Here is a 57,671-nt window from a genome sequence, read left to right as displayed (position 1 = left end):
CATCCGGCGGCACATCTCGGCGGTCATGTCGCACATGTCAGCGCACATCCCGCACATCCGCACGCACATCTGCACCATGTCCGCGCTGGCCTTCGCCATGCTCGAACAGCGCATCATCATGTCCGCGCACATTCGGCACATGTCCGCGCAGGAGATCAGCGCCATGCTCATCTGCATGGCCTCCTCGCTGCGCTTCTCCATGCAGTGCGACAGCATCTGCTCGCACATGTCGTGGCACTTGTGGCACATGTCGATGCACTGCTGCATCTCAGTGGTCATCTGCCGTGTCATCAGTGGACCTCCAAACATCGAGAGACCGGCCGCCCGTCGCAGCGCCCGAGGAACTCGGAATACCCCCGACCGGCCTAGATCGCACGACCTCAGCGGTCGTGAGTACCCAGCAGGGCTACGCGCTCACGACCTCAGCGGAGGGCTTCGGCGACTGATTCGGCCGTCTCGACCACCAACGGGCCGATCTCCTCGGGCTCCAGCGGCTGCAGCGACACCAGGCCGACGCTCGCGCGCAGGCCGGGCACTCCGCGCACCGGCGCCGCCACGGCGAACGCTCCCGGCTGCAGATCGCCGCTGCTGGCGAGCCAGCGCGGGCCGCCCGGCGGCAGGTCCACCGCTCGCCCCGCCGCACCGCGCTGCACCGGATAACGACTGCCCACCCGGTAGGACACGTGATAGCTGGTCCACGACGGTTCCACCACGGCCACGGCCTGCGCCTCGCTGCCGTCGGCGACCGTCAGGTGCACCGTCGCCCCGACCCGCTCCGCCAGATCGCGCAGCGCGGGCAGCGACGCCACGCGCAGCTGCGGCAGCACTCGCCCGGCCAGCCACAGCGCGCCGAGCCCCAGCCGCACCTTCGAGCCCTCCCGGCGCACCAGACCGCGACGCTGCAGCGGCCCGAGCAGCCGGTACACGGCCGCGCGGCTGACGCCGATGGTCGCCGCCAGTTCGCTGATCGTCGGCGCTTCGCTCTCCGACTCCGCCACCGCCTGCAGCAGGCTCAGCCCGCGTTCCAGCGTCAGCGAGCTCTCCTTCGTGCTGGGCTGGGAGTCGTGGAGCGCGCGAATCGGCTCCGGGGTGGTTGGTGGAGCCATCGCGTCACCTCCGAGCAGCGGCCAGCACCGTGCCGGTCACCTCACCGAGCCCGACCACCGTTCCCCCCGGTCCCGGCGCACTACCCCGCAGTGTCACCCGGTCTCCGTCCTGGAGGAAGGTGCGCTGCTCGCCGTCCTGCAGGGTGATCGGTTCGGCACCGCCCCAGGTCAGCTCCAGCAGGCAGCCGCACTGGTCGCGATGCGGCCCGGACACGGTGCCCGACGCGAACAGGTCGCCCGGGCGCACCGTCGCCCCGTTCACCGTCAGGTGCGCCAGCTGCTGCGCCGGTGACCAGGTCATGTGCTCGAAGCGCGGCCGGGCCAGCACCGTCTCGTTGCAGCGCACCTCCAGCTGCAGGTCCAGACCCCAGGGCTCGGTTTCCACCAGGTAGGACTGCAGCACGTGATCCGGTCCCGGCAGCGGGATCCGGGCCTCCTCGAGGGCCGCCAACGGGGTGATCCAGCCGGCGACCGAGGTGGCGAAGGACTTGGCCAGGAACGGCCCCAGCGGATCGGACTCCCAGGCCTGGACGTCCCGCGCCGACCAGTCGTTGACCAGCGCGACGCCGAACACGTGCTCCGCGAAGTCCGATGTGGCCACCCGGGTGGCCGGTTCGCCGCCGCAGACGAACCCGACCTCCGCCTCGAAGTCCAGCCGCCGGGTAGGGCCGAACGCGGGGTGCAGGTCACCGGCGGCCTTGCGCTGGGCGCTCGGCCGGTGCACGTCGGTGCCCGAGACGTACACCGTGCCGGAGCGACCGTGGTAGGCGATCGGCAGGTGCGACCAGTTCTCCGGCACCGTCGCGGCGGCGTGGCGGAAGATGCGGCCGACGTTCTCCAGGTGGTGCCGAGAGGCGGAGAAGTCGACGTAGTCGGCGACGGTGAACGGCAGCACCAGGGTGTGCCAGTCGGTGCGCACCAGGTGCGCGCCCGCCGGCGCGCGATCGGCCTCGACGATCTCGACGAGCCGCTCGCGCAGCTCCTGCCAGCGCTCGCGGCCGCCGGCCAGCAGCGGATCGAGGGAATCGCCGGAGACCAGCTCGGCGAGTCGAGGTCCGAGCGCCCCGGAGATGCCGCGCAGCGGCAGCGCGTGCCGGCCGACCCGCACCGCGACGACGGGACCGTTGCCGGTCACCAGCACCCCGTAGGGCAGCGTCTGCGGGCCGAACGGCTGGTCCGGGGCGAACTCGGGATCCTCGATCCAGGTCAAAGCAACCCCAATCCTTCCAGCTCGACGATCGGGTCCTTCAACGATCGTGCGCCGTAGGAGGCGAAAACGTCACGAACCGCGTTGGCCGCGTCGTCGGACAGCGCCTTCGCCTCGGCAGCCAGCGCGGCGCCATCGGTGTTGGCCAGCGCCTCGCGCACGTCCTTGCCGGACAGCGAGCGCGCGGTGGCGACCAGCAGGTTGAGGAAGCCGTGGTTGGTGAATCCGGTTTCCGGGTCGGTGCCGCGCACCGCGTTGTGCAGGCCGGTGGTGGCCTTGAACGGCACGTCGAGGCTGGCCGCGACCGCGAGGAAGTCGTTGACGACGTCGACCGACGGCACCGATTCGGCGGTCGGGCCGCCGCAGCGCAGCTTCGGCCAGCAGCCGTGCTCGGCCACCCGGCGGATGCCGTCCAGCCAGCCGTCACCGCCGCGTCGCGGCTCGACGACCCGGATGATGTCCTCGGGCACGAACTCCGACACCCGCTCCAGCCAGATGTCGTCGACGTCCGACGGCGCGGGCATCTCCACCATCCGCAGCGCCAGCAGCTCCTGCCGGCCCTCGATGATCGACAACGCCTTGGGCACGCCGCCCAGGCCGGTGTCGCACACCAGAGAGAGCGGCACCGGCGCGCTCGGCTTGACCTTCGCCAGCTCGGTGATCAGCTCGGCGAGCCGCGAGGCCTGGCACAGGATCGGCCCCAGCAGTCCGGTGAAGGCACCGCCGCGCGCGTCGAGGTGGTCCGCCACGGCCTGGGGAACGGCCGGTGTTCTCGGTGGGAACAACGCGGCGTCGTCAACCAGACGGGCGAACAAGGGCGGGATGCCGCGCGGACCGGGCGCGCGAAGCTCAACAGCGCTTGACACGGCTGACACGCTAATGCCGTATCGCCCAGTGAACAAAGGTGCCCGATAAACGGACGTTCGGCGGGGTCATGAGCGCCTCCCTCGCCTGGCTCGAACCTCATCATCCACCCGGCACCGACAGCGGCCGTCGACCCCCTGCCACCACTGGTGATGATCGGCCCCCGCGGCAGCGTCCCAGCTGGTAGTAAGAGGACGTCGGCGAAATCGGGTCGAGATCCCCCGACCAGACGACTTCCGCACCCCGCCCAGATAAATTAGGCTTGCCTAAGTTGGAGGTGAGCGGTGAGCGAGACGATGACCCGGAAGCCCGCCACACCCAGCCCGGCGGAACGGGCCAGGAGCATCGCCAAGCGAGGCGGCCGGGCCACGCTCCTGCCGTCCAGCGAGACCTCGGTGCGCGTCGTGCCGCTGCTGCACCACGTGCACTCGGACGGCTCGGCCACCGTGCTGCTGGCCGACGACCACCCGCTGATCTCCGCCGCCTGGCAAGCCCCGCGCAGCGAACTCGCCGCGGTGCTGGAGATCGCCGACCCGACGCCCGTCCGGCTCCGCGAACCGGTGCGCGGTCTGCTGTGGCTGACCGGCTGGGTGAGCCTGCTGGAAGACGCCGACGCCCGCGCTGAAGTCCTCGCGGTCGCCGAGGAGCGCCCGGACCCGCGACTGCTGGACGCCGGGCACGGCGCGACCGTGCTGAAGCTGGAGTCGGCGTCGCTCGTGCTGGCCGATTCCGAGGGCACCAGCTCGGTGGACCTGGCGGACTTCCAGGCTGCCGCACCCGACCCGTTCTGCATGCAGGAGGACTCCTGGCTGCGCCACCTGGAGCTGTCCCACCGGGACGTCGTCGGCCTGCTCGGCCGACACCTGCCGGAGCAGCTCCGCGGCGGCCACATCCGCCCACTCGGCCTGGACAAGTACGGCCTGCGCCTGCGCGTGGAGTCGACCGACGGCGACCACGACGTCCGCCTCGCCTTCTCCCGCCCAGCGACCACGACGGAACACCTCGGAGCCGAACTCCGCCGCCTCGTCGGCTGCCCCTTCCTCGCGCAACAGGGCTCCGCCTGATTCGCGGGGTGTCAGTTCTGCCCCTAAAACTGACACCCACCGACACGGCGTCAGTCGTCCTGGATGGTTTCGGAGCCCAGGGGTTCGAGGCGTTGGATCCGGCCGTTGCGGAACCGCAAGCGCGTCGTGCCCGGACCGACCAGCAGCGCTTCGTCGACGCCGCCGCGGCGGGTGATCATCCACAGGAACGAGCGTGCCACCACCACGGCCCGGCCAGAGCTGGTTCCGTCCACGAACCGCACCTGCAGCCCGCCCGGATCGCTGTGCCGCAGCTCGACCAGGACGCCGTCGCGCACGCCGAACAGGTCGGTCGCGCCCACGGGTCCGTCGAGCACTTCGAACCCGCGCATCGCCTGCAGCACGCGTACCGCACGTTCAGCGTCGGCCGTACCCCACACGAACACGTCCATGCCCACCTCCGCCGGGCCGTCACCGATCCGACGCCACCGCCGCACGGGCCGTTCCGAGGCAGGTTTCCCGGTATTGCCAGACGGTCCCACCGATCCAGGTAGTTTCGTTCGGGTGAGCACCCTGCGCGCCTGGCTGGCCCCCACCCGCCCCGGCGATCCCGCCACGATCACCGATCGCCGGGAGCGCAAGGCGATCATCATCGAGCTGGTCGTGGTGTTCACCGTGACCCTCGGCCTGTCCGGCATGCAGAGCCTGCTGTCCCTGCTGGACGCGCTGCTGCGCCCGGAACCGCTGGCCGACCAGCACGCCGCGATCAACGTCCCGCGCGCCGAGGTCGGGCTGCTCGACATGTTCCAGCAGCTGATGAGCGTGACCCGGCTGATCGCTTGGGGCGCGCTGGGCGCGTTCCTGCTGTGGCGCAGCGGAGTGGCGCTGTGGCGCGTCGGCCTCGACCGCTCCCAACCAGCGCGCGACTTCTTCCGCGGCATGGGCTTGGCCGCGCTGATCGGCATCCCCGGCTTGGGCCTCTACCTGACCGCGCACGCGCTCGGCCTCAGCCTGACCGTCCAGCCGTCCACTTTGGATGACGCGTGGTGGCGCGCCCCGGTCCTGACGCTGGCGGCCTTCGGCAACTCCTTCGCCGAAGAAGTCCTGGTGGTGGCTTACCTGCTGACCCGACTGCGGCAGCTGGGCTGGTCGGAGAACCGCGCGCTGTGGTTCTCGGCGGTGCTGCGCGGCAGCTACCACCTGTACCAGGGCTTCGGCGGATTCGTCGGCAACGTGGCGATGGGCCTGATCTACGGCCGGGTCTGGCAACGCTCCAACCGACTCTGGCCGCTGATCATCGGCCACGCCCTGATCGACGTCGTCGCCTTCGTCGGCTACGCCGCCCTCCGCGATCAAGTCGGCTGGCTCCCGTAAGGAGCCCGCACCGCGCGCGGAAAACTACAGTTTCAATTGAAACTGTAAATCCCACCCACGACGGATCACAGTTTCAATTGAAACTGTGGTCGGTCGCCCGCAGCGCGGACGACTCGTCCGCATCGACGGCCTGACACGGGACGAGGTCCGGACGGAGAGCCCGATTTTGACACCTGGCGCAACAAATCGATGCCTAATCACCGATTTTCGTTAACGTTCGATTGAAATCGTCGCTGATCGCAGATGTTTTGGTTCGTCGCGGTTACGCTGCGAACCGTGACCGAACCACACGTCCAGAGCGAGGTCGGGCCGCTGCACTCGGTGCTGCTGCACCGACCGGGCACGGAGTTGAAGCGACTCACTCCGCGCAACAACGACCAGCTCCTGTTCGACGCGATCCCCTGGGTCGATCGCGCGCAGGAGGAGCACGACGCCTTCGCCGAGGTCCTGCGCAGCCGGGGCGTGGAGGTGCTGCTGCTGCGCAGCCTGCTCACCGACGCCCTGCGGGACTCGCGGGCGCGGGCGGCGGCCGTGCTGACCGGCGTCGACGAGCTCAAGCTGGGCATCGACATCGCCGACACCCTGCGGTCCCACCTGTCCAGCGTGGACGACGCCGCGCTCGCCGAGCTCCTCATCTCGGGCATGACGTTCGAGGAACTGCCCGTGGCCGAGGGGCAGTCGCTGGTCCGCCGCATGCACCACGCGCACGACTTCGCCATCGAACCGCTGCCGAACCTGCTGTTCACGCGCGATTCGTCGGTGTGGGTGGGCGACCGGGTCGCCATCGCCGCCCTCGCGATGCCCGCGCGCCGCCGCGAATCGGCGCTCACCGACCTGATCTACGCCTACCACCCGCGCTTCTCGCACGCCGCCCGCGCGTACGGCGCCCACTCCGCCCCCGTCGAGGGCGGCGACGTGCTGCTGCTCGCACCGGGAGTCGTGGCGATCGGCGTCGGCGAGCGCACCACGCCTGCCGGGGTGGAGTCCTTCGCGCGCTCGGTCTTCGCCGACGACCTGGCGCACACCGTGCTGGCCGTGCCGATCGAGCAGACGCGCGCGTCGATGCACCTGGACACGGTGTGCACGATGGTCGACCGCGACGCGGTGGTGATGTACCCGGCCATCCAGGACTCGCTGGACGCCTACACGCTGCGCCCGGCAGGCGAGGAGCTGAAGGTGTCCGGCCCGACGCCCTTCCTGGAAGCCGCAGCGGAAGCGATGGGCATCGACCACCTGCGCGTGATCGACACCGGACTGGATCCCGTGACGGCGGAGCGCGAGCAGTGGGAGGACGGGAACAACACCCTGGCGCTGGCGCCCGGCGTGGTGGTCGCTTACGAACGGAACGCGGAGACCAACGCGCGCCTGGAAGAAGCGGGCATTGAGGTGTTGCGGATTTCCGGTTCGGAACTCGGTTCCGGACGCGGCGGACCGCGTTGCATGTCCTGCCCGATCACCCGCGCCCCACTCACCTGATCGCGCAGTCGGCGAGGTTGCCATTGTGCAATTCACTCACGCAATGGCGACCTCCGCCGACAAATGATCACTCGAATTGGTGAAACTGCGCCCAACAGTCGTCACGATCACGAACGCAGGCCACCTACCAGCGAAAACAGGGCAGGTTTGGCTTACCTTCAATTTCTTAGGATTGCCTGTGTTAATTGCGCGAACCTTAGCCTTGCCACATTCGACTTAGGGTTCCCTGGAATGAATCTGGATTGATTCCAGGGTATTCTGATGGCATGTCTGTCACCGCGAAGAAGATTCAGCACAAGGAATCGAAGTTCGAACACCTGCTGCAGGAGCAGATCCGTAACGAATTCACCGCCTCGCACCAGTACCTCGCGGTGGCAGTGTGGTTCGACGACAACGACCTGCCGCAGCTGGCCAAGCACTTCTACCGGCAGGCGCTCGAGGAGCGCAACCACGCGATGATGATCGTCCAGTACCTGATGGACAAGGACGTCGCGCCGCACATCCCGGCGATCGAGCAGGTCCGCAACGACTTCACCGAGACCCGCGAACTCGTCGCGCTCGCGCTGGAGCAGGAGCGCGAGGTCACCCGCGAAATCGAGACGCTGGCCAGGACCGCCCGCGAGGGGAACGACTACCTCGGCGAGCAGTTCATGCAGTGGTTCCTCAAGGAGCAGGTCGAAGAGGTCTCCCAGATGACGACGCTGCTCAACGTCGTCGACCGAGCCAAGGGCAACCTCTTCGACGTGGAGGACTTCCTCGCCCGCGAGTCCGTCGGCGACGGAGGAGCCGACGCGACGGCCCCCCACGCCGCCGGCGGCGCCGTCTGAGAACCACCGGCCGGGTTGGGCCACGAGCATGAACGAGGCACGACCTCCAGTCCAGGCGACCAGAAGCTATCCCGAGGCCGAGTACAGGTGATGCCAGGCAGCGTGCGCGTACCTGGCATCACCTCGCGGGGTTTCCGGCAAGGTACCGCTCGTCACAACGGCTGTACGGCGGCGAAGATCCTTCTCGCTACGTCACGCGCGCCGGCGCGGCACTGCTCCGTTTGTGAATCATTGTCCCCAATGCGATGATCATAATACGTGATCATCAAGGCATTCTCATCACGAACTAGAAGTTCGCAGCTGTCGCTAGATCCAGGAGCCGTCCAGCGAGCTTCCGAACCGATTCCCACACTGCTGTCCCACTCTCCCCCTAACGGAACATCTGCACCGGACCCGCTTTTCGCAAGATCAGCACCGGAATAACTCCCGAACTCATCTTGCCTATTTTCCCAGAGCTCAACCCGGAAACCAATAAGCGGGCCGTCGTCCTTGTTTTCCGTGAAGGTGCAGGCCTGCGAGAAACGATATGGATCCGAACCATCACTGCGCTGCGGATCCAACGATGGCGGCAAGCCAGGAATCTCCTGCTGGATCTCCTGACACGTCTTGAAGGAAGCGAAGGCATACTTGACCGGTCCCGGCGGTGGACCGCTCGGCCGAGGCGGGTTGATCGCCGTCGTGCCATCGCTGAATGTGGGCATGGGGTACGGCTCAAGACTGGAACCGCCACAGCCCCCGGTGAACATCATCCCCACAGCCAGCAGACCAGCAATCGAACCCTTCCAGGCAAAGTGAAAATTTCTTCTCATGACCCCTTCACGTTCTCGGCAGGAATTCAGCCCTCAACCGCCTGCGGCCAACTCCCCCGCGGGAGAGCTTGATCAGTCATATAACTCTTGAGATCTCGCACCTTGCTGAGCGTTTCTACAAATCTCTTGGCAATACCCACCAAGTTGTCGAGCGACTTCGTTACAACATCCCCGATAGCGCCTGAAAGATCACTGAGAGCAAACGGAATATCAATTACGGACGCCGTTTCGATCGCGGCAGAGACGAGCGCCCCCGCGAAACCTGTCGCCATCTTCGCCAGCTCGGTTATATAATCTACATTGTACTTGGCGATTTCCATGAGCCACTTACTAACTTGATCCGCCTTAGTCGCAATAGCGCCGATCGCATTGTTTTGCGCAGTAACCTTGTCCTGATATGCACTGCTCGCCTGCCCTTCCCAGTAGTAGGAGAGGTGCCCCTTCGTGTGCACGAGCCCATTAACAGGACCCTGAACTTTCTCCGTCCAACCAAATGACTGAACAATCAGCGACACGACAGGTACGTGGTGTTTCACCGCTGTTTCAGCGAGATTCACCAGCTTGATGAGCTCTCCGCGAATGAAGTCAACCGCCGGCTTGATGGCAAGCATGATCGGGCCGAGCATGAATTCCCATTCACTAATATGTGAAACGGCAGCGTTGAACTTGTCGACACTTTCGCGAACCTTTTCTTCTAGGATATCAAATCCGCGGTCCAGCAGGCTGGTCATTTCGACAGAACCAGACATGTGGGATGTCAACTCCTACGAGTGATAAGCCTTGTCAATGTCAATCTCGTTTATGCCATCGGTTCTCTCGTACTCGTCAGCGATCCCACACAGGGCGCGATCAATCTGGTTGAACTCGCCAATCGCCCCCTTGATCATTTGCTCCATGAACGCCCGGAATTCTTCGTAGTACGTAGCCTCAAGAGCGGCGTTAGCAGCCCCAGGAACGAGAGTCGCCAGATCACCGACGAAGAACGCCGGAGGAGACAGGTACGCTTCCTTCACCGCTTGCAAGATCGGTTCAGCGTCCTCAGCTTTTTCCCGCCATCTCTTGGCTTCGTCTCGCAGCTTTGAGGTGACAACTTTGTAGTCAGTCATTCCAACCATCCGGAATTGTTGAGGTCCGCGAAGTGATCGTCTTCCGCTACGCTGCTCTCAAAGCACTCGTCGACCGCCTCACTGCTCCTGTCGCTTTGCGGCTGAACCTGGCGAAAGCGTTCCCCTTGCCCAACCCCGAGACCCGCCCGGACAAACAACTGCAGGATGTCCTCGGAGAGAACTGTGCCCGACGGATTGTCCAGAGCCTGAGGATTACCGCTGATCGCGATCGGCCCCCCGCCGCGTACTTGCATAGTGAGGTAACCGAGCGGGCTGCGGATCTCGGTGACGTCCGCCAGCAGTGCTTGCTGTCGACGGCGGATCGCGTCGTACTCGTCATCGATGGCGTTGAGTTGAGACCGAGTCCGGTGGACCCACTCCTCAGGCGACAACGACATGGCATCCACATACGTGTCGTCCGTCGCAGGCGCGCTCGGTTGCGGCGCAGGGCGGTTGGAAAATTCCACAGCAAGTGCGCGCTGAATTGCGATCATATATGTGTTGTAGAGCACGTCGGGGAACGCGTCCGGCCGGATGCAGTCAGGCCAGCCGGACCGGATCCAGACGCTTGTCACCATTCGCGACCTGTCCACGGTGATAGCGATGCATCCGCTCTGATCGCGGGCCCCGTAAGTGACTGTTGGCTGCAATTCCACGCCACCTGGACGAGTCAGTTCGGCCATCCGAGCCCGCAGTTGCGGACTGTCCGGAACATCCAGTCGTGCCAACGAAACGTTATCGAGCGACATAACACCTACCCCCCATACTTCTCGGTAGCCCCCTGCGCGGTGACCAGTCCCAGGCGAACTGGAGACGGCGTTCGACGCGGCGCCGTCGATGCTATGCCACGTCGCCAGGCGAGTATGACCGATTAGAGAACGTCAACTGTCGGGTTCGTTCGGGTCCGGCGCTCGGGACGGACGAAACGCTCTGTACCGACGGAACCCGCAAACCGACGCTGGGGAAGGAAAAATCTCACGATCGTTGAACTCCGTCGCCGAACGGCGGCCTGGCAATGGGTGTGGCGGCGATGGGGCGCCGCCTGCACGATCACTTCAGCGTCTCGTCGACCAGCAGAACGGACTAGCCCGACCGCGCCGAGTTACTCGCCCGGCGGTTCGCTGGTCTGGTTCGACGCGGACGTCGGGTTCGGTTCGCTGGTTTGCGTGGGGTTCGACGTCGTAGGGGACGGTTCCGACGTCTTGGTGCTCAGGATCGTCGGGAGTTCCGTTGTCCTCTGCGAGGTTTGGGGCACGTAGCTCGGCAGGACAGGTGGTCGTCCCGGTGGCTCTTGCTGTTGCGGTGGCGGCAGAGGTTGCTCGGTGCTGGTCGGGTCCGGTTCCGAGGTCGTGTGCACCACCGGGGGGACCGCCGGCTGCACCGGCTGCTCGGACTTGTGGTTGGCCAGCACCACACCTCCGCCCGCCAACAGCACTGCCGCGAGGGCACTGCCGGTAGCGGCCAACGCGTTGTTGCGCTGGCGGCGGCGCCGCGCTCCCGCGACCACCGACCACTCCGCCCCGGTGCGCACCGGGATGTCCAGGCGGTCGTCTCGGAGGATCCTGTTCAGCTCGTCCTCCAGGTCCATCACACGTCACCTCCTTCCAGCGACCCGAGTCTCTTGCGCAGCGAGGCCATCGCCTTGCTCGCCTGGCTCTTCACCGTTCCGCAGCTCACGCCGAGGCTCTCGGCGATCTCCAGCTCGGAGAGGCCTTCGTAGTAACGCAGCACGACCACCACGCGTTGCCTCGGCGGCAAAGATCGCAGCGCCTGCCACAGCGGCTCGTTCTCCAACCGGTCCGGCTTGGCCTGCGCCGGGATGTCCGGGAAGTCGGCGAGCAGCGTTTCGCGACGGGTGCGGCGCCAGCGGCTGACGTGCGTGTTCGCCATCGCCCGGCGCACGTAGGCGGTCGGATCGCCGCAGTTGCGGCTGATCTTGGCCCAGCGGGCGCCGACCTTCTCCAGCACCGCCTGCACCAGATCGGCGGCGTCGTGCGGGTTGCCGGTCAGGGCGTGGCCGTAGCGCATCAGTCCGGGCAGTGCCACCCGGACGAACTCCGCGAAGTCGTCTTCCGTCGCCGCCATATCCCCCCGGCGCGCCCGCTGGCAGGCACCGGCCGCCTCAGCGGCGGTCGGCACTGCAGGCAGGTGCGCGGTCACCCGGTCCACCCCCGTCCACGTCGGACATCGCGTGTAGAACACGCCACTACCCGACCGGGGGTTGTCCCATGAATACCGCGATCACCCAATCGGCGTATCGCACGAAGGAACTACCCGCGAAATGCAGCGAGCCGCCGGCGCATCGGATCCCGACGCGCCGACGGCTGCGGCGAACTCACGCGACCTCAATGGAAATCAGACGTCCAATTTCCATTGAAATCGCGGATCAGCGGATGGTGACCTGGCGGCCTCGGAGGCCGTCGCGGGCACGGCGCTCAGCTGCGTCGAGGGGCTGGTCGTCCAGGGAGGCCAGGGCTTCGGAGAGGCGTCGGCCCAGTTCAGCGGCGGGTTCGTCCCACTCGCGGGCGTGCTTCTCGCGGTCCAGGTCCCACACCGGGACCAGGAGGCCGTGGGCGCGGAAGGATCCCGCGTAGCGGCTGTCCTCGCCGAGCGCTAGCTCGCCGCGGGCGGACAGGCGGGCCATGGCGGCGACGAGCTGCTCCTCCGGCTCCGGGCGGACCCAGCGCAGGTGCGCCTTCTCGCCCGCGTCCACCCAGTAGGCCGACTCCACACCTTCGGCGGTCAGCCGGTCAGTGGGCATGATGGCCGCGTTCGCCCGCTCCAGGGACAGCGCCACCTCGCCGGTCGGCTCGACGTCGCCGGGCAGCCACCAGGCGAAGTCCTTGTGCACCTCGACCTCGAGCTTCGCCTCGGGGTCCAGCACGTCCTGCAAGCGGGTCGGCACGGTGCCCGCCTCGGCGGTCTCGGGACCGACGACCGACAGCGATTCACCCAGCTCGGCGCCCTGCACCCACTCGACAGCGCGGGCCAGGTCGCGGCTGATGTCCCCGGAGTGGGTCTGCACCTGGAGGCCGACGAACGACTTGTCGTCGTTGCGGCGCAGCGCCGCGGCGGCCATCGGCAGCACGGTCGCCAGGGTGATCTCGCCGTCGCCGCGCAGCGGCAGCTTCGCCGTCGCGGACGGCACGAACTCGCGCAGCGCGATCAGCTCGCACTCCGCAGCCAGCCCCTCGAAGGGCCGGGTCACGATCACGTCGGCGGCGCCACCGGCAGCACCGTGGCAGGCCTTGTAGCGCTTGCCTGAACCGCACGGGCAGGGCTGGCGCGGCTTGATCCCGGTGTCGGCCTCGGGCTTGGGCGCGGTTCGCTTCGACACTGCAGATCCCCTCGCTCTCGGTTAAGTCGCAGTGACGCTACCGAATCGAGAGAGGTCCGAATCAGCCAGGTGGGAGCGGGTCGACGCGGGCGAGTTGGTGGCCAGGTACCGCACGCCGCTGCGTCGGCAGAGATCGACGTCGGCCGGCTCGTCGACGGTCCAGCAGTAGGTGTCGCGGCCGAGCGCGGCGGCGCGGTCGACGAAGCCGGGATCCTCGCGCAACAACCGGATTCCGGGTCCGGCGATATCGGCCCACGGCGGCAGCACGCCGTTGCGCCACGAGTCGCGGAACCGGTCGAACAGCAGCACCGTCGGCACCTGCGGGGCCGCGGCGCGGAACCGTCGGACGGCGGCCTGGGAGAACGACATCATCACCACCGGCGAGTTCTCCGGGTCGGCCGGCTCGGCCAGGCCGTAGCGCGCGAGCAGCGCGACGAGCTTGTGCTCGACCAGCCCGCCGTAGCGCACCGGGTGCTTGGTCTCGATGAACAGCCGCACCGGTCGCGAGTGGTCGTGGGCGAGGGCGAGGAGTTCGTCCAGGGTCAGCACGCCGCGCTCCGGCACCGGGCGGGTGTGGCGCACCAGTTCGTCGGCGGTGTCCGGGAGTTCGCGGTGCCAGCTGTCGAAGTCCACACCGGACATCCCGGCGAGGGTCAGCTCGCTGACCACGCCGCGGGCGCTGGAGGTCCGGTCGATGCGCCGGTCGTGCACGCACACCAGGTGGCCGTCGCGGCTGACCCGGATGTCGCACTCGAGCGCGTCGGCGCCCTGTTCGAGGGCCAGTTCGTAGGCGCCGCGGGTGTGCTCAGCGCGGTGCGCCGAAGCTCCCCGGTGCGCAACGACGTCGGGAGTCGGCTGCCACACGCACCCGATTATGCGGACCGGGCAGATCCACTTCCGGCATCTGTGACACAACGCGCGCGCCAAGACCCATGAGCACTTTGGGCCGCTATGGCAACCCAAAGCACTCATGGGTCCTGAGCTGCTAAAACAGCGCGTTGTCAGCGCGGAGCTGTGGTGGAGCGCGCGGCGCGCGGAGGTGGCGGGGTCGCGCGGACCGCGCGGACCTGGAGGCGGCGGAGCTCGGTCGGGTCCGGGGCGACCAGCAGGGCCATGACGTACTTGATCAGCCGCGCGGTCAGCACCGCCAGGAGCGTGACCAGCGCGTTGTTCAGGGCGTGCAGGACGACGCCGTCGGCGAGCGCTTGGACGCTGCCGCGGAATCCCCAGAGGATCGTGAACCAACCGACCAGCAGCGTCGCCACCCACGTCGCCCACCAGAACCGGACGCGCAGGGTCGGGAACGGTCGCGCGCCGCGCTCGCGGGCGCCCTCGGCGATCAGCACCGAGTGCTCCAGTTCCGCCACCGCCGAGCCGGGCACGAACAGGTTCAGCCCGGGCACCAGCACGCCGACGACCACCCGCCAGTCGGGACGGGCATTGCGGACTCCGATGCGCTCAGCGGCCGCGGCGCGCGCACCCAGCCCCCACAGCACGACCAGCACTCCGGCCAGCGCGCCCGCCACCCACAGCAGGACCCCGGTGATGCCGACCAGCGCGTCGGAGATCGCCAGCGGAGTGCGCGCCAGCGCTCCGTCCCTGCTCAGCAGCAGCAAGACGTAGCGCCAGGCCTCGGCGAAGGTCCCCAGCCCTGCGACACCAGCAGTGATCCACAGGACCGCCGACGCGGACCTGGCCGAAGCCTCCGCGCGCACCGAGGCGTTGATGTTCTCGCGCGCGGGCAGCGCGAGCGGCCACCGCCACGCCAGCATCGGGAAGCCCCAGCGCGGCACGGCCGGGTAGGACGGCGGGCCGGTGTAGCGGCGCGGAGGCCGTCGCTGCTTCGGGCGGCGCAGACCGCCCGGCGGGGTGGCGACCCACCGCGCCGGGCGCTGCGCAGGTCCTGGGTTCACAGCACGTACGGCTCGCCGTCGTCGGACACCATCGGCCGACCGATGGCCGACCAGCCGTTCATCCCGCGCTCGACGTTGACCGCGTCCCAGCCATTGGCGTTGAGGTACGCGGTGACCTTCGCCGACCGGCCGCCGGAGCGGCAGACCACGTAGACCTGGTCGGCCACCGGGATCTCGTCGAGCCGGTCCACGAGCTCGCTCATCGGGAGGTGCACGGCCTGGGGCGCGTGCCCGGCCTGCCACTCGTTGCTCTCCCGCACGTCCAGCAGAACGCTGCCCTCGGGCAGCTGGGCGGGGAGGTCTTCCGGCTGCACACCGGGCACCTGGTTACCGGGAACTGGCGTAGTCACACCCCGATGCTGCCACGCCGGACGTGGTGCCCGCGTGAGACCCGAGAAGACCGCGTTGACCAGGTCGAACGCGAGTCCTGTTCGGGGTTGTTCACACTTTCGGTCGGTCCTGGCTTCGAAATTGGCGATTCAAGATCATCGCATGCGAAGGTTCGCTTCGATTCAGTCCCGACCGAAAGGAACGCTCGTGACTTGCCGAGCCATCCTCCGCTGGCCCAACGGCAGCGACTGGGGCCATCTGGCCGAAGTTCCGGAAGAAGGCGGACTGCCCCGCTTCACCGGCTTCGTCCGCATGACGGACCCTCGCGTCCAAGCTCTGATCACCAACAACAACCCGCAGCCGGCGGACGACGGCATGTGGGAAGTGCACTTCACCGCGGCAAGACCGAACTCGTCCCTGCCTGAACAGCAAAGCGCCCGCCCGGCACGCGGCCGGACGGGCGCCTTTCAACGAACCGTCAGTGCGAGACCGCCTTCTCCGCGCCCGCACCCGTGAGGGAGCGGACCTCCATCTCGGCGTACTTCTCCTCGTTCGTCTTGTCCTTGCTGACGATCGTGCCGAGGTAGCCGAGCAGGAAGGACAGCGGGATCGACACCAGACCCGGGTTCTTCAGCGGGAACCAGGCGAAGTCCAGCGCCGGGAACATCGCTTCCTTGTTTCCGGAGACCGCCGGGGAGAACACGATCAGCAGGATCGTGATCGCCAGACCGCCGTAGATGCTCCACAACGCGCCGTTGGTGTTGAAGCGCTTCCAGAACAGCGAGTACAGCAGCGTCGGCAGGTTCGCCGAGGCCGCCACCGCGAACGCCAGCGCCACCAGGAACGCCACGTTCTGGCCGTTGGCCGCGATACCGCCGAAGATCGACACGATGCCGATCACCACCGCGGTGATCCGGGCGACCTTGACCTCGCCGTTCTTGTCGTCCACCTGACCCTTCTTGATCACGTTCGCGTAGATGTCGTGCGCGAACGAGGCGGACGCGGTGATCGTCAGCCCCGCGACCACGGCCAGGATGGTCGCGAAGGCGACCGCGGCGATGAAGCCCAGCAGCAGCGGGCCACCGATCTCCAGCGCCAGCAGCGGCGCGGCCGAGTTGACCCCGCCCGGCGCGTCCTTGATCACGTCCGGCCCGACCAGCGCACCCGCGCCGTAGCCCAGGACCAGCGTGAACAGGTAGAACAGGCCGATCAGCCAGATCGCCCAGACCACCGAGCGGCGGGCTTCCTTGGCGGTGGGCACGGTGTAGAAGCGCATCAGCACGTGCGGCAGACCAGCGGTGCCGAGCACCAGCGCGATGCCCAGCGAGATGAAGTCGATCTTGCTGGTACCGGTCTTGCCGTACTGGGCACCCGGGTCGAGCACGGACGGTCCGGCGACATCGGCGGCGTGGCCGAGCAGCCCGGACAGGTTGAAGCCGTACATGCCGAGGACCCAGATGGTCATCACGAACGCGCCCGCGATCAGCAGCGCGGCCTTGATGATCTGCACCCAGGTGGTGCCCTTCATGCCGCCGACCAGCACGTAGACGATCATCAGCGCGCCGACCACGGCGATGACCACGGCCTGACCGGTCTTGCTGGAGATGCCCAGCAGCAGCGCCACCAGACCGCCGGCGCCGGCCATCTGGGCGAGCAGGTAGAAGAACGTCACGGCCATGGTGGACAGCGACGCGGCGGTGCGCACCGGACGTTCCTTCATCCGGAAGCTGAGCACGTCGCCCATCGTGTACTTGCCGGTGTTGCGCAGCAGCTCCGCGACCAGCAGCAGCGCCACCAGCCAGGCCACCAGGAAGCCGATCGAGTACAGGAAGCCGTCGTAGCCGTAGACCGCGATCGCCCCGGCGATGCCGAGGAACGACGCGGCGGACAGGTAGTCACCGGCGATCGCGACGCCGTTCTGCGGGCCGGTGAAAGCGCGACCGCCCGCGTAGTAGTCGGCAGCGGTCTTCGTGTTCCGGCTGGCCCGGAACACGACGACCATCGTGACCAGCACGAACAGCATGAAGATGCCGATGTTGAGCCAGCTGTTCTGCGCGGTCGCCGGGGTGTCAGCCAGCGGGTGGAGTGCGACGTTCACTTCTGCTGGCCTCCTTCGGCCGCAGCCTCTTCCGCCGCGTCCTCGTCATCCTTCTCCGCGTCCTCCGCTGGGGCGTCAGCCTTTTCGACATCCTCCGCTGGAGCGTCAGCCTTCTCGGCATCCTCCGCTGGAGCGTCAGCCTTCTCGGCATCCTCCGCTGGAGCGTCAGCCTTCTCGGCATCCTCCGCCGGAGCGTCAGCCTTCTCAAGCGTCGCCGCGACCGCACCGCTCTCGACGGAGTCTCGGATCTGCTCCGCGACCGGGTCGAGGTTGCGGTTGGCGTAGCGGACGTACCAGGTGGTGATGGCGAAGGTGGACACGAACTGCAACAGACCCAGCACGAGGCCGATGTTGATGTTGCCGACCAGCTTGATGCTCATGAAGCCGTGCGCGTAGTCGGCGAGCAGCACGTAAACCAGGTACCAGGCCAAGAACAGCGCCGAGACCGGGAAGACGAAGTTGCGCAGCCTGCGGCGCAATGCGGTGAATTCGGGGCTGCTTTGCGCAGCGGCCCAGGTTTCGGCGTCGATACCGGACCCGGACCCGACTTGGTCCGTGGTGCTCACGGGGTCCCTCCCAGAAGAAAAAGGCCCCGGCCCGGGACAGCCGGGACGCGAGCCTGAATCGCTTTCAGGGCGGAAACGCTACGTAGTTCACCCACGGCGGGGAAGGCCTGAAGGGAGTACACAAGCTAACGATCGAGTGAAGCCGATGAAGGCCAAGTGCAGTCGGAGTAATTACGACAAATCGACACATTTTCACTCGTTTGGACTATTGAATTCGATTCGACGGAATTTTCTATCACTCAAAGTGATCAAATTTCCATCCGCGATGCGACGAATGGACTAAACAATTCATCTGGAGATCACCCTCAGCGCTGGTGCCGGCCCCCGGCCTCCGCCCGTTCGGAAGCGCCCGCGATCAGCTCGTCGTTCAGGAAACCGAGCCGATCCGGAGCGTGCAGCCGCAGCATCACGCGCCCCACCCCAGCAGGCACTCGAGCCCAGGTCGCCCGGCTGACCAGCACGGTGACCGTGAACGCGATCGGCACCGTGACCAGCGCGGGCTGCCCGATCAACGTCGCCCACCAAGTCTCCCCGCGGCCCACGAAGTACGTCAGCAGCGCCGCGATCAGCACCAGGCTGCCGCCGACCACCATGCCGCTGGCGGCACCGGCCGCGGTGAGCCCGCGCCACCAGATCCCGAGCACCAGCACCGGGCAGAACGTCGAAGCGGCCATCGCGAACGCCAACCCGACGCTGCGCGCGATGTCGGGGGTGTCCGCGAACAGCGCCAACAACGTCGGCACCAGGCAGGCGAGCACGACGAGCAGCCGGAAGTCGAGCGTGCGCCCGCGCAGCACGTCCCGCGAGGACATCACCCCGGCCAGGCTCAGCACCAGCCCCGACGAGGTCGACAGGAACGCGGCGAACGCCCCGGCCGCGGTGATCGACGCGAGCAGCCCGCCCGCCCAGCCGTCCAGCATCTCGCTCGGCAGCAGCAGAACCGCCGCATCCGTCTCGCCGGTGACCAGCAGCTGTGGCGCGTACAGCCGGGACAGCAACCCGAAGATCGTCGGGAACAGGTAGAAGGCGCCGAGCATCGCCACCACGTACAGCGTGGTGCGACGAGCCGCGGTGCCGCTCGGGTTCGTGTAGAAGCGGGCCAGCACGTGCGGCAGACCCATCGTGCCCAGGAACGTCGCGACCAGCACCGAATACGTCTCGAGCAACCCGAGCGCCCCGCCGTGCTGCGGCCGCAGCCAGGTGGCGTTGTCCGGTTCGGCGTCGGCCACCACCGGCACCGCCGCCCCTGCGGGGAACCGGAGTTCGCTGCCCGCGGGCAAATCGTGCTCGCCGGGCTGCAGGTAGATCGAGCCGTCCCGGTCGGCCATCCACACCGGTTCGCGGACGGTCAACCGCGCGTCGGTGTCGAGGCGGACCTGGGTGTCGCGCGGAAACACCGGCGGCACCGGGGATTCCAGCGCCTGCCGCTGCTCACCGCCCAGGAACACGATGAACAGCACGAAGGCCGGCAGCACGATCGCGAACAGCTTCACCCAGTACTGGAACGCCTGCACCAGGGTCGCCGCGCGCAGCACCCCGGTGACCACGGTGACCAGCACGATCGCCGAAACGGCGAAAATCCCCGCCCAGTGCGGAAGACCGATGATCGCTGACAAGGTCATCCCGGCGCCCTGCAGCTGCGGCACCAGGTACAACCAGCCGATCAGCATCACGAGCACCGTGCACAACGAGCGCAGCCGCAGCGAATCCAGCCGTGCCTCGGCGAAATCCGGCAGCGTGTAGGCGCCCGAGCGACGCATCGGCGCGGCGACGAACAGCATCAACGCCAAGTACCCGGCCGCGAAGCCGATCGGATACCAAAGCGCGTCCACGCCGTCCTTGAGCACCAGTCCGGCAACGCCCAGGAACGACGCGGCGGACAGGTATTCGCCGGAGATCGCCGCGGCGTTGTGCTCCTCCCGAACTTCCCGCCGCGCGGTGGAGAAGTCCGAGGTGGTGCGCGCCGAGCGGGAACCCCAGATCCCGATGGCGAAGGTCGCCGCGACGATCAGCACGACACCGAGCAGAGACCAGGAATTCGAGGTCATCGCACCGCGCCGCCTACTCGGGTGTTCTCGTCGTTGCTCATGGGCGTCACTGCTCGACGATGTCGATGAAGTCCCGCTCGTGCTGCTCGGCCCGCCTGGTGCAGAGGTATCCGATCAGCACCAGGAACGGGTAGACCAGCACTCCCAGCAGCAACCACGGCAACCGGACGCCCGCCACCGCGACGTCGCCGATCGCCGGCACCGCCCAGAACAGCGCCGGGAGCCCGAACAGCACGGCCGAGACCACGCCCATCAGCAGCAGGGCGCTGCGCAGCTGCGCTTTCACCAGGCTGGTGACCAGGACTTCGCCGACACTGGTCTGCTCCTCCAGCTCCAGCATGGTGCGGGCGACCTGACGGGTCCGACGGCGGTCGGCGAGCACCACGCGCTTGCGGCGCCGCCGGGGCGCGTCCCCGAGCCGACCTCGAACGTCGAAGCCCTCGGGACTCATCCGGCCGAACCGCGGATCACTGCTGCCCCCAGTTCTGCCGCGGCGCGCGGACCAAGCGGTCCTTGAGCTCGCGGGTGTGCCGACGGCTGACCGGGAGTTCCTTGGGCTGCCCGCCACCGAGCACCACCGAGTACCCGGACGAGGACATCCGCAGCTCGGTGACCAGCGACAACGACACCAGGAAGGATCGGTGGATGCGCAGGAACCCGGCCTCGGCCCAGCGCTCTTCCAGCTGCGCCAAGGGGATTCGCACCAGGTGCGAGCCGTCGGTGGTGTGCAGGCGCGCGTAGTCGCCCTGCGCCTCGACCCAGCGCACGTCCTTGCGCGGGATCATCCGGGTGGTGCCGGCCAGCTCGACCGGGATCACCTCTTCGTCGTCCTGCGTCGCGGCTTCCAGCGCGCGCGACCCCTTCGCCGCCTGCTGCTTGTTCTTCTCGATGGTGCGCAGCGCGCGGTCGATCCGCTCGGCGTTCGCCGGTTTCATGATGTAGTCCAGCGCGCCGACCTCGAACGCCTCGAGCGCGTTCTCCTCGTGCCCGGTGATGAACACCAGCGCCGGGGGGTTTCGGAACGCGGTGAACACCCGCGCCAGCTCCATCCCGCTGAGCCCGGGCATGGAGACGTCCGCGAACACGGCGTCCACAACGGACTCGTCCGCGTCGCGCTGGCCGAACAGGTCGGGGTCGTCACTGCGCAGCAGGCGCAATGCCTCGGCCGCGTCGAACGCCGTCAGCACCCGACCGACCCTCGGGTTGTTGCCGAGCAGGTACTTCATCTCGTCCAGCCCGGCCATCTCGTCGTCAACGGCCAGAACGACGAGCCCCGCTGGGTTCTCTCGTGTACTCACTGCACGCCATATCCTGCCGTCGAATCTCACTCGCCCCGAGTGAGTCCAGTCACGCCTTGCCAACAAAGCTAATTGCTAACGGAACGCACTGGCCTTCAGGGGGCTTACCGCGGAATTCCCCCCTCGGGGCAACGATATTTCGCCCGTTCAGCCCAGCAACTACCGCCGAAAGAGTGACAACCCCAGTGACGTGATCAACAGAGTGCGACCACGACGATCACCGTCTGCACAGTCGAGGCGCCCGTATACACAAAACGACCGCAGTTTCAATTGAAACTGCGGTCGATCACGTTCCGGGATCACAGTTCCAGTTGGAACCGTCGAATTCGTCTCAGAGGCCGTCTTCGATCCTCGGTTTTGATCTTTGATGCGCCGCCAGGCGCATAGCCCACCCTCGGCGCTTGCACCGCCGCGGGTTCTCAGCGTTCGCCTGACGAGGACGGCCCACCCGCCGTGTATTGGCATACATAAGGGTGGGCACCCGCAGTCCAGGCGGGCGCTGAGGTTACCCGCACCGCCACGCAAAACGAGCTCGTCAGACAGGTTCTCAGAGGCCGAATCGGTTCCACATCGCGCGGTGTTCCAGAGCCTCCACAGTGGACAGCATCGCGTCCGCCGGGGATCCGCCGAGGCGGACCGAAGACGACATGCCGAGCCTGGCCAGCAGCGGTTTGCGCGCCTCGACGGTGTGCAGGTGCGCGTCCGGGAACTTCTCCTTCACGATGTCCCGCAACGAACCCACGCCGTCCACCAGGCCTAGCTCCGCCGCCTTCGCCCCGGTCCACACCTCACCGGAGAACAGCTCGTCGTCGGTGCCGTTGAGCTTGCTGCCGCGGCGCTTGCGCACCCAGTCCCGGAACTGCTCGTGCAGCTCGCCCTGCAGACCGCGCAGCCACTGCACGTCCTCTTCCTTCTCCGGGACGAACGGGTCCAGCCGCACCTTGTGCTCGCCCGCGGTGTAGACCCGGCGCTCCACGCCCAGCTTCTCGATCAGCCCGTTGAGCCCGAAGCTCGCGCTGACCACCCCGACGGATCCCACGATCGACGTCTGGTGCGCGTAGATCTCGTCGGCCGCGCAGGCCAGCCAGTACCCGCCGGAAGCCGCGACGTCCTCGCAGTAGGCGATCACCGGCACGTCCTTCTCCGCGGCCAGCTCGCGAATCCGATCCGCCACCAGCGCGGACTGCGTCGGCGCGCCACCCGGCGAGTTCACCGACAGCACCACACCGGTGAGCCGGTCCTGGCCGAAGGCGCGGGTCAGCGCCGACTCCACGGTCTGCGTCGAGATCGTCGGCCGACTCATCGGCGACGGCGTCGACGTGATGACGCCGTGCAGCTTCACCACCGCCACCACCGGCCCGCGCTCCACTCGCTCGGCGAGCTTGCCCGGCAGCTTCGAGGACAACTTGCCGGACAACAGGTCGGTGAACTTCTGCGGCACCTTCTCGGTCATACCTCGACGTTACCGGCTCACCGCGGGGCCAGCTGCCAATCCGACGCCCGTTTCCTCGAACGCCGGCGGCGGCACCGGACGCACGCCCGGCGCGAACTTCGGCACCCGCATGATGACCTTCATGCCCGCGTCCTGTTCGGTCTCCACGACCAGGCCGTAGTCGTTGCCGAAGGTCGCCCGCATCCGGTTGTTGATGTTGCCCAGGCCGACGTGCGCGCCGGTCATGTGCGCGTCGGAGAGCTCGGCGTCGAGCCGCTCCGGGTCCATCCCGATGCCGTCGTCGTCGACGCTGATCAGCGCTTCGGTCCCGTTGTCCTCAGCGGTCACCGACACGGTTCCGCCGCCGGGCTTGTTCGCCAAGCCGTGCCGGACCGCGTTCTCCACCAAGGGCTGCAGCGCCAGGAACGGCACCACGACCGGCAGGACCTCCGGCGCGATCTTGAGCTGCACCCGCAGCCGGTCCGGGCCGAACCGGGCGCTCTCCAGCGTCAGGTAGCGGTCGATGTTGCGGATCTCGTCGGCCAGCGTGGTGTAGAGGCCGCTGGTGCGGAACGAGTAGCGGGTGAAGTCGGCGAACTCCTGCAGCAGATCCCGCGCGTGCTCCGGGTCGGTGCGGATCAGCGAACCGATGGTGTTCAGCGCGTTGTAGATGAAGTGCGGCGAGATCTGCGCCCGCAGCGCGCGAACTTCGGCCTGCGCCAAACGTTCCTTGGACTCCTGCAGCTCGGCGAGCTCCAGCTGGGTCGAGACGTGGTTGGCGACCTCACCGGCCGCGCGGAGCAGGCGCTTGCGGTCGCCACCGGCGATCACCACCAGCGCGCCGCGGGTCTCGTACTCGACCTCCAGCGGCACCACGACGGCGTGCCGCATCGGGCACGGCCGCTGCTCGCAGGTCACGTCACCGTGGTCGAGGAACTCGCGCTTGCCGGTGCGCAGCACCTGCTCGATCTTGCCGCGCAGGTCGGCGTAGTGGTGGTTGGCCTCGCCGTCCCAGCTCAGCAGCGTTCCGTCTGCGTCGACGATTCCCACCGCGACGCAGGCCAGCAATTCCCGCAGGTGCGGTGCCGCCTTGTCCGCCGAAGCCGGCGTCAAACCCGCGCGCAGATGCGGAGCCGCGCTGGTCACGCGGTGCAGCGCCGCCAGCGTGGCATCCTCCACCGAGGTGTTCACCCGACGGGCCCGGCACAGCAGGACGAACATGCCGAGCACGGCGAGCGCCGCGAGCGTGGTCAGCACCGTCCGCTCAGTCAACAACTCCGCCACAACATCAATCTGCCCGACGAGCACACCAGGAATCAAGACAGCTACGCTCAGTGCACGGTTTCCATCGGTAAGCGGTACCTTACTCTTCCGTTCAGCGGTATTGACCGGCTCCACCAGCGGCTATGCGCCTGTGTACAACCGGCGAATTGATCCACAGCCTGTGGACAACTATTTCAGCAACCGGGACAGCCGCCGATCCGCAAGCGGTTTGCCCCCGGTCTGGCAGGTCGGGCAGTACTGCATCGAGCGGTCCGCGAAGGACACCTCCCGGACCAGGTCCCCGCACACCGGGCACGGCAAACCGGTCCGCGCGTGCACCCGCAAGCCCGACCGCTTCTCCGCTTTCAGCCGCGCCGCGTCCTGCTTGAGCGAACGCTGCACCGCGTCCTGAAGGATCTCCTGCATGCTGGCGTGCAGCCGCGCCACGGCATCGGCGTCGAGCTTGCCCGCGGTGGCGAACGGCGAGAGCTTCGCGGCGTGCAGGATCTCGTCGGAGTAGGCGTTGCCGATCCCGGCCAGCGAGGACTGCTCGGTGAGCAGCGTCTTGATCCGCTCGGTGCGCCCGGACAGGATCGTGGTCAGCCCGTCGCCGTCCAGGTCCAGCGCGTCCGGCCCCAGCTTCGCGATCCCCGGCACCTCGCCCGGATCGGCGACCACCCAGACCGCGAGCTTCTTCTGCGTGCCGGCCTCGGTCAGGTCGAACCCGACCCCGCCCAGGTTCACCCGCAGCGCGATCGGCCCCCGCCCGGGCTTCGGCGGCGTCGGCGACAACTTGTCCGACCAGCGCAGCCAACCGGCCCGCGCCAGGTGGCAGACCAGGTGCAACCCGTCGCAGTCCAGGTCCAGGTACTTGCCACGCCGCGAAGCCGCGGTGACGGTGCGACCGTGCAGCTCGGTCCACGGCGGGCTCGCCGTCTTCAGCACGCTCATCGACGCGACGTCGACGCGGGCCACGGCCCGACCCACGGCGTTGTCGCGGAGGTGCTGGGCCAACGCTTCAACTTCAGGAAGTTCCGGCACCACACCAGTGTGCGCGAAAAACCCAACCCGGTCCCGAATTAGAACGGGCTCCCGCAGTCCAGGCGGCGTCTGATGTTCCGCCACCCGAACCAGCCACTGGACCTTCCGAGAACTACTCGACCGGCTGAAGGCTGCCGTTCATGTCGGGTTCGGCGTAGAGCTCGATGTGGCGGGCCACCTCGGAGACCTCCTTGCGGACGTCGTAGAAGCCGCGCACCACGCCCACCCAGGTCTCAGGCGGGTTCTCGTCGTGGTCGCCGGGCGTGGCCGCGGCGATCGTCCACGGCCGGTGCATCACCCAGCGGACCGGGAAGAACAGCACCGCCACGATCAGCAGCAGGATCAGCCACGGCGGCACGTACACCTCGTCGGGCGTCCAGACCGCGAACAGCACGACCAGGAAAAGCAGCACCGCACCCATCACCACGGCGGGCGTGGCGCCGCCGTTGACGTCGTGCTCGAACTCCTCCGCCGCTATTGGATTGGACCACTCCAAGTTCGCCTTGATGGTCCACTCGCGGCCGTCGGAGCCCCGCACCACCCGGTTCATCGTCGCCTCCCCGCCCACCCGGGCTGGTCGCCTCAACAACATCGCTTCGCCACTCGAACCCCGGCGCTAACCGAGCGTGGAGCAACGGTACCGCGCGCGTCATGGGCCCGACGGGTGATAGTCGTACCCGAACGGGCCCATTGTCGATCATGCTGAGCGCTCTGGCCAACCCCTCGGCGGCACGTCAAGCCCGGCGCAGGCACCTCCTCGCCCGCCCCACCGGCAACTCAGAAGCTTGGTGATACGCCTCACGCAGCCCGCGCCGCGCTCGATGCGCCAGCACCGCCGTCGCGTTCGGCGTCAAACCCAATTGCTGCGCGATGCTCGACGGACGATGCCCCTCCACCTCGGTGCGCCACAGCACCTCGCGCCACCGCGCGGGCAACCGCCGGAACGCCCGGGCCAGCAGCTCGCGCTCGGCCTGCGTGACCTGGTGATCGCCCTGCCGCGGCACGTGCTCGCCCAGCTCGTCGGAGTTCATCAACTCGTCCCGCCGCGCGGCCACCCACTCCGCCAGCACCCGCCGAACCACCGTGAACAAGTACGTGCGGATCGTGTCCCGAGGCCCGTGACCAGCCCGAACCGCGCGCAGCACGCGCAAGAAGACCTCGGCCACCACGTCATCGACGTCGATCCCCGGCCGCTGCATGCTCAACGCGAAGCGCCGCACCATCGGCGAGTGACGGCAGTACAACTCCCCGAAAGCGGCGTCGTCGCCCTCCCGCAACCGCCCCAACAGCACTGCGTCGTCCGACGCGACCTGGTTCGCCCCCACAATTCCTCCCCCGACCGAGCCAACCGGTGAACCCCCGAACACCAACCGGAATCGCTACCGTGGACGTCCCGGCACCCGGAGGTCGCGATGGATCTCGACGAAGCCCGCGAAGCGATCGGCCACCAGCACCGCGCTGTGCTCAGCACGCTGCGAGCCGACGGAACCCCCCAGATGACGCCCGTGCTGGCCACCACGGACCGCGCCGGGCACGTCACCGTCAGCACTGTCGCTGGCTCCGCCAAAGTCCGCAACCTGCGCCGCCACCCACACGCGTGGCTCTGCGTCCTCCCGGACGAGTTCTTCGGCCGCTGGATCCAGCTCGACGGCGACGTGGAGATCGTCGAGCTCCCCGACGCCCTCCCCCTGCTCGAGGACTACTACCGGAGCATTTCCGGCGAACACCCCGACTGGCCTGCGTATCGCCAGGCCATGCAGGCCGAGCAGCGCGTGCTGCTCCGCATCACCCCGACCCGCGCGACAGGCGCCCCGAACTGATGAGGACCCCCTGCGAACGGAGCCATGAACCATGGGCTAAAGTAGTCTTCAACAGCCCAGCAGGGCGATGAAAATGCGGATGTAGCGCAGCTGGTAGCGCATCACCTTGCCAAGGTGAGGGTCGCGGGTTCGAGTCCCGTCATCCGCTCGGAGCTGGGAGTCGTGTGCTTGCGGAGAACGCAAGCTGCGGCTCCTTCGCCAATTTTATTGGGGGGTTCGAACCCCCCAAACCCCCCACGGTGCGGGGGTTGCCATTCGCTTGCTCCTCGCCATGGGTGGCGTACCCGGCCTGAGTTGGGGACCAGCCGTTCGATAGGTGCTGAGAGGGCTCCGGCCTTCGGCCGTCGAGTGTGAGCCCCGGGCGACACTGGCACTTGGGGTGCCTTGGTGGGTTTTTGATCTTTCTTTTGGTTCGCTCGAAATTGGGAAATTTTGTTGCGCGGGGCGCGGGGTTTGGTGGGGTGTGATCCTCTCTTAGGTGCCTTGTTCTCGTTATTCGGAGGTTTCTCCATGCGTCGGGTTGTTGTTGGAATGTTGGCCGTTGGTGCTCTCGGGATGTTGGGTAGCGGCATTGCTGGTGCTGTTGGGGATCCTTACTTTCACCCGGGCTCTTCGGAGACTCAGACTTGGCAGACCAGCAGTCACAGGTTCACCTCCACGCCGGGTGGGGGCACCAGCACCACCACCTCCAGCACGACCACTTCGTCGCACATGAGCACCACTAGCAGCACTAGCAGCACTTCTTCGCGCAGTGGGGACAGCGGGCAGGGCGGTCAGGGTGGGTCTGCTCAGGGTGGGTCTTCGTCCAGTTCCGTTCAGGGCAGCGGTTGGGCCGAGAGCCATGCCCAGGGCGAAAGCGTTCAGGGCGAGGACGGTTGATGGACGCGGAGGGCCGCGCTCGGCGGTGGGTGCGGCGCTCCGTTTCACTCTTCAGCATTTTTAAATTGCGCTTCCTGGGCGCATGTGGCTGAAAATCAGTTTCGGGTTCGAGCCGCCTGGGATGCATTTTTGCAATAGGCCGATCTGGGCCAATTCGCTTCGTCTTCGTGGTCGTGAGTGGTGATGGTTGAAAGAGCCGCCATCGCCACTCACGACTGTCTGGGCGCTGCGTGTTGGTGATCTTGGTCGAGGTGTCTTTGGACCGGGTGACTCATCGATAAGCTCCTCCTTCGGAGAGCGTGTCGTCGTCCGGGAGGTGCTGCGTGTCCGCTCGCTCTCGGGTGCGGCGGTTGGTGGGCGTCAGCCTGCCGTTCCTCGTCATCGCCAGCGGGCTCGTCGTGGCGAGTTGGATCCTGCCCTCCTCCAGTGCGGGGCCCAGTTACGCGGGCGTGCCGAACACCTGCGAGTCGGTTTCGGAGCAGGCTCTTCGGAAGGCGTTCGAGCCGCGCGACGCGGAGATCCACGAGGAGCACCACGACGCCGAAGGCCAGCGGCCCAACTCGAAGTGCCAGTGGCGCACCGAAGGACCTGTTCACGGCGAGCCCAAGACTCGCCTGCACGTCGAGATGGCGGTCGAGTTCGACCGCGAAACCCGCCCGGACACGACCTACGTCAACGAGTTCCTCGACTACCTCGAACTGGAACCAGGCGCCATCGAAGCCCCAGGCCTGGACGCTCGAGCGGTCCTCATCCGCTCCCCACGAGACGTCCAACTGGTAGCGGCCCGAGCCAACATGACGGTCGCAGTCCGCTACACCTCCCCCGAACCAGCACCCCACCTAGAAGCAGTAGCCCAAGAGGTGACCAAAGACCTCCTGACCACAGCCGGCCAACCCGAGTGACTCCAGCGATGGATCTCCGATGTTCTCGGGGTCAGTCCTGGGTGGTGACTCCGGTGCCGATCGGGCAGGAGACGCCCGTGCCGGCTAGGCCGCAGTAGCCGTTGGGGTTCTTAGCTTCGCTGAGGTACTGCTGGTGGTAGGTCTCCGCGTAGTAGAAGGCCTTGAGCGGGGCGATTTCCGTGGTGATCTCGCCTCGGTGCGCTTGCGCCAGGGCTTTTTGGAAGGCCTGGCGGCTGGCTTCTGCTTCGGCTCGCTGGGATTCGTCGGTGTAGTAGATCGCCGAGCGGTACTGGGTGCCGATGTCGTTGCCCTGGCGCATGCCCTGGGTCGGGTCGTGGTTCTCCCAGAAGACCTTGAGGAGCTGGGTGTAGGTGATCACCTGGGGGTCGAAGACCGCCAGGACGACCTCGGTGTGGCCGGTCCGGCCGGAGCAGACCTCTTCGTAGGTCGGGTTCGGGGTGTAGCCACCCGCGTAGCCGACCGCCGTGGTCCACACGCCCTCGGTCTGCCAGAAGGCGCGCTCTGCTCCCCAGAAGCAGCCCATGCCCACGACCGCCGTCCCGTAGCCCTCCGGGAACGGCGGGACGATCCGGCGATCCGGGTGCACCGCGTGGTGCTCGGCCACCGGCAGCGGGGTTTGCCTGCCCGGCAGGGCCGTCGACTCGTCGATCAGCCTCGTCTTGTCACCGAAAAGCGCCATGGTCCCGAGGGTACGCGCCGCTCAGCGGCGGTCCTGGTACTTGGGATGGGGCCGGGTCTCCTCCTCCGGGACCTGCGGGGGCTCCGGGCGCGCGTGGCGCCCCGTCCCCCCGCGGACCGGTGGACGGGGACGGGCGGCGGGGGGCTGCTGGGATTCCACATCGCAGGAGAATCGCTTGGACAGCGCCGACTCCTCCGGGACCGGAGCCGGGCGACGGCGTGGTGGGGCGTCGATCGGACGCTGGGGTACCGCGCCGTTTCGGGCGGGCGCGGGAGGTGGCTGCGGTGCGCCGTTGCGTCGGGGTGGGCGGGCTCCGTTCGACATGGGGGTGCCGTTGGTCGGCGGGTTGATGGCTCCGTTTCGCGTGGCGCCCAAGCCGTTCGGCTTCGGCTCGGGCGCGTTCTCCGCGACATCGCGGCGCGGCTGGGCCGGTCCGGGCTGGTTCGGCCTGGCGTCCGCGCGCCTCCTGCCCACCCGGCTCGGCCTGGCGTTGTCGACGTCCTCGGACGGACGGGCACCGAGCTCGGCGGCGGGGTTCGGCTCCACCGGCCTGGCGCGGCGAGGCGGCTCGGCCCACTGGGTCCCCTCGCCCGCGCTCCCGCGGGGCCGGGCGGCGGCGTCCTCGCTCGGACGAGCACCGTTGTTCCGACTCGGATCACCGAGCTCAGCGGCGAGGTTCGGCTCCACACCACCAACCGGCCTGACCCGGTGGGCGCCGTTCCGCGTCGCATCGACGGGCCTGGCGCGGCGAGGGGACTCGGCTCGCTGGGGCTCCTCGCCGGCGGGGGCGTCGTCGTTCGGGGTTCCGGCACGTGACGGGGTGGCGCGGGGGCGGGCTGGGCGGCCGACGGCGGTGACCCTCGTGGTCGCGTCGGGTGCCGGGTCGTCTTCGCTGCTCTCGTCGTCCGGCTCGTCCTCGTCGGATTCGTCCGCCTGGTCTTCGTCCTTGTCAGCCTTCTTCGGCGCTGGAGTCAAGTAGTGGCGGAGCTTCATCGTGGGGTCTTCGATGAACTTCCACGACAAGGTGCCGATCACGTACGCCAGCGGGACCGCGCAGATCAGCATCAGCCACTCGTTGCGGACTCCGGCCATGGCCAGCAGCTGCTGGATCGGGAAACCCCAGACGTACACGCCGTAGCTGCCGTTGACCCACACCCCGGGGACGGTCAGCTTCGCCGGCCAGAAGTGCCCTGCCAGCACCACCGCGTAGCTGACCGCGAAGACCATCAGGAACGACGCCGCGATGCTGTTGGGCATCAGCGCCATCACCACGAGCCCGGCGACCGCGGCCAGCGGCGACAGCGGGATCCGGTAGAGGTTGAGCACCACGCCGAAGGCGAACGCGACCAGGAACGCGACCAGCGACTCGACCGGGACGCTGAGCAACGAACCCGCCGACTCCGAGCCGGGAATCTGCTCCAGGTGCCGGTCCCAGATGACCAGCGCGACGAGCGCGACCACCGTCAGCCAGCGGTACTTGTTCCGGCCCGCGCCGAGCGCCAGCAGCAGGAACAGGCCCGTGTAGGCGATCAGCTCCATCGGCAGCGTCCACAGTGAACCGTTCACCGCGTTCGGCCACGGGTTGTCCACGAAGACGCCGGGCAGCTCGTGCTTGAGGGTGAGCAGGCCCGCGTTGTTGACGATGTAGCCCCAGGTGCCGTGCGCGGCGAAGTACTCGCCGGCCGTCAGGGTGGTGACCAGCGGGCCGATGATCAGCGCCATCGCCAAGGTCACGGTGAGCATCGGTGGCCACAGGCGGAGGACGCGCTTCGCAGCGAATCGGCCCAGGTGGGGGTCGCGGATCCAACTCTCCGTGATCTGGAAGCCGCTCATCGCGAAGAATCCCATGAGGACGCCTTCGTCGGGATGCAGCGCCCAGTCCTCGGAGAACAGCAGCCCCGTGCCGGCGAGCGGCGAGCTGTGACCGTAGATCACCGCCAGCGCGCCGATCATGCGGATCCAGGCGAAGCCGTGGTGCGGGTCGGCGAACAACTCCGGACGGGTGTGCACGACCCGCGCATCACCCACCCGGATCACCCCATCAAGTCAACGTCCCCGCCAGCGAATTCAACGCTGCGTAGCCTAGCTGGGGGTACGGCGGTTGGGGACCCATTACCTCGTAGTGACCCACCACGACCAGAGCAGGCGCTCGATCGTTATCCGGCCGGTGCCCCGCATCCCCCCGACCGGGTGCCAGAATGGCGATCGATCGCATGTGGGGGCGTTCGCTGAATATTTCCGGGAAAGGGCGCATCGTGACCTGGCAAGACGAGCTGCAGAATCTCGACGCCGAACTCGCGGCGGGACGGATTTCCGCCGAGGAGTACCGCCAGCGACGAGACGCCGTGCTCGGCCGCGCCCAGGGTGGGCAAAACGGACCTGCGTCCGGCGGATTCCCGCAGCAGCAACCCAATCCCCCGTCCGGCGAGCTGCCGCAGCAGCAGCCGGGCACTCCGTCCGGCGGCGTCCCGCAGCAGCAACCGGGAACCCCGTCCGGCGGTCTCCCGCAGCAGCCTCAGCAGCAGGCGAACCCGTTCCCGCCCGCGTTCAGCTGGGGAGATGCCGCCGCGCAGGGCGCGCAGCAGCAGGCCCAGCCGCAGCCGAACCAGCAGCAGCCCGCCGCTTCCAGCGAGGCCACGCAGGTCGTGCCGAACCCGTTCGCGAACGCATCGCAGACGCCGTCCACAAGCGACTCCGAGAGCACCCAGGTCGTCAACCTGAACCAGCAGCAGCAGTGGCCAGCGCCGCAGCAGCCGCAGTGGGGTCCGCAGCAGGGCTGGGGCGCGGTCGAGAACACCGGCACCCCGTGGGGCGATGACCTGCCCGGGGGACCGCCGGGGCACGGCGACGCGTCCTGGATGCGGCAGGGCCCCGAGGTGTTCGACAACGCGGGCAAGTCCGGCAAGGGCAAGCTGATCGCCGGGCTGTCCATCGGCGGTGTGCTGGTGGTCGCCCTGGTCGTCGCGCTGATCTTCTACTTCACCAGCGGCGGCGACAGCTCGAACAACATCGCTGAGCAGGAAACAAGCGAGCAGGCCCCGCCACCGCCTCCGACCAAGGAACTGCCCGAACCGCCCGCGGCCAACCCGAACCCGCCCGCCAACCCGCAGGACGTGCTGATCGGCCTGGAGGGTGCGCCGCACCCGTGGAACGGGGCGCTGGACGTGCCGGCGCTGGAGGGCCACAAAGCCGGTCTGCTGCAGCCGAAGCCGGTGCTGGACACCGCGCTCCAGAACGGCCTGGCCGGCGGCTGGTTCAACGGGACCGACGGCCCGCCGAAGGTCACGCTGCTCGCGCTGCAGATGCCGAGCCCGGACGCGGCGAAGACCGTGTCGGAGAAGTACATCGACTCCCAGCAGGGCCTGGCCGTCTCGGAGGACCTGTCGTACAAGGGCGTGCAGGTGGTCTCCACCGGCAGCACCTTCCGCACCGCGTACGTGGCGCACGGCTGGGTCGTGATCCTCGATGTGGCCGGCGACAACGCCGAGCAGACCTTCAAGTCGGTGCTCGAGCAGCAGCTCGCCCACACCCCGCCGACCGTCCGGAACTGACGAACGAAGCGAACGGCCCGTTCACCTCGGTAGATGAGGTGAACGGGCCGTTCGCTTTTCTGTCCGCAGGTGTCGGGGTTCCGGTCGGGCAGGTCAGGCTTCGTGTGTGGTGGTTTTGAGGAGGGCTTGGACGGTGGCTCGGGAGACGTCCGGGCCGAACTGGGCGGCGATGCCGGACTTTCCCGCTTCCGCCAGTCCGCGCCAGGTCTCGTCGTCGGCGAGCAGGCTGGTCACCGAGGCGGCCAGACCCGCCGCGTCGTCAGCGACCAGCACTTCCTTGCCGTGCTCGAGGTGCATGCCCTCGACCGCCACCGAGGTGCCGACGACCGGCACGCCGAGGCTCAGGCTCTCGCCGACCTTGCCCTTGACTCCCGCGCCGAACCGCAGCGGCGCCAAGGTCACGCGGCTGCTGGCGTAGTGCGGCTCCAGCTCCGCGACCCAGCCGTGCACCTCGACGCCAGGTCCGGCCAGCGCGCGCACCTCGTCGGTCGGGTTGCTGCCGATCACGTGCAGCACCGCGTCCGGGCACTCCTCGCGCACCAGCGGCATGATCTCGCGGGCCGCCCAGCGCACCGCGTCGACGTTCGGCGGGTGGTCGAAGCTGCCGACGAACAGGACGTCCTTGCGCCCCTCCGGCTGCGACGGGCTCCAGTCGACTTCGTGCACATTGGACAGCACGCGGACGTCGGCTTCGGGGACGAGTTCGCGCAGCAGCGCCTGCTCGGCCTCCGACACCACCAGCGTGACGTCGCAGGACCGGGTCAGCCCGAGCTCCATCTGCTTGGACGCGAACGCCTTGCGGCGCAACGCTTCCGCCTTGGCCGCGTCGCCCTGCTGCTCGGCGACCTCGGCCTGCCGCTCCAGGCGGAGGAAGTGCACGTCGACCGTGTCGTAGGCGATCACTGCCTGCGGCGCGCAGGTGCGCAGCTCCTCCACCAGGCTCCACGCCACCTGCGGGCGGGACAGCAGCGCCAGCGAGATCTCCGAACCCGCTTCGTGCAAGAACGCCTGCTGCAGCTCCGGTGCCGGCAGGACGGTGACACCGAGCTGCTGGAGCTGCGTCGTGTAGGGCTCCAGGGGCGCATGGTTGCCCGGGAAGAACACCACGCGGCAGCCGAGTTCGACGAATTGCTCCAGCACGCGGCGGATCCGCACCGAACCGGAGTCGAAGTCCGGGCGCGGCACCTGGTGGTCCTTGACCAGCACGATCGGGCCGTGGTGGCCGCGGGTGCCGCGGTGGCGGGCCAGCCAGAGGTTGCGCGGCGAGGCTTCCGGCAGGTGCTCGGCGGTGAGCGTCTCCGCCCACTTCTCGACGAACGCCTTGCGGTTGATCTCCTGGTGCTTCTTCACCCCGGTGCTGAGGTCGGTGCCGTTGGACACGCCCTCGTGGTGCACCACGACCGCCTTCGGCTGCACCACGGTCCGGTAGCCGGCCGCGCGCACCGCGAAGGCCAGGTCGGTGTCCTCGTAGTAGGCCGGCGCGAACCGGGTGTCGAAGCCGCCGACCTGCTGGAACACGTCGTTGCGGACCAGGATAGCCGCGCCGGAGCAGTAGTCGACGTCGCGGACCACGTTGAACTCGGCGCCACCGGGATCGGTGTTGCGGCCGTAGTTCCAGCCGTTGCCGTCGGCCCACACGATGCCGCCGGCCTCCTGCAGCCGACCGTCCGGGTAGACCAGCTTGGCGCCGACCATCCCGATGCGTTCGTCGGAACGCATCGTTTCCATGAGGACGTCCAGCCAGGACTCGGTGACCTCGGCGTCGTTGTTCAGGAAGAACAGGTACTCGCCGCGGGCGTGCTCGGCGCCGAGGTTGCAAGCGCCGATGAAACCGAGGTTGCGCTCGGCGCGCACCAGCCGCACGCCCTCGCAGGCGGCGAGCTTCTCGGCGCTGTCGTCCGGGGACGCGTCGTCGACGACGATCACCTCGAACGGCACGGACACCAGGTGTCCGCCTAGGAACCGCAGGCACTGCCGGGTGTAAGGCCACTTGCCGTGCACCGGCACGATCACGCTGACCAGCGGCTGGTCGCTGCGCGGCACCGGCAGCGGGCCGGTCTCCACTGCCTCGGCGGCCTCCGGAACGCCCGGCTTGCGACCGAGGACGATCTCGTACGCGTCGCGCCGCGCGGTCCCCCGCGGCGCCACGCGCTCCACGACCTTGCGGTACTTCGTCACCGCGCGCTGCACCAGCGCCGAGTTCTGCGCCGCCAGCTCGGCGTTCGCCTCGCCGAGCTCCGCCGCCTGCTGCTCGGCGTCCGCTGCGCGTCCTTCGAGCCGCGCGACGGTGTCGCGCAGCCACTCGATCCGCGCCGCGTCGCGCTCCGCGCTCTGCTGGCGCTCGTGCAGCTCGCCGCCGAGGCGGTCGAGTTCGGCTCGCAGCTTCGCCTGCTCGCGAACTCCCTGGTCGGCGCGCTGCTCCTCCCCCTTGCGCAGCTCTTCGAGCCGCTGGATCGCGGCCTTGAGCTCGTCGGCTTCGCCGCGGCTGCGCTGGTAGAGGTCGTTGAGCTTGGCGACGTCGGCGACCGCGGCGTCGCGCTGCTCGATGATCGGCGCCGCGTCCGCGCTGCGGCGGGCGAGGGTGAGCTGCGCGTCGGTGAGCACGGCCGCGGCGGGCAGCTTCGGCAGGTGCTTGTCGGCGGCGACGCCCAGCAGGTAGGTGTGCGGCACGCCTTGCTGGATCGACCAGGCGTTTTCGCCGGGTTCGATGGTCTGCAGGCGGACGCCTTCGATCGCGGTGTCCGGGTCGCCGGGGTCGGCGGGGGTGAGCAGCGAGCCGACGGTGACGTTCTGCTTGAGCACCGCGACGTGCCGGAACGCGCCCTCCAGCAGGGTTTCGTACTGGTCGGCGGTGAGTTCCTTGACGTGGTAAGGGTTTTCGTTGCCGTGCTCGTGCGTGTAGACGGCGGTGTCCGGGGTGCTGCTGAGGAACAGTCCGCCGCGCACGAGGCGGTCCTTGACCAGCTTGAGCACCGCGTCGTGGTCCTCGACGTGCTCGATGGCCTCGAAGCAGACGACGACGTCGAAGGGCTTGGCGTCGGCGAGCAGCTCGGGGTCGGTGATCGAGCCGACCTGGAAGCTGACGTCGCGGCTGCCGTACTTGTTCTGGGCGTGCTCGACGGTGTTGGCGTCGATGTCCACACCCACCACCTCGGCGCCTTCGGCGGCCAGCAGGGCGGCGCCGTACCCCTCGCCGCAGGCGAGGTCGAGCACCCGTTTGCCCTTCACGAACCGGGCGGCCAGCGCGTAGCGGTGGTAGTGCTCGTAGATGACCTGAACGTCCTCGGTCCACGGCACGCACCGCTCACCGGTCCACTCGATCAGGCGCTCGTCCATCGGGTCCTTCGACACGTATCGCAGGCTATCGCCCGGATCCGCGCCCCGTGGCGATACGCCCGAGACCGCACCGACGCCGGTGCCGGGATCACAGTTTCAATTGAAACTGTGATCCGCCGTGGGTGGGATTTACAGTTTCAATTGAAACTGTGGTCCACCTGGGCACGGGAGGTCGGCGCTCACTGTCAGGGGGCGTAGCGGAGGATGGCTGCCGTTTCGGCTCCGGCGGGGATGTCGTTACGGCGGACCGCCAGGACGTGGCCGCCGGTGAGCCAGACGCGGCGGGCGATCTCGTCCTGGATGCCGTAGGAGGACGCTCCGACCGGTTCGAACTCGATCCCTCCTGCTTCGTCGATGACCCCCGGCGTCGTGCTGTCGATGTCCACGAACACCGTGTCCACCGCGCCCATCGTCGCGTACTTGGCCACGCCGGCGACGTCGGTGACCGTCCGTCCCTGCCCTGTGCGCTGGTCGAACAGCCGGTGTAGCTCGCGCAGCCGGTCCGCGTGCAGGTCGTCGAGGACGCTGCGGGCCGCCGAGGCCAGCTCGCGGTCGGTGCTCTCCTCCGGGTTGCCGGTCAGCCCGACCGAGGCCAGTTCGGGGGCGCCGCTGACCGAGCGGAAGAAGCTCTGCAGCGGTTCGGTGGCGGCCAGGATCAGCGGCACGTCGCCGCGCAGGACCGGGCGCAGCGCGCGGTCGACCGCGCGGGCGAACTGGCGGATCCGCACCTTCTTGCCCTCGTCGGCCTGCAGCCGGCGGATCGGCGAGCGATCGGCCGGGAACACCCGTCCCACCGCGCTGTCGATGTCGGTCGGCATGCCGGACACCTCGATCACCACCGGGTCCAGTTCGGGCAGCACTTCCAGCAGCCGCACCGAGTTCTGCGCCAGCGCCAGCACAAGCGCGGTGTTCGGGAAGGTGATCGAGCGCAGCAGCGGCTTGAGGTGGAACCGGTCGGAGACCTCGGCCGCCGCGCGCAGGTGGCTGGGCAGCCGGAAGGTGGTGATCGACGTCGGCGTGGCGAAGATCGCGAGGCTGCGCGCCTGGTAGCGGAAGAACGTCTCGTCGTCGGCGAGGTCGGCGAGCTGATCGGCGAGCTCGCCCACCTCGTCCTTGTCCGCGCCGCCCTCGCGGAGCTGACCCAACGCGCTGCTGGTCAGGTTCTTCAGCTCGACGCGCTCGACGTCGCCGTTGGACGCCGGATCGGTCGGCAGGTACAGCGACGCGCTGTGCGGGTCGCGTGCGGTCAGCAGAGCATCGACTTGGGAACGAGTCGGAATGTCGGTGTGCAGGATCGCCATCGCAGACCTCCGCTGAGCGTCGGGGGTGAGTGACAACGGTTCCGAACACCTCGGTTGCCCATTAGGGTGCACGACGTGAACTCGTATTGGCGCCGCGTAACCCCGCCGCCGTCCTGCTGACGGGCGGCGCTCCCGACGGCTGCTGAACCGGCCGTCGTCTCACCTCGTTGTGCAGTTCCCTGTCGGTCTTGCCTGAAATCGGCTTCAGGAAACCAGGCTGCACGCACGCGCCACTCGTTCGACGAGTCCTGTCGGCCTTCGAACGGAAGAGTTCACCTTGCCGAATCAACTTCTCGACACGCCCGCGCGCGTCCGGACCTCGTTCCTGTCCGGTCCTCTCCTGATCCTGCTGGCCTCCGCGCTGTGGGGCACCACCGGTACCGCGGCCAGCTTCGCTCCCGCTGACGCCAGCCCGCTGTCGATCGGGGCCGCCACCATGGGTGTCGGCGGCCTGCTGCTGCTCGCGATCGCGGGCCGCTCGGCGTTCGACGTGCTGCGCTCCGGGCAGCTCGGCCTGCTGCTCGTGGGCGCGCTGGCGGTGGCGGTCTACCCGCTGGCGTTCTACTCGTCGATGGCGCTGGCCGGGGTCGCGGTCGGCACCGTGGTCACGCTCGGTTCGGCGCCGGTGTTCGCCGCGATCCTGGAGCGGGTCGTGGACGGCGTCCGGCTGGATGACCGGTGGGCGCTGTCTGCCGGGCTAGCGGTGCTCGGTCTGCTGCTGATCACCGGCGGCTGGACCGGAGCTGGCACGAGCACCGTGCTCGGCACGCTGCTCGGTCTGCTCGGCGGTGCTGGGTACGTCGTGTACTCGTGGTCGGCGGCCCGGATGATGCGCCGCGGGCACGGGTCGCGCGCAGTGATGGGCGCGATGTTCGGCTCCGGTTCGCTGGTTCTGCTCCCGGTGCTCGCGTTCACCGGTGGACCGCTGCTGAGCTCGCCAGCCGGGCTGGTCGTCGCGGGATACCTGGCGGTGATCCCGATGGGGTTGGCCTACGTGCTGTTCGGTGCCGGGTTGCGCCGCACGTCCACCAGCGTGGCGACGACGTTGAGCCTGTTGGAGCCGGTGGTCGCCGCGGTCCTGGGCGTCCTCGTCGTCGGTGAGCGGTTGGGCGTCGGCGCGTGGTGCGGAATCGGGCTGATCGGCATCGGTTTGGTGCTGGTCAGCACCCGTCGCTGACACCTGCGCACAGCTGTGGATAACTTTGCGCCACAGCATCCTCACCAACAGGCATTTTCCCTGGTCACACCCCTGTGGAAGAAGTTGTCCACAGGGGTGTGGAAAACCAATCGGAGAGTGTGGACACTCGGCATCTGGCGGAGGGCTCCCAAATTTAGGGAAATTTGGAACCCCCTGGTCAGCGACCCGCTGCGTAGCCCTGGGCGCCTCGGGCGTTGGCCGCGGCTCGGAGAAGGCCGGTTTCCGGGTCCCGGGAGACCGCTGAGAGGCGCCCGAGGGCCCAGGGGCCGGCGTCGAGGACGTCGTGGCCGCGGCGGGTGAGTTCCGCCAGGGTCTCGGCGCCGAGGCGGGACTCCGCCACCACGCGGCCCGGTTCCCAGGCACGCGGGTAGAACGAGCCCGGGAAGGCTCCGGTGTGCCAGGCCGGGGCGTCGATCGCTTCCTGCAAGTTCAGTCCACCGTGGACGTGAGCCAGCCAGAAGCACAGCTGCCACTGGTCCTGCTGGTCGCCGCCCGGCGTGCCGAAGGCCAGGGTCGGCACGCCGCCGCGCAGCGCGAGGGACGGGCTCAGCGTGATCCGGGGGCGCTTGCCCGGGGCCAGCGAGTTCGGCAGACCCTCGTCGAGCCAGAACATCTGCGCCCGGCTGCCGAGGCAGAAGCCCAGTTCCGGGATGGTCGGCGAGGACTGCAGCCAGCCGCCGGACGGGGTCGCCGAGACCATGTTTCCCCACCGGTCCGCGACGTCGATGTGCACCGTGTCGCCGCGGCTCTCCCCGGTCGGCGACACCGTCGGCTCACCGATCCCGACCCCGCTGGGGTCCTTCTCCCCGCCCACCCCGCGGTTTTCCGCGATGTGTGCGGCCAGCATCGCCTGCCGTCCACCGGGCGAACCGGGGCGCAGCTCCAGCGACGCCCGATCGCCGATCAGCTCGCGGCGCTCGGCGGCGTAGTCGCGGGACACCAGGTCGGCGAGCACGCCGGGATCGGCGGAATCTCCGTACCAGGCCTCGCGATCGGCGAAGGCGAGCTTGGCCGCCTCGACCGAGAGGTGCACGGTGTCGGCGTCCGCGACGCCGTCGACGTAGTTGTTCCGGTCGGTGAAGCCCTCCAAGAGGCGCAGCTGCTCCGCCAGCGCCGGACCCTGCGACCAGATACCGAACTTCGCCAGCGTCCAGCCGCCCGGCAAGTCGACGGTCAGCGGCGTCTCGTAGGTCGCCTCGAACTCGGCCATGTCCTGCGCGGTGAGCACACCGGCGTGGTCGCGCCCGGAGTTGTCCCGGTGCGGGATCCGCGCGAACTTCTCCACCGCCTCGGCGACGAAGCCCTGCGACCAGGCACGACGGGCGGCGTCGAGCTGCGCCTCGCGGTCACCTCCGGCCGCTTCGGCCTCGGTCAGCAGGCGTTCCCAGGTGTCGGCCAGCGTCGGGTTGTGGAGGATGCTGCCGGGCGCGGGCGTGGCGCCAGCGGTCAGCCACAGGTCCGCCGAGGTCTGCCAGTGCTCCCGGAACATGTCCCGGACGGTGTCGATCGTGGTGCTGATCCGCTCCACGATCGGATAGCCGCCGCGCGCGTAACCGATCGCGTACCTCAGCACCTCGCGCAGCGTTTTGGTGCCGTGGTCGCGCAGCAGCAGCAGCCAGCCGTCCCAGGCGCCCGGCACGGTCGTGGCCAGCAGACCGGTGCCGGGCACCAGGTCCAGGCCGAGCTCGCGGTAGTGCTCGACGGTCGCCCCGGCGGGCGCCGGGCCCTGACCGGCCAGCGCGCGCGGGCGCGGGTCGTCGGCGGTGGCGAACAGCGCGGGGACCTCCCCGCCCGGTCCGTTGAGGTGCGGTTCGACGACCTGCAGCACGAATCCGGCCGCGACCGCGGCGTCGAAGGCGTTGCCGTCGTCCTCCAGAACCGCCATGCCCGCGGCGGAGGCGAGCCAGTGCGTGGAGGCGACCATCCCGTGCGTGCCGGCAAGTTCCGGACGAGTTGTGAACACGTCGAACACCATAAGGTGACGTCACCCGGTTGATCGATAGCCGAAGCGATGAAAAAAGCGCAAAACGGCTCAGCCGACCGGGGTGCGGCCGACTCCCCGCCAGCTCAGGCCCGCGCGACTCAAGGCGTCCGGGTCCAGGTGGTTGCGGGTGTCCACGACCACCGGACCGTCGAGCTGCTGCGCGACCCGGTTCCAGTCCAGCGTCCGGAACTCCTGCCACTCGGTCAGCAGCACGAGCGCCGCCGCACCCTTCGCGGCCTGGTACGGGTCGTCGACCAGCGTCAGCCCCGACGGCAGCTCCGCCTCCTCGCCGCGCAGCCCCGGGTCGAAGGCGACCAGTTCCGCGTTCCGCGCCGCCAGCAGCCGCGCCACCTCGAGCGCGGGCGAGTCGCGCAGGTCGTCGGTGCCCGCCTTGAACGTCAGGCCCAGCAAGCCGATCCGGGCACCGGCCAGCGAACCGCCGCAGGACTCGACGACCTTGTCGACCATCCGCTCGCGCTGCCGCGCGTTGGACGAGATGGTCGCCTGCAGCAGCGGGAAGTCGAACGACACGGCGTCCGCGACCTGCAACAACGCCGCGGTGTCCTTCGGCAGGCAGGAACCGCCCCAGCCCGGGCCGGGCTGCAAGAACGCCTGGCCGATGCGCCGGTCGTAGCCCATCCCCTCGGTCACGTCGGTGATGTCGGCGCCCAGCCGCTCGCACAGCTCGGCGATCGCGTTGACGTAGGACAGCTTGGTCGCCAGGAAGCAGTTCGCCGCGTACTTCACCATCTCCGCACTGGCCGCGTCGGTGAGCACCGTCGGCGCACCGAGCCGCGCGTACAGCGCCGCCACCCGCTCGGCCGCGTCCTGGGTGTCCGAGCCGACCACGATCCGGTCCGGGGTCAGGAAGTCGTGCACCGCGGAACCCTCGCGCAGGAACTCCGGATTGCTCACCACCGCGACGTCCGGACGCCCGACCAGCTCGCGCAGCCACGCGGAAGTGCCCACCGGCACCGTCGACTTCGTGACCAGCACGCATCCGGTCGGCAGCCCCTCGCGCACCTCGCGCGCCACCGACTCCACCACCGCCAGATCGGCCCCACCGCCGGAACCCATGGGCGTCGGCACGCACAGGAAGACCACCTCGGCGTCGGCCACCGCGACCGCCGAACCCAGCACGAACTCCAGCCGACCAGCCGCGATGCCCTCCTGCACCAGCTCGGCCAGCCCAGGCTCGTGGATCCGGACCTCGCCGCGGGACAGCTGCGCGACCTTCTCGGCGTTGACGTCGCTGCACACCACGCGGTGGCCCAGCGACGCGAGACACGCGCCGGTCGTCAACCCCACGTAGCCGGTACCGACAACGACGATCCGACGGGCGAACACCAGTCCCCACACCCCTTCAAGCGCGCGACCGAGCAGCCGCTGATCCTCCCTGCGTGAATCGTGGCACATCGCCCGAGCAGAGGAACTGACTTCGGGAAACGTTCACACGCCGTACGTCTGGCGTGACTCGCCGGCGACGAGCCGTTTAGGGTCCTCGGCGTGGAACAGCGACGTCTGGGCGAATCCGGTCTGGTGGTCAGCGCGGTCGGTCTGGGGTGCAACAACCTGGGCCGCCCCGGAACGGCGACCGAATCCCTCTCCGGTGCGCGAGCCGTGGTGGACACCGCGCTCGACGCCGGCATCACCTTCTTCGACGTGGCCGACGTGTACGGCTCGCCGCGCGGGCGCAGCGAGGAGCTGCTCGGGCAGGCGCTGTCCGGCCGCCGCGAGCAGGCGATCATCGCGACCAAGTTCGGCATGGACATGCAGGGCGGCAACGGCCCGGACTTCACCGCGCGCGGCTCGCGCCGCTACGTGCGCCGCGCGGTGGAGTCCTCGCTGCGACGGCTGGCCACCGACTGGATCGACCTGTACCAGCTGCACCGGCCGGACCGGCTGACGCCGCTGGAGGAAACCCTGTCGGTGCTCGACGACCTGGTCCGCGAGGGCAAGATCCGCTACGTCGGGCACTGCAACCTGGCCAGCTGGCAGCTCGCCGACGCGTCCTGGCTGTCGTCCTCGGTCGCGCTGACCGGGCCGGTGTCCACGCAGAACCACTACTCGCTGCTGGCGCGGGAGGCCGAGCGCGAGATCATCCCGGCCTGCAAGCGGTTCGGGGTCGGGCTGATCCCCTACTTCCCGCTGGCCAACGGCCTGCTGACCGGCAAGTACCGGAAGGACCAGGAGCCGCCGGCGGGCAGCCGTCTGGCGGGGCGCAACCAGATGCTGACGGACGCGCCGTGGGAGCGCATCGAGCAGCTGCGGACCTTCGCCGAGCAGCGCGGCATCCCGATGACGTCGGTCGCGGTCGGCTGGCTGGCCGCGCAGCCGGTGGTCGGCTCGGTGATCAGCGGCGCGACCACTCCGGAACAGGTCCAGGCCAACGCGGTCGCGGGCCAGTGGCGCCCGTCGACGGACGACCTCGAAGCCCTCAACGCCATCTGCCCACCCCTCTGACCCCTCCGCGCCCGGGGTTCCGCAATTTCAATGGAAATTGGACGTCGGATTTCCATTGAAATTGCGGAACCGCAGTGAGCTCGGTCACGTTGGGTGGTGAAGTTTTCGCTCGGACGGATGACAGATCGCCCCTGGTGGCAGACGCGGCGGCGACGGTGAGCGGACCACGCTCTTCGCATGGAGCTCATCGGGTTCGCCGCACTGTTCATCGGCCTCGCGCTGCTGGCCGCGCTGCCCCTGGTCGCGCTGCTCTCGCTGGTGGAGACGACATCGAAGCGGGAGGTGCAACGCCATCGGTGACCGTCGCTTCTCGCCCTGTCCGTTCCGCGTTCGATGCTGGGCAAGACCGTCCCCAGGTGTTAGACATGCCCGGGTAGCACCATCGGACGCAAAGGAACGAGCAGATGCAGATCACCGACACCGCGGCGATCGTCACCGGCGGGGCTTCCGGCCTTGGCGCGGCCACCGCAAGAGCACTCGCCGGGCGTGGCGCTCAGGTGTTCGCGGTGGACCTGCCGGATGCTGTGAGCAAGGCGCCGGTGGTCGACGGCGTCACCTACGCGGCGGCCGACGTCACCGACGCTGAGCAGGTGCAGACCGCGGTGCAGCAGGCCGCGGGCGCCGGAAATCCGCTGAGGATCGTGGTGAACTGCGCGGGCATCGGCCCGTCGGCGCGCATCGTCGGCCGCAAGGGCGCGCACGACCTCGACCTGTTCCGCAAGGTCATCGAGATCAACCTGGTCGGCACCTTCAACGTGCTGCGCCTGGCCGCGGAGGCGATCCGCGAGACCGAGGCCGACCAGCAGGGCCAGCGTGGCGTCGTGATCAACACGGCCTCCGTCGCGGCCTTCGACGGGCAGATCGGCCAGGCGGCCTACGCTGCGTCCAAGGGCGGCGTGGCGAGCCTGACGCTGCCGGCGGCCCGCGACCTGTCCTCGGCCGGGATCCGGGTCATGACCATCGCCCCGGGCATCATCGACACCCCGATGCTGGCGACCGTGAGCGAGGAGTACCGCCAGGGCCTGGCCGACGGCGTCCCGTTCCCGAAGCGCCTGGGCGCCCCCGAGGACTACGCCCAGCTCGCGGTGAACATCATCGAGCACGACTACCTCAACGGCGAAGTCATCCGCATGGACGGCGCCCTCCGCATGGCCCCTCGCTGAGCTCCGTCCCGTGAGCGCTTTCCGTTGCCATAGCGCCAGAAAGTGCTCACGGGCCAGCGAGTGACATCCGTTCGAGCGGTGGCGGTGCGCGGTTCGGCGCAAGATGGGCTCCGCGCGATCAAACCGCAAAGGAGCAAGGAGAACTACTGCACCCGCGCCGGTGAGCTGGGCATCCGGCCGCCGGGGCTCGGCGCACCAGGCGCGATGGCCGCGCCGTCATCGTGCCGTAGGGATCCGGCAGGACCTCAGTCCCTGTTCTTCGATCTTTTGTCTTTGATGCGCCGCAGGCGCGTAGCCCACCCCCTCAACTCGCACCGCTACGCAAGGCGAGTTCAGGAATGAGCTGTGCTCAAAGATCTTCGGCGTAGGGGATTTCTCCGACTTCGTCGGAGGTCATCCAGCGGCGGATGATCCAGGTGGCCCGGACGTCGTCCTCGTTGTAGTGGAGGATCCGGTCGCGCTGGGTGAGGTCCGGGACTCCGCCGCCGAAGCCGACCGCGTCGCGGTACCAGCGCATCGAGTTCTCGCCGCTGGCTTCGGCGTCGCGCCAGGTGAACCCGGCGCTGGGCGCGATCACCTTGAGCCCCTTGCCGTTCGGGCACAGGAACTGCTCGCGCACCGAGGCGAACAGGTCGACCCACTCCGACGAGCGGATGAACTTGCGGACCTCGGCCACCGACGGCACTCCGGGCTTGCCCGCGAAGCGCTCGGCGGAGGCCAGCATCCAGCGGTTCTCCGCCAGCTCGTTGTAGCAGTAGGCGCGGAAGGTCAGGCCGTTCTCACGAGCCGTGCGGCGCACCGAGCAGAACCAGGTCCAGAACTCCGCGAAGGAGCGGCCTTCGTCGTCGGACGGCAGCGGTTCCCAGCTGACGAACGCCCGGTAGCCCTGTTCCTGGCCGATGTCCGCGCCGGACAGCCAGCAGCCCCACAGGTAGGCACCGGAGTCGCCGTAGCTCTCCATGTCCACATCGACTTCGACGTCCGCCCGCGGCACCGACAGGTCGCGAACCCGCCGCACCAGCGGCAAATTCTGCAGCCACGCCTTGGCGAGCAGGATCGCGTCGGTGTTGCGGACGCTGGTCAGCGGTAGCTCGTCGGCCTGCTCCAGCGGCGTCGCCGCAAGTTCATCCACAGTGGACACGCCGATGTCGCGCAGCGCCACGGCGTCCTCACCACGCACCACCAAGCTGACGTCGCGCTGGTCGTGCAGCTGCTGCTCGCAGACCGGCCACCACGGGCAGCCCTTGCACTCGTTGATCCGGGAGGGCTGCGCGAGCGGCTCGGCGCCTTCGGCGGCCGCGGTGGCCACCGCCAGGCGGTCGGCGAAGCGGAGCTCGTACTCGGCCAGCGCGGTGCGGCCCTCCGGCCAGTTCGGCGCCGACAGGTCGTGCCAGACGACGACGTCGGCTTCCACACCGATCACGCCGCCCTGCGCTGCGTCCGCGCCCATCCCGCAGGCCTGCAGCATCCGGACCGCGTGCGCCAGCCGGAGCTGGTCGCGCGGCTGCGGGCGCACCTTGCGGGTCTCGTCGATCGAAGACGCTTCCGGAACCGGGCGCTCCACCGGCGACACGCGCGCCCCACGTCCCGGGTCGGTGATCTTGTGCCGGACCACCAGCACCGGCAGGTACCCGTCGCCGCTGCGCACCAGCAGGTCGACCGAGCCGCGGCGTCCGCCCTCCTTGTCGAATGGCAGCTGAGCTGCGGAGATGTAGCGGGTCCCGGCGCGCATCGCGGCCAGCGTGAGCTCCGCGCGATCGGCCACCGCGCCGCGCGGGATCTCGGTCCAGTCCTCGCCGTGCAACCGGCCGAGCAGCTTCGCGACAGCTCGGCGGTGCTCCGCGGCGTCGGCGATGCGCTGCTCGATGCCCAGGTCCAGCGGCGCTTGCGGCTGGTCGCGCATCGACGGATCGTTCTCCAGGTGCACGCGCCGACGACAGCGCGTCACCACGCCCGCCTCGAGCAGCACCTCATCCTTCACGGGTGAAGCGTATGCCGTCGCCATGACAGGTGCGCCCATCACCCCGCCTACACGACCGAGCCGCCCGTGCACTCCACGCACGATTCGCCGCGCACAGCATCACCCGAGCTGGGTAGACGCCCCGTCACGAGATCTGACAGATCGTGAGTCCTTATTCCTGAAAAGCCGGAGGCGTTTCAGCCCACCCCCGCGGGTTCTCAGACGTCGCCTGGCGAGGACGGCCCAGCCGCTGTGCATTGGCCATGCATAAGGGTGGGCACCCGCAGTCCAGGCGGCGTCTGAGGTTCCGCCACCCGCACCGTCAAGCAGGGCAAGTTCGGAGACAGGCCCTTAAAGTGAGCGCAGCGCGTGAACAGGGAGGTTCCGGTGAGGAAACGCATGAACCGGCGCACGGCCGCGAAGCGGGTTCCGACCGAAGCCCGCCGGGTGGCCAAGGCGGCGAAGAAGGCGGACAAGAAGGCCGCCAAGGCGATCAAGCGCGGTGAGCACGGGCGCATCACGCCCGGCAACGCCAAGAAGGCGATCGGCGTGGCCAAAGTGGTCGGCCCGGTGCTGATCCCGTTCGCGATCCGCGCGGTCTCGGCCGTCCGCGAGCGCCTCGACCGCGCGCGGGCGCGACGCCTGGGCGTCCCGGTCGACGACCTCGGCGCCTACACCGGCCACGGCGCGGCGCTGCACGCGCGCATCGCGGGCGATTCCGACGCGCTGCGCGCACTGCGCGAGCAGGCGGGCGACGAAGAGGCGCGGCTGGCCGCGGAGCAGTACGCGGAGCGGACGGGCGCGCGGCTGACGCAGCTGACGACCGCGGTCCGGGCTGCGGAGCGGATGCCGACGCAGCGGCGGAGGTCCGCGCACCGCGCGGTGGACGCGGAGCTCGGCCAGATCGAGGACGACCTCCTCACCCACTTCGGCGTCCCCACCCGACGCTGACCGGCCCAGAACGCACCGAGAGGGGCACCCGCGCAAGCAGGTGCCCCTCCCGTGTTCCACAGTTTCAATTGAAACTGTGATTCCTCGTGCCTGGAATTTACAGTTTCAATTGAAACTGTGGTCCCACTGGTCAGCGGCCGGGGATCTTGACGAAGCCCTTCTCGGCCATCCAGTCGCGGGCGACGTCGGCCGGGTCGCGGCCGTCCACGTCGACCTGGGCGTTCATCTTGACCAGTTCCTCGTTTGTCAGCGCCTTCGACACCGGCTCGAAGACCGAGGTGATCTGCGGGTACCGCTTGAGCAGCTCGTCGCGGGTCGTGATGCCGATGTTGTAGCGCGGGAAGAACAACTTGTCGTCGTCCAGCACCTTCAGGTCCAGCGCCTTGATGCGGCCGTCGGTGGTGAACACCTCGCCGAAGGTGCAGGTCCCGTTCGCCGTCGCCTGGTAGATGCTGCCCTCGGTCAGGGTCTTCATCTTCGACTTGTCCGCGGTGAAGCCGTACGTCTCCTCCACGCCGGGCATGCCGTCGTTTCGGTTGGCGAACTCGGTGTCCACGCAGAACGTGGCGTCTTCCGGGTGCTCGGCGACGATCCGCGGGATGTCCGACAGCTTCTCCACGCCCAGGCGCTTGGCCGCGTCCTGGTTGACCGCGAACGCGTAGGTGTTGTCCACCTGGTAGTCGATCGCGGTCCAGGCGACGCCGTTGCGCTCCAGATCCTGCTGCTTGACCGCCTCGAACTGGGCGCGAGCGTCCGGGATCGGATCGTTGTTGCCGTTGTAGCTGATCCAGGACGTGCCGGTGTAGTCCCACAGGACGTCGATCTGACCGCTCTGCAGCGCGCGGCGGGCCGTGGACGACCCGACGATGCTGGTCAGGTCCCGCACGTTCGCCCCGGCCGCGGACAGCGTGAACTCGGCGATGTAGCCGAGCACGAGCTGCTCGGTGAAGTTCTTCGAGCCCACCGTGATGGTGACGCCTTCCAACTCCGGGACCGGCTTGATCGAGCCGGGTTCCACCGCCAGCGGCACCGAACTACCGGAGCTGAGCCCGCAACCGGACAGCAGCACGCCGGTCATCGCCAGCGAGGCCAGTTTCAGCGCGCCGCGGCGCGACGTCTTCAGCTTCATCGCAACCCCTTCGGCGACAGGTACGTCTCGGCCAGCGCGCCCAGCCAGTCGACCAGCAGTGCCAGCGCCATGGCCAGCACGGAGCCGACGATCATGACCGTCCAGTCGTTGAGCTTGTAACCGGTGTCGATCATCTCGCCGAGACCACCGGCGCCGACGAACAGCGCCAGGGTCGCGGTGCCCACGGCCAGCACCAGCGCGGTCCGCAGACCGGCCAGGATGTAGGGCACCGCCAGCGGCAGTTCGATGCGCAGCAGCACCCCGGTACCGGACATGCCGATGCCGCGACCTGCGTCGATCAGCGACCGGTCCACCTGCTGCAGTCCGACGATCGTGTTGCGCAGCACCGGCAGCAGCGCGTAGAAGGCGATCGGCAGCACCGCGATCCAGAATCCGGTCGAACCACCGGTGAACAGGAAGAACAGCACCAGCAGACCGACCGCGGGCGCGGCCTGGCCGATGTTGGCGATGCCGATCACCAGCGGCGCCGCCTTGCGCGCCCACGGACGGCTGAGCAGCACGCCCAGCGGCACCGCCACCGCGATCACGATCAGCGCCACCGCGAAGCTCATCAAGAAGTGCTCCCAGGTCAGGCCGAGGATGTACGGCGCGTTGATGCTGCGCTCGGTCACCTCGTCGTTGTCCTGGCTGAACGCCCAACCCAGCACCGCGGCGACCAGCACCACCACCGCGACCGGCTGCGTCAGCAGGCGCATCCGCTCCGCGGTGCGGGATCCGGAGTCCGAAGCGAACTGGCTGCTCATCACTCGTCCTCGGCCGAATCGTCGGCGTGCTCTTCGCGCAGCGCCTTGATGGTGTTCATCACCGTGTCGATGTCGACCACGCCGACGTACTCGCCGCGCGAGCCGATGACGACCGCGACGCCGTCGTCATCGGTGAGGATCGCTTCCAGCGCGTCCTGCAGCGTGGAGGCCAGCGACACGCTGTCCTCGACCGGCCGGCCGGCGCGCGCAAGCGACGACACCGCGCCGGCTTCGCGGGCCGACGCCCAGCGCAGCGGGCGGTTGCGCTTGTCCAGCACCAGGCCGATCGCGCCGCGGCGGGTGCCCAGCTTCTCCTTGAGCACCGACGGCGACTCGTCGACCTTCGCGGTCGGCACCTCGCCGACCTCGATCTCGCGGACTCGTCGCAGGGTCAGCTGCTTGAGCGCGGCACCGGCGCCGACGAACCCGGCGACCGTGTCGTCGGCCGGGTTGGCCAGGATCGCGTCGGGCGTGTCGTACTGCAGGATCGTGGAGCGCTCGCCCAGCACCGCGATCCGGTCGCCGAGCTTGACGGCCTCGTCGAAGTCGTGCGTGACGAACACGATCGTCTTGCCCAGGTCTGCCTGCAGGCGCATCAACTCGTCCTGCAGCACACCTCGGGTGATCGGGTCCACCGCTCCGAAGGGCTCGTCCATCAGCAGCACCGGCGGGTTGGCCGCCAGCGCCCGTGCCACGCCGACGCGCTGCTGCTGACCGCCGGAGAGCTGCCGCGGGTAGCGGTCGCGGTACTCACCCGGGTCCAGGTTGACCAGGTCGAGCATCTCGTCGATGCGCTCGCCGATCCGCTTCTTGTCCCAACCGACCAGGCCGGGCACCATGCCGACGTTCTCGCCGACGGTCATGTGCGGGAACAGGCCGGCCTGCTGGATCGAGTAGCCGATCTCGCGGCGCAGCTTGTCCGGGTCGAGGCCCAGCACGTCCTGCCCACCGATGGTGATCTTGCCCGAGGACGGCTCGATCAAGCGGTTGATCATCCGCATGGTGGTGGTCTTGCCGCTGCCGGACGGACCGACCAGCACCACCGTCTCACCGGCGGGGATGGTCATGGTCACCGATTCGACGGCGGGCAGCTTCTGGCCGGGGTAGCGCTTGGAGACCTCTTCCAGGCAGATCTCCACGCCGTGCCCGTGGGTCGGGGTCATGTTGTCGTCAGCCACGAATACCTCTCGAAGTCGTCAACCGCCCGATCAGCACGAAGACGGCGTCCATCAGCAGCGCCAGGATGACCACGCCAACGGTGCCGGCGACGGCCATGTTCAGGGCGTTCGCGCCGCCCAGCTGGCCGAGTCCGCTGAAGATCAGGTTGCCCAGGCCGGGGCCCTTCGCGTAGGCGGCGATGGCCGCGATGCCCATCAGCATCTGGGTGCTCACCCGCATGCCCGCCAAGATCGGCGGCCAGGCCAGCTGCAGCTCGACGCGGGTCAGCACGCCGAACCGGCTCATGCCGATACCGCGGGCCGCGTCCAAGATCGGTTGATCGACTGTAGACAGCCCGACGATGGTGTTGCGCACGATCGGCAGCAGCGCGTACAGCACCAGGGTCAGCACCGACGGCGCCACGCCCAGCCCCAGCACGGGGATGAGCAGGCCGAACAGCGCGAACGACGGGATGGTCAGGATGGCACTGGAAAGCGCGGTGGCGATCGCCGCCCCGGCGGGGCTGCGGTAGACCGCAACCCCGACCAGGACGCCGACGATCGTCGCCAGCACGATGCACTGCAGCACCATGCTGGCGTGCTGGAACGAATCGACCAGCAACGATTGCCACCTGGATGCGACGTAGTCCAGGAAGTTCACCGATTACTCTTTTCCGCTTGCCGAGGCCCCCACAGGTTCCTCCTCGGTCTCCACCACCGGGGTGGTGACCAGCTGGAATTCACCGTCGTGCTCCTCGGTGCCGGCGATCACGGCCTGCTCCAGCACCTCGGCGCCCTTGGCCTCGCGCAGCATCATCGGGTCACTGCGCAGGTCCTTGACCAGGGCCACGCACATCAGCAGCACCACGACCACGAACGGCGAGGCCGCGATGATCGTGGTGTTGTTCAAGCCGCTCAGGGCGTCCTCGCCACCGGTCAGCAGCATCACGATCGCGACGCCACCGATGACCAGACCCCAGAACACCACGACGAATTTGTTCGGCTGCGCGCTGCCGCGCTGCGACATCGAGCCGAGCACGACCGATGCCGAGTCGGCGCTGGTGACGAAGAAGTTGATGATCAGCAGCATCGCCAGCACGCTGGCCACCGCGGACAGCGGCAGGTTCCGGAAGACCTGGAACAGCTGGTCCTCCGCGCCGCCGGCCTCGGTCAGGTTGGCGCCGGAGCGCTCCTGGTACAACGCGGTGCCACCCAGGATGGCGAACCAGACGAGGCTGATCACGCTGGGGACCAGCAGCACGCCACCGACGAACTGGCGGATGGTGCGACCGCGGCTGATGCGCGCGATGAACATGCCGACGAACGGCGCCCAGGAGATCCACCACGCCCAGTAGAAGATCGTCCAGCTGGACAGCCAGGTGTGCATGTCCTCGCCGCCGATGGCGCCGGTGCGGGAGATCATCTGGCCGAAATCGGCGAGGTAGGAACCGACCGACAGCGGGATGACATCGAGGATGAACACCGTCGGTCCGACGAAGAACAAGAACAGCGCGAGCAGCAGCGCCAGGATCATGTTGCTGTTGGACAGCAGCTGGATGCCCTTGGACACACCCGAGACCGCCGAGATCACGAACGCCGCGATGAGCAGCGTGATGATCGCGACCAGCAGCGTGTTGCCGACCGAATCGACCCAGCCGACCTCCGTGAGACCGGCCCCGATCTGGGTCGCACCGATGCCCAGCGAGGCAGCGGTGCCGAACACGGTCGCGAACACCGCGAGCGCATCGATGATCCGGCCCGGGACGCTCTCGGACGCCCGCTTGCCGAAGAACGGCACGAACGCCGAGCTGATCAGCTGCTTGCGACCACGCCGGTAGCTGGCGTACGCGATGGCCAGACCGACCACCGAGTAGATCGCCCACGGGTGCAGGGTCCAGTGGAACAGCGACGTCGCCATCGCGACCCCGACCGCCTCGTCCGTACCTGCCTCCGCGCTGCCGGGCGGCGGGCTGGTGAAGTGGGTCAGCGGTTCGGAAACGCCGTAGAACATCAGGCCGATGCCCATCCCGGCGGCGAACATCATCGCGATCCACGACGTGGTCCGGAACTCCGGCTTCTCGTCGTCCTCACCCAGCGGGATGCGCCCGTAGCGGCTGAACGCCAGCCACAGGGCGAAGATCACGAACGCGGTGCCGGCGAGCACGAACACCCACCCGCCATCGCGCACCAGCACTTCCAGGGCAGCGCTGGCGAAGGATTGCAGCGACTCGGACCCGAGCACGCCCCACGCGATGAACGCGATGGCGGCCAGCGCCGAGATCCCGAAGACCCCCCAGTCCATCCGACCGGGCTGGTCGACGAGCTTGGTGCTCACCGCCACCTCGGCCGGCTTCTCATCCGACTTCTCATTCAATTCTGTCGACACAAAGTTCGGCGCCGAACCAACGACGCCCCCTCCTTTCAGCAGTCGGCCGCGATCGCCCGGCCCGGAATCAGGTGCGGTCGATCGCGCCCCTTGCATCAATGAACTCGGATGGAGAACCCACCCGATGTGGATGTGGGTGCGCCTGGCAGCCAGGCGCACCCACATCAGCCGGGTTGGGGACTACTTGTCCCCGGCCGGAGCCTGCTCGGTCTCGTCCTCGTCGACCGGCGTCGTGACCAGCTGGAACTCGCCGTCGTGCTCCTCGGAGCCGACGATCACGGCCTGCTCCAGCACCTCGGCGCCCTTGGCCTCGCGCAGGGTGATCGGGTCGCTGCGCAGGTCCTTCAAGAGCGCCACGCACATCAGCACCATGACCACGGCGAACGGCAGCGCGCCGAGGAAGGTCAGGTTCTGGATGCCGCCCAGGGCCTTCTCCGCGTCACCGCCGGAAGTGCCGATGACCAGCATGATCGCGGCCACCGCACCGGTCGCGGCACCCCAGAAGACGACCACCCAGCGGCTCGGCTCGATGGAACCGCGCTGCGACAGGGTGCCCATGACCACCGAGGCCGCGTCCGCACCGGAGACGAAGAAGATCGCCACCAGGATCATGACCAGCACCGAGGTGATCAGCGTCAGCGGCAGGTGCTCCAGGACCGCGAAGGTCTGGGACTCCGCGGTGCCGTCGCCGTAGACGTCGGCACCACCCTTCTGCAGGCCGATCGAGGCACCACCGAAGATCGCGAACCAGACGAGGCTCACCACGCTGGGGACCAGCAGCACGCCACCGACGAACTGGCGGATCGTGCGGCCGCGGCTGATGCGCGCGATGAACATGCCGACGAACGGCGTCCAGGAGATCCACCACGCCCAGTAGAAGATCGTCCAGCTGGCCAGCCAGGACTGCATGTCCGGACCGCCGGTCGCCCCGGCCCGCGAAGCCATCTCACCGAACTCGCTCAGGTAGGAGCCGAGCGCGGTGGGCAGCAGGTCCAGGATGAACACCGTCGGGCCGACCACGAAGATGAAGACCGCCAGCAGCGCGGCCAGCACCATGTTGATGTTGGACAGCCACTGGATGCCCTTGGCGACGCCGGACACCGCGGAGGCGATGAAGCAGATCGTCAGGACGACGATGATCAGCACCAGGACGATCGACGAGGTCTCGCCGATCCAGCCGGCGGCCTTCATGCCCGCGCTGATCTGCAGGGTGCCGATGCCCAGCGAAGCGGCCGAGCCGAACAGCGTCGCGAACAGCGCGAGGATGTCGATCAGCTTGCCGATCGGGCCCTCGGCGTTGCGCTTGCCGATCAGCGGGCGGAACACGTTGCTGATCAGCTGACTGCGACCGCGGCGGAAGCTGCTGTAAGCGATGGCCAGACCCGCGACCGCGTAGATCGCCCACGGGTGCAGGGTCCAGTGGAACAGCGAGGTCGCCAATGACGTGGTGATCGCTTCTTCGCTCCCACCCGGCACCGTGCCCGGCGGCGGGGAGACGAAGTGGGTCAGCGGCTCGCTGACGCCGAAGAACATCAGGCCGATGCCCATGCCGGCGCTGAACATCATGGCGATCCAGGAGACCGTGCGGAACTCCGGTTTCTCGCCGTCCTGTCCGAGTGGAATTCGGCCGTACTTGCTGAACGCGAGGAACAGGGCGAAAACGACGAAGCCCGTCGCCGCCAGGACGAATCCCCAGCCGGTGTTGACGAGCAACCAGTCCAGCGCTGCGCTGGACGCAGCGCTCAGCGAATCGGTCCCGAGACCGCCCCAGACCACGATCGCGAACATGATCGCGGCGGTGACGCCGAATACGACCCAGTCCGTCCGGGGCTTTCCGAGGAACTCAGTGTTGTCTGACAGTTCGGTTGTATGGTTTCCCCCGGGGGAGTCACCACTTCGTTCTGCTTCGGTCGACACAGGTTCCGGCGCCGACTTTCGGCGACGCCCCCTCCTCTCAGTCGTCAGTTACGACGTATTCGATCAAGGATCGACAATGCGGTCATCCGTGCTCCTAATGCCTGCAACCCGATAAACCGTGACCCAATCGGGTGAACAAGGCAAGCGTGGCCGCGGTCAGCGTGGCCGAACCGACACCTAGACTCGGGTGCTGTGGCAGCCGGTCTCGCACCTACGCAGGGCGCACTACGCGTCCTGCGCGGTGCTGCGTTGGCCACCACATCGGCGTCACTTTCCGTAGCCACTCACGTGGCCGCTGGCGGGTCATTACCCGATCTGGGCTCGACTCTCGTGATCACCGTCCTCCTGGCCAGCGCCGGTGTGGCACTCGCTGATCGCAAACGCGGGTCGTGGAGCATTCTAGGCGCACTCGGCGTCAGCCAGCTGTCTCTTCACGTGTTTCTCCAGCTCGTGGCGTCCCACCAGGACGCGCCGGGAGCCCTCGGCATGCCGATCTCGCCGGTGGCGATGGCCCTGGGCCACATTGGTGTCGTGCTGTTCACCGGACTATTGATGGCCAGGGCGGAGCGAGCACTCTTCGTAGTCGCCCGCCTGCTCCGATCGGTTCTGCTGCGGCGCCCGCGGCCACTACGGATCGTGACCGAACTGCGCACTGTGTGTATTCCCGCGGTCACGGTGCGTCAGCTGGCGCACCTGGTCCACCAGCGGATCCACGCCCTCCGCGGGCCCCCGAAATCTCCTGTTCAAGATCAGGCGAAATTCGCCACCTGATCGTTGTCGTTCTGTCATTTTTCGCCCGCCGAGACGACGGCCGAATTTCAGGAGATTTCAAGTAAACATGTCGACAAAACGATTTGCGGCCCGATCCGCAGCACTGACCGCTGCCTGCGCGATGACTGCGCTGCTGGGCGCCGCGCCCGCATTCGCCCACGTCAGCGCGCAACCGTCGGAAGCCGCCAAGGGCGGCCACGCGAAGATCGCTTTCCGGGTGCCCAACGAGCGGCCGAACGCCTCGACCGTGCAGATCAAGGTCACCTTCCCCGAGCAGTACCCGCTGAGCTCGGTGCGCACCAAGCCGAAGCCGGGCTGGACCGCGCAGGTCGAGAAGGCCCAGATCGCGCCGGTCGAGGTGGCCGGCGCTCAGGTCACCGAAGCCGTGCGCAGCATCACGTGGACCGCGCAGCCGGGCACCAAGATCGGGCCGGACGAGTTCGACGAGTTCGAGGCCACCCTCGGCACCCTTCCGGACAACACGGATGAACTGGTCATCCCGACGTTCCAGACCTACGACAACGGCGAGGTCGTGAGCTGGGACACCCCGACCCCGCCGAACGGCGAGGAACCCGAGCACCCGGCCCCGACGGTGAAGCTGGTCGAAGATGCCGAGGACGGCCACTCGCACGGCGGCACCGAGGAGAAGCCGGCGGCGGAGGCCGGTGCCAGTGCCGGTGACGACACGGCCCGCTGGCTCGGCGGCGCCGGACTGCTCGTCGGCGCGCTGGGCGTCGGCATCGGAGCCGGTGCCCTGGCCCGCAGCCGCAGCGCCGGATCGACCAAGAAGGACGAGTCGTGAAGCGATTGATCGCAGTCGCAGCGATGGCGATGGCCGCGCTGTTAGGCGGCGCGGGCACGGCGCTCGCGCACAACGTGCTGGTGGACAGTGATCCGAAGGAGGGCGCGCAGCTCGCGGTCGGGCCGCAAGAGGTGCGGTTGACCTTCGACCAGCCGGTCCGCTCCGGCGAGGGCTACAACACGGTCAACGTGGTCGGCCCCGACGGAACGTACTGGACCGACGGCCAGGTGAAGGTCGACGGCAACTCGGTGACCATCCCGGTCCGCGAACTGGGCCCGGCGGGCACCTACACCATCGGCTACCGAGTCCTGTCCAACGACGGCCACCCGGTCCCCGGCAAGGTCACCTTCAACCTGACCCAACCGGGCAAGGGCACGCCGGCCGAACCCCCGAAGCAGGCAGACCAGCAGGAGGCGGGTGAGTCCGGCGGCATGCCGGTCTGGCCCTGGATCGCAGGAGCGGTGATCGTGGTGGCCCTGGGCCTCGTCCTGGCCCTCCGCCTAGGAAAACCCAAAGCCTGATCCCCTGATCAGCAGATGAGTGAAGGGCACCTTCGACCTGTTCAACACCGTGGCGCGAAGCGCCTCCTTGAGGGGTGGCGGTCGGGCGACGGGTGGGACGGTCGGAGGTGCCCTTCACCGCATTCAACCGTCGAAGCGACCGGAGCGAACGGCCGCGAGGAAAGCTCGCCACTGCCGCTGCTCCACGGCTAACAGGCCGCCATCGCAGTCCTTCGTGTCTCGCACTCCGACCTCGTCGGAGCTAAGGCCGACCTCGACGCAATTGGTGTCCGGGCCGCTGTAGCTGGACTTTCGCCATGTCATCTCAGCGCTCATTGTCAGTCGTCCTCTCCGATCTCAGCTGCAAGCGATCTGATCAACTGCAATGACTCGACGCGAGTCAAGGCCAGTTCTTTGAGCTCCTCGGCAGCCTGTCGATAGTCCTCGACCAGCTTCTTGTCGTACAGGAAGACCGAAGACCGGTAGTGCTCCAGATGCACGATCGGAAGCGCCTTCGGGAAGCGAAGATGGACGAAAGGCCCGACCAGCGAGGCATTCCACCTGTAATCGCCGGTTGGCAGCACTTGAATGTCCACATTGGCCATTTCAGAAATCTCGTCGAGGTACTGAAGCTGGTCGCGCTGAACCTGCCGACCGCCGAATGGGCGGCGTAGAGCCTCTTCGCAGATCAGAGCATGGAGCCGAACAGGGTTGCGGCGCGTGAGAATCTCACGTCGCGCCAACCGGTTCCAACCGGGTTTCGCACTCACGACATCTGACCTGCATAAACGTGACTTCGACGGAGAGAAGAGGACAACGATGTTTTGGCTTCAGGTGACCACGCTCGTGCTCGTGAACGTGTTGATCGCGAGCTTGTTGTTCGTTCGGCCGGCGCGGGCGCAGCACGGTGGTGCTGGTGA

General features: G+C 68.3%; 54 protein-coding genes, 1 tRNA gene and 1 pseudogene (1 of these 56 running past the window's edge). 16 read left to right on the top strand and 40 right to left on the bottom strand.

The genetic code is table 11. From position 1 onward, the window contains the following. The 4 genes from ACWCO2_RS24055 to ACWCO2_RS24040 all read right to left on the bottom strand — a co-directional run. A protein-coding gene (locus ACWCO2_RS24055; RefSeq protein ID WP_450130009.1) for a hypothetical protein crosses the window boundary here: on the bottom strand, positions 1-279 show its 5' portion. Its footprint begins 93 nt before the window's first position; the window shows 279 of its 372 coding nt (coding positions 1-279); its start codon is at positions 277-279; its stop codon lies beyond the left edge, outside the window. A gap of 143 nt (positions 280-422) precedes the next feature. Beyond that, positions 423-1,106, bottom strand: a complete 684-nt coding sequence (locus ACWCO2_RS24050; RefSeq protein ID WP_450130008.1) for an IclR family transcriptional regulator — start codon at positions 1,104-1,106, stop codon at positions 423-425. A 4-nt stretch (positions 1,107-1,110) separates the two neighbouring features. Beyond that, positions 1,111-2,316, bottom strand: coding sequence for a fumarylacetoacetate hydrolase family protein (locus ACWCO2_RS24045; RefSeq protein ID WP_450130007.1), 1,206 nt, complete (start codon positions 2,314-2,316; stop codon positions 1,111-1,113). Continuing rightward, positions 2,313-3,179, bottom strand: coding sequence for a hypothetical protein (locus tag ACWCO2_RS24040; RefSeq protein ID WP_450130006.1), 867 nt, complete (start codon positions 3,177-3,179; stop codon positions 2,313-2,315). The genes ACWCO2_RS24045 and ACWCO2_RS24040 overlap by 4 nt, the downstream gene beginning before the upstream one ends. A 282-nt stretch (positions 3,180-3,461) precedes the next feature. On the opposite strand from ACWCO2_RS24040, the gene ACWCO2_RS24035 reads away from it, so the two are divergent. Further along, on the top strand, positions 3,462-4,241 hold the full coding sequence (locus ACWCO2_RS24035; protein WP_450130005.1) for a DUF2470 domain-containing protein: 780 nt from the start codon (positions 3,462-3,464) through the stop codon (positions 4,239-4,241). Positions 4,242-4,291: 50 nt separating this feature from the next. On the opposite strand, the gene ACWCO2_RS24030 is transcribed toward ACWCO2_RS24035, so the two are convergent. Further along, positions 4,292-4,651, bottom strand: a complete 360-nt coding sequence (locus tag ACWCO2_RS24030; protein WP_450130004.1) for a hypothetical protein — start codon at positions 4,649-4,651, stop codon at positions 4,292-4,294. A 112-nt stretch (positions 4,652-4,763) separates the two neighbouring features. On the opposite strand from ACWCO2_RS24030, the gene ACWCO2_RS24025 reads away from it, so the two are divergent. From ACWCO2_RS24025 to ACWCO2_RS24015, 3 genes are all read left to right on the top strand, one after another. Continuing rightward, on the top strand, positions 4,764-5,573 hold the full coding sequence (locus ACWCO2_RS24025; protein WP_450130003.1) for a CPBP family intramembrane glutamic endopeptidase: 810 nt from the start codon (positions 4,764-4,766) through the stop codon (positions 5,571-5,573). A 276-nt stretch (positions 5,574-5,849) separates the two neighbouring features. Continuing rightward, positions 5,850-7,049, top strand: a complete 1,200-nt coding sequence (locus ACWCO2_RS24020) for an arginine deiminase (protein ID WP_450130002.1) — start codon at positions 5,850-5,852, stop codon at positions 7,047-7,049. A 266-nt stretch (positions 7,050-7,315) separates the two neighbouring features. Then, positions 7,316-7,876 (top strand): ferritin, encoded by a 561-nt coding sequence (locus ACWCO2_RS24015; RefSeq protein ID WP_450130001.1) that lies wholly within the window; start codon positions 7,316-7,318, stop codon positions 7,874-7,876. A 152-nt stretch (positions 7,877-8,028) separates the two neighbouring features. Here ACWCO2_RS24015 and ACWCO2_RS24010 read toward each other — a convergent pair whose 3' ends face one another. The 20 genes and pseudogenes from ACWCO2_RS24010 to ACWCO2_RS23915 all read right to left on the bottom strand — a co-directional run bounded on the left by ACWCO2_RS24010 (position 8,029) and on the right by ACWCO2_RS23915 (position 26,442). Beyond that, positions 8,029-8,685, bottom strand: a complete 657-nt coding sequence (locus ACWCO2_RS24010) for a hypothetical protein (protein WP_450130000.1) — start codon at positions 8,683-8,685, stop codon at positions 8,029-8,031. Between the two features lie 26 nt (positions 8,686-8,711). Beyond that, positions 8,712-9,416, bottom strand: coding sequence for a hypothetical protein (locus ACWCO2_RS24005; RefSeq protein ID WP_450129999.1), 705 nt, complete (start codon positions 9,414-9,416; stop codon positions 8,712-8,714). A gap of 33 nt (positions 9,417-9,449) precedes the next feature. After that, positions 9,450-9,791 carry a hypothetical protein gene (locus tag ACWCO2_RS24000; protein WP_450129998.1) on the bottom strand — a complete coding sequence of 114 codons (342 nt, stop codon included), beginning with the start codon at positions 9,789-9,791 and terminating at the stop codon, positions 9,450-9,452. Continuing rightward, positions 9,788-10,540, bottom strand: coding sequence for a hypothetical protein (locus ACWCO2_RS23995; protein WP_450129997.1), 753 nt, complete (start codon positions 10,538-10,540; stop codon positions 9,788-9,790). The genes ACWCO2_RS24000 and ACWCO2_RS23995 overlap by 4 nt, the downstream gene beginning before the upstream one ends. A 353-nt stretch (positions 10,541-10,893) precedes the next feature. After that, complete coding sequence (locus tag ACWCO2_RS23990) at positions 10,894-11,379, bottom strand: hypothetical protein (RefSeq protein ID WP_450129996.1); 486 nt, start codon at positions 11,377-11,379, stop codon at positions 10,894-10,896. Continuing rightward, positions 11,379-11,951: a SigE family RNA polymerase sigma factor gene (locus tag ACWCO2_RS23985; protein WP_450129995.1), complete on the bottom strand. Its 573-nt coding sequence runs from the start codon at positions 11,949-11,951 to the stop codon at positions 11,379-11,381. Before ACWCO2_RS23985 ends, ACWCO2_RS23990 begins: the two co-directional genes overlap by 1 nt. 226 nt (positions 11,952-12,177) lie before the next feature. Further along, entirely contained in the window at positions 12,178-13,128 is a 951-nt protein-coding gene (locus ACWCO2_RS23980) for a DUF5926 family protein (RefSeq protein WP_450129994.1), read from the bottom strand. 21 nt (positions 13,129-13,149) lie between these two features. Then, on the bottom strand, positions 13,150-13,992 hold the full coding sequence (locus ACWCO2_RS23975; protein ID WP_450129993.1) for a glycerophosphodiester phosphodiesterase: 843 nt from the start codon (positions 13,990-13,992) through the stop codon (positions 13,150-13,152). Positions 13,993-14,129: 137 nt separating this feature from the next. Beyond that, the gene (locus tag ACWCO2_RS23970; RefSeq protein ID WP_450129992.1) at positions 14,130-15,041 is read right to left on the bottom strand and encodes a DUF4328 domain-containing protein; all 912 of its coding nucleotides are present in this window, start codon (positions 15,039-15,041) and stop codon (positions 14,130-14,132) included. Then, positions 15,038-15,391, bottom strand: coding sequence for a rhodanese-like domain-containing protein (locus ACWCO2_RS23965; RefSeq protein WP_450129991.1), 354 nt, complete (start codon positions 15,389-15,391; stop codon positions 15,038-15,040). Before ACWCO2_RS23965 ends, ACWCO2_RS23970 begins: the two co-directional genes overlap by 4 nt. Before the next feature lie 458 nt (positions 15,392-15,849). Further along, positions 15,850-17,394, bottom strand: coding sequence for a solute symporter family protein (locus tag ACWCO2_RS23960; RefSeq protein WP_450130029.1), 1,545 nt, complete (start codon positions 17,392-17,394; stop codon positions 15,850-15,852). A gap of 296 nt (positions 17,395-17,690) precedes the next feature. After that, a pseudogene (locus tag ACWCO2_RS23955) lies at positions 17,691-17,999 on the bottom strand (DUF485 domain-containing protein); the annotation flags it as partial. Between the two features lie 341 nt (positions 18,000-18,340). Then, complete coding sequence (locus ACWCO2_RS23950; RefSeq protein ID WP_450129990.1) at positions 18,341-20,083, bottom strand: sodium/solute symporter; 1,743 nt, start codon at positions 20,081-20,083, stop codon at positions 18,341-18,343. Positions 20,084-20,129: 46 nt separating this feature from the next. Next, entirely contained in the window at positions 20,130-20,534 is a 405-nt protein-coding gene (locus tag ACWCO2_RS23945; protein ID WP_450129989.1) for a hypothetical protein, read from the bottom strand. A 16-nt stretch (positions 20,535-20,550) separates the two neighbouring features. Next, positions 20,551-21,381 (bottom strand): LytR/AlgR family response regulator transcription factor, encoded by an 831-nt coding sequence (locus ACWCO2_RS23940; RefSeq protein WP_450129988.1) that lies wholly within the window; start codon positions 21,379-21,381, stop codon positions 20,551-20,553. 547 nt (positions 21,382-21,928) lie between these two features. Beyond that, the gene (locus ACWCO2_RS23935; protein WP_450129987.1) at positions 21,929-22,834 is read right to left on the bottom strand and encodes a S49 family peptidase; all 906 of its coding nucleotides are present in this window, start codon (positions 22,832-22,834) and stop codon (positions 21,929-21,931) included. A gap of 9 nt (positions 22,835-22,843) precedes the next feature. Continuing rightward, entirely contained in the window at positions 22,844-24,097 is a 1,254-nt protein-coding gene (locus tag ACWCO2_RS23930) for a sensor histidine kinase (RefSeq protein ID WP_450129986.1), read from the bottom strand. Positions 24,098-24,265: 168 nt separating this feature from the next. Beyond that, a complete protein-coding gene (locus tag ACWCO2_RS23925; RefSeq protein ID WP_450129985.1) occupies positions 24,266-25,117 on the bottom strand; it encodes an Fpg/Nei family DNA glycosylase in 852 nt (283 codons plus the stop codon). Between the two features lie 112 nt (positions 25,118-25,229). After that, positions 25,230-25,667: a DUF983 domain-containing protein gene (locus ACWCO2_RS23920; protein WP_450129984.1), complete on the bottom strand. Its 438-nt coding sequence runs from the start codon at positions 25,665-25,667 to the stop codon at positions 25,230-25,232. Between the two features lie 184 nt (positions 25,668-25,851). Beyond that, the gene (locus ACWCO2_RS23915; protein WP_450129983.1) at positions 25,852-26,442 is read right to left on the bottom strand and encodes an RNA polymerase sigma factor; all 591 of its coding nucleotides are present in this window, start codon (positions 26,440-26,442) and stop codon (positions 25,852-25,854) included. A gap of 87 nt (positions 26,443-26,529) precedes the next feature. Between ACWCO2_RS23915 and ACWCO2_RS23910 the strand changes: the two genes are divergently transcribed. The 3 genes from ACWCO2_RS23910 (at position 26,530) to ACWCO2_RS23900 (ending at position 28,718) form a co-directional block, all read left to right on the top strand. Next, positions 26,530-26,937 carry a PPOX class F420-dependent oxidoreductase gene (locus tag ACWCO2_RS23910; protein ID WP_450129982.1) on the top strand — a complete coding sequence of 136 codons (408 nt, stop codon included), beginning with the start codon at positions 26,530-26,532 and terminating at the stop codon, positions 26,935-26,937. 75 nt (positions 26,938-27,012) lie between these two features. Further along, a tRNA-Gly gene (locus ACWCO2_RS23905) sits at positions 27,013-27,085 on the top strand. Between the two features lie 1,054 nt (positions 27,086-28,139). After that, the gene (locus tag ACWCO2_RS23900) at positions 28,140-28,718 is read left to right on the top strand and encodes a hypothetical protein (protein ID WP_450129981.1); all 579 of its coding nucleotides are present in this window, start codon (positions 28,140-28,142) and stop codon (positions 28,716-28,718) included. Between the two features lie 31 nt (positions 28,719-28,749). Here the strand turns inward: ACWCO2_RS23900 and msrA are convergent, their stop codons facing one another. Then, positions 28,750-29,418, bottom strand: a complete 669-nt coding sequence (gene msrA / locus ACWCO2_RS23895; protein WP_450129980.1) for a peptide-methionine (S)-S-oxide reductase MsrA — start codon at positions 29,416-29,418, stop codon at positions 28,750-28,752. 21 nt (positions 29,419-29,439) lie between these two features. Beyond that, positions 29,440-31,446 (bottom strand): acyltransferase family protein, encoded by a 2,007-nt coding sequence (locus ACWCO2_RS23890; RefSeq protein WP_450129979.1) that lies wholly within the window; start codon positions 31,444-31,446, stop codon positions 29,440-29,442. Positions 31,447-31,616: 170 nt separating this feature from the next. Here ACWCO2_RS23890 and ACWCO2_RS23885 point away from each other — a divergent pair, with 170 nt between their 5' ends. Then, positions 31,617-32,969: a hypothetical protein gene (locus ACWCO2_RS23885; protein ID WP_450129978.1), complete on the top strand. Its 1,353-nt coding sequence runs from the start codon at positions 31,617-31,619 to the stop codon at positions 32,967-32,969. Positions 32,970-33,062: 93 nt separating this feature from the next. Here ACWCO2_RS23885 and ACWCO2_RS23880 read toward each other — a convergent pair whose 3' ends face one another. Next, the gene (locus ACWCO2_RS23880) at positions 33,063-36,305 is read right to left on the bottom strand and encodes a glycosyltransferase (protein WP_450130028.1); all 3,243 of its coding nucleotides are present in this window, start codon (positions 36,303-36,305) and stop codon (positions 33,063-33,065) included. A gap of 185 nt (positions 36,306-36,490) precedes the next feature. Next, on the bottom strand, positions 36,491-37,606 hold the full coding sequence (locus ACWCO2_RS23875; protein WP_450129977.1) for a baeRF11 domain-containing protein: 1,116 nt from the start codon (positions 37,604-37,606) through the stop codon (positions 36,491-36,493). Between the two features lie 277 nt (positions 37,607-37,883). Here ACWCO2_RS23875 and ACWCO2_RS23870 point away from each other — a divergent pair, with 277 nt between their 5' ends. After that, positions 37,884-38,783, top strand: a complete 900-nt coding sequence (locus ACWCO2_RS23870; RefSeq protein ID WP_450129976.1) for a DMT family transporter — start codon at positions 37,884-37,886, stop codon at positions 38,781-38,783. 178 nt (positions 38,784-38,961) lie between these two features. Here ACWCO2_RS23870 and ACWCO2_RS23865 read toward each other — a convergent pair whose 3' ends face one another. Both ACWCO2_RS23865 and ACWCO2_RS23860 read right to left on the bottom strand, forming a co-directional pair. Next, entirely contained in the window at positions 38,962-40,779 is a 1,818-nt protein-coding gene (locus ACWCO2_RS23865) for a gamma-glutamyltransferase family protein (RefSeq protein ID WP_450129975.1), read from the bottom strand. Positions 40,780-40,836: 57 nt separating this feature from the next. Further along, positions 40,837-42,135, bottom strand: a complete 1,299-nt coding sequence (locus ACWCO2_RS23860; protein WP_450129974.1) for a UDP-glucose dehydrogenase family protein — start codon at positions 42,133-42,135, stop codon at positions 40,837-40,839. A 159-nt stretch (positions 42,136-42,294) separates the two neighbouring features. Between ACWCO2_RS23860 and ACWCO2_RS23855 the strand changes: the two genes are divergently transcribed. From ACWCO2_RS23855 to ACWCO2_RS23845, 3 genes are all read left to right on the top strand, one after another. Next, positions 42,295-43,251, top strand: coding sequence for an aldo/keto reductase (locus ACWCO2_RS23855; protein WP_450129973.1), 957 nt, complete (start codon positions 42,295-42,297; stop codon positions 43,249-43,251). 177 nt (positions 43,252-43,428) lie between these two features. Further along, on the top strand, positions 43,429-43,551 hold the full coding sequence (locus ACWCO2_RS23850; protein ID WP_270952781.1) for a hypothetical protein: 123 nt from the start codon (positions 43,429-43,431) through the stop codon (positions 43,549-43,551). A gap of 104 nt (positions 43,552-43,655) precedes the next feature. Next, positions 43,656-44,414, top strand: coding sequence for an SDR family NAD(P)-dependent oxidoreductase (locus ACWCO2_RS23845; protein ID WP_450129972.1), 759 nt, complete (start codon positions 43,656-43,658; stop codon positions 44,412-44,414). Positions 44,415-44,763: 349 nt separating this feature from the next. Here ACWCO2_RS23845 and ACWCO2_RS23840 read toward each other — a convergent pair whose 3' ends face one another. After that, entirely contained in the window at positions 44,764-46,395 is a 1,632-nt protein-coding gene (locus ACWCO2_RS23840) for a TM0106 family RecB-like putative nuclease (protein WP_450129971.1), read from the bottom strand. Positions 46,396-46,773: 378 nt separating this feature from the next. On the opposite strand from ACWCO2_RS23840, the gene ACWCO2_RS23835 reads away from it, so the two are divergent. Continuing rightward, on the top strand, positions 46,774-47,325 hold the full coding sequence (locus ACWCO2_RS23835; RefSeq protein ID WP_450129970.1) for a DUF6474 family protein: 552 nt from the start codon (positions 46,774-46,776) through the stop codon (positions 47,323-47,325). A 130-nt stretch (positions 47,326-47,455) separates the two neighbouring features. Here the strand turns inward: ACWCO2_RS23835 and ACWCO2_RS23830 are convergent, their stop codons facing one another. The 6 genes from ACWCO2_RS23830 to ACWCO2_RS23805 form a co-directional block, all read right to left on the bottom strand. After that, positions 47,456-48,454 carry a glycine betaine ABC transporter substrate-binding protein gene (locus tag ACWCO2_RS23830; protein WP_450129969.1) on the bottom strand — a complete coding sequence of 333 codons (999 nt, stop codon included), beginning with the start codon at positions 48,452-48,454 and terminating at the stop codon, positions 47,456-47,458. Then, entirely contained in the window at positions 48,451-49,218 is a 768-nt protein-coding gene (locus ACWCO2_RS23825) for an ABC transporter permease (RefSeq protein WP_450129968.1), read from the bottom strand. Before ACWCO2_RS23825 ends, ACWCO2_RS23830 begins: the two co-directional genes overlap by 4 nt. Beyond that, entirely contained in the window at positions 49,218-50,381 is a 1,164-nt protein-coding gene (locus ACWCO2_RS23820; protein WP_450130027.1) for an ABC transporter ATP-binding protein, read from the bottom strand. Before ACWCO2_RS23820 ends, ACWCO2_RS23825 begins: the two co-directional genes overlap by 1 nt. Before the next feature lie 7 nt (positions 50,382-50,388). Continuing rightward, positions 50,389-51,036 carry an ABC transporter permease gene (locus ACWCO2_RS23815; RefSeq protein WP_450129967.1) on the bottom strand — a complete coding sequence of 216 codons (648 nt, stop codon included), beginning with the start codon at positions 51,034-51,036 and terminating at the stop codon, positions 50,389-50,391. A gap of 3 nt (positions 51,037-51,039) precedes the next feature. Further along, entirely contained in the window at positions 51,040-52,677 is a 1,638-nt protein-coding gene (locus tag ACWCO2_RS23810) for a BCCT family transporter (protein ID WP_450130026.1), read from the bottom strand. Between the two features lie 264 nt (positions 52,678-52,941). Beyond that, positions 52,942-54,621: a BCCT family transporter gene (locus ACWCO2_RS23805; protein WP_450130025.1), complete on the bottom strand. Its 1,680-nt coding sequence runs from the start codon at positions 54,619-54,621 to the stop codon at positions 52,942-52,944. Between the two features lie 387 nt (positions 54,622-55,008). On the opposite strand from ACWCO2_RS23805, the gene ACWCO2_RS23800 reads away from it, so the two are divergent. The 3 genes from ACWCO2_RS23800 to ACWCO2_RS23790 all read left to right on the top strand — a co-directional run bounded on the left by ACWCO2_RS23800 (position 55,009) and on the right by ACWCO2_RS23790 (position 56,772). After that, positions 55,009-55,449 carry a hypothetical protein gene (locus tag ACWCO2_RS23800; protein ID WP_450129966.1) on the top strand — a complete coding sequence of 147 codons (441 nt, stop codon included), beginning with the start codon at positions 55,009-55,011 and terminating at the stop codon, positions 55,447-55,449. A 121-nt stretch (positions 55,450-55,570) separates the two neighbouring features. Next, a complete protein-coding gene (locus ACWCO2_RS23795; RefSeq protein WP_450129965.1) occupies positions 55,571-56,251 on the top strand; it encodes a YcnI family copper-binding membrane protein in 681 nt (226 codons plus the stop codon). Beyond that, positions 56,248-56,772 carry a copper resistance CopC family protein gene (locus tag ACWCO2_RS23790; protein WP_450129964.1) on the top strand — a complete coding sequence of 175 codons (525 nt, stop codon included), beginning with the start codon at positions 56,248-56,250 and terminating at the stop codon, positions 56,770-56,772. The genes ACWCO2_RS23795 and ACWCO2_RS23790 overlap by 4 nt, the downstream gene beginning before the upstream one ends. A 123-nt stretch (positions 56,773-56,895) precedes the next feature. Here the strand turns inward: ACWCO2_RS23790 and ACWCO2_RS23785 are convergent, their stop codons facing one another. Both ACWCO2_RS23785 and ACWCO2_RS23780 read right to left on the bottom strand, forming a co-directional pair. Continuing rightward, entirely contained in the window at positions 56,896-57,087 is a 192-nt protein-coding gene (locus tag ACWCO2_RS23785) for a DUF397 domain-containing protein (protein ID WP_450129963.1), read from the bottom strand. 2 nt (positions 57,088-57,089) lie between these two features. After that, complete coding sequence (locus tag ACWCO2_RS23780) at positions 57,090-57,521, bottom strand: DUF5753 domain-containing protein (RefSeq protein ID WP_450129962.1); 432 nt, start codon at positions 57,519-57,521, stop codon at positions 57,090-57,092. Positions 57,522-57,671 lie beyond the last annotated feature (150 nt).

The organism is Saccharopolyspora sp. NPDC002376 (assembly GCF_053593195.1).
Note: the sequence above shows the minus strand (reverse complement) of the source record. Positions and strands in the feature narration are given on the sequence as shown.

Coding starts and splice junctions, on each gene's coding strand:
- ACWCO2_RS23880 (WP_450130028.1), bottom strand. CDS start 36,305: ATGGACGAGCGCCTGATCGAGTGGACCGGTGAGCGGTGCGTGCCGTGG.
- ACWCO2_RS23920 (WP_450129984.1), bottom strand. CDS start 25,667: ATGAACCGGGTGGTGCGGGGCTCCGACGGCCGCGAGTGGACCATCAAG.
- ACWCO2_RS23875 (WP_450129977.1), bottom strand. CDS start 37,606: ATGGCGATCCTGCACACCGACATTCCGACTCGTTCCCAAGTCGATGCT.
- ACWCO2_RS24030 (WP_450130004.1), bottom strand. CDS start 4,651: ATGGACGTGTTCGTGTGGGGTACGGCCGACGCTGAACGTGCGGTACGC.
- ACWCO2_RS24010 (WP_450130000.1), bottom strand. CDS start 8,685: ATGAGAAGAAATTTTCACTTTGCCTGGAAGGGTTCGATTGCTGGTCTG.
- ACWCO2_RS24000 (WP_450129998.1), bottom strand. CDS start 9,791: ATGACTGACTACAAAGTTGTCACCTCAAAGCTGCGAGACGAAGCCAAG.
- ACWCO2_RS24005 (WP_450129999.1), bottom strand. CDS start 9,416: ATGACCAGCCTGCTGGACCGCGGATTTGATATCCTAGAAGAAAAGGTT.
- ACWCO2_RS23835 (WP_450129970.1), top strand. CDS start 46,774: ATGAACCGGCGCACGGCCGCGAAGCGGGTTCCGACCGAAGCCCGCCGG.
- ACWCO2_RS23865 (WP_450129975.1), bottom strand. CDS start 40,779: ATGGTGTTCGACGTGTTCACAACTCGTCCGGAACTTGCCGGCACGCAC.
- ACWCO2_RS23810 (WP_450130026.1), bottom strand. CDS start 52,677: ATGGACTGGGGGGTCTTCGGGATCTCGGCGCTGGCCGCCATCGCGTTC.
- ACWCO2_RS24015 (WP_450130001.1), top strand. CDS start 7,316: ATGTCTGTCACCGCGAAGAAGATTCAGCACAAGGAATCGAAGTTCGAA.
- ACWCO2_RS24050 (WP_450130008.1), bottom strand. CDS start 1,106: ATGGCTCCACCAACCACCCCGGAGCCGATTCGCGCGCTCCACGACTCC.
- ACWCO2_RS23850 (WP_270952781.1), top strand. CDS start 43,429: ATGGAGCTCATCGGGTTCGCCGCACTGTTCATCGGCCTCGCGCTGCTG.
- ACWCO2_RS23945 (WP_450129989.1), bottom strand. CDS start 20,534: ATGAGTCCCGAGGGCTTCGACGTTCGAGGTCGGCTCGGGGACGCGCCC.
- ACWCO2_RS23995 (WP_450129997.1), bottom strand. CDS start 10,540: ATGTCGCTCGATAACGTTTCGTTGGCACGACTGGATGTTCCGGACAGT.
- ACWCO2_RS23830 (WP_450129969.1), bottom strand. CDS start 48,454: ATGAAGCTGAAGACGTCGCGCCGCGGCGCGCTGAAACTGGCCTCGCTG.
- ACWCO2_RS23785 (WP_450129963.1), bottom strand. CDS start 57,087: ATGAGCGCTGAGATGACATGGCGAAAGTCCAGCTACAGCGGCCCGGAC.
- ACWCO2_RS23950 (WP_450129990.1), bottom strand. CDS start 20,083: ATGACCTCGAATTCCTGGTCTCTGCTCGGTGTCGTGCTGATCGTCGCG.
- msrA (WP_450129980.1), bottom strand. CDS start 29,418: ATGGCGCTTTTCGGTGACAAGACGAGGCTGATCGACGAGTCGACGGCC.
- ACWCO2_RS23910 (WP_450129982.1), top strand. CDS start 26,530: ATGGATCTCGACGAAGCCCGCGAAGCGATCGGCCACCAGCACCGCGCT.
- ACWCO2_RS23845 (WP_450129972.1), top strand. CDS start 43,656: ATGCAGATCACCGACACCGCGGCGATCGTCACCGGCGGGGCTTCCGGC.
- ACWCO2_RS23935 (WP_450129987.1), bottom strand. CDS start 22,834: ATGACCGAGAAGGTGCCGCAGAAGTTCACCGACCTGTTGTCCGGCAAG.
- ACWCO2_RS23885 (WP_450129978.1), top strand. CDS start 31,617: ATGGCGATCGATCGCATGTGGGGGCGTTCGCTGAATATTTCCGGGAAA.
- ACWCO2_RS23960 (WP_450130029.1), bottom strand. CDS start 17,394: ATGCTGTTCGTGCTGGTCACGATGGTCGTCGTGTTCCGGGCCAGCCGG.
- ACWCO2_RS23825 (WP_450129968.1), bottom strand. CDS start 49,218: ATGAGCAGCCAGTTCGCTTCGGACTCCGGATCCCGCACCGCGGAGCGG.
- ACWCO2_RS23820 (WP_450130027.1), bottom strand. CDS start 50,381: ATGACCCCGACCCACGGGCACGGCGTGGAGATCTGCCTGGAAGAGGTC.
- ACWCO2_RS23795 (WP_450129965.1), top strand. CDS start 55,571: ATGACTGCGCTGCTGGGCGCCGCGCCCGCATTCGCCCACGTCAGCGCG.
- ACWCO2_RS23990 (WP_450129996.1), bottom strand. CDS start 11,379: ATGGACCTGGAGGACGAGCTGAACAGGATCCTCCGAGACGACCGCCTG.